Genomic DNA, 46463 nt, shown 5'->3' with positions numbered 1-46463 from the left:
GCCACCGAAGTGAGACAGGGTTCATGCTCAATGTTATTTCAGGAATAGTGGCCTATTGCTTAAAAAAGAAAAAGCCACGTATTAAGGTATCTAAAAGTGAATTAGAGATGATGGCAGTCTAATAAATGCGCTTGCTTATCCAGAATTCAGGTTACTTAAGGTTGCTCTATCTCATCAACCTCAATCTACTCGTTCAGACTAAATATTTTATGACGTTAATTGATGTCGTTAATTTATTTTAAGTTTTTTAGCTTATCCACTTAGGGGATTTATTTAATGGGATCTTTTGGCAATATCATTTAAAAATAGGAAGGTGATGACTAAGTTTTTATAAACAGGTTTGAGGTTCAGGTTGTTTGCTCACCTTTAAGAAAATGAATTGAATCTGTTTATTCAATTGCCCCCTTAAAGGTTAACTTTGTTGTGGTTTACTATTATACCAATCACAATAAATAGCTTATCTATTTTACTTGTTAAAACAGCCCACTTCCTCGTTGTAAATTTCGTAAAGGGAACAATCTTTACGTCAATTTACGCCTTGAATTGAACTGTTTTTCCAGCGCAAAATTTAGATAACATATTTAATGTAATCGGTATTACTTAGATGATTAGTTTTTCTTTTGAATAAACAATCCTGTGATAATTAAGACTAAGCCAATGACTGTTGCGGGGTAGATCGTCTCTCCAATTATCTGACTAAGTAATAATAAAGAAACAAAAGGAGAGATAAATATTAAATTACTGATCTTGCTAGTGCTTTCTGCATATTTAAGTGCGGTTAACCAAGCAACAAAGGCTAATCCCATCTCAAATAACCCGATATAAATAGCCCCTAACCAACCCTGCCAAGCGGTTATATAAATATCATCGAATATTAAGACGGTGAGTATGATCATAGGCAAACTGCATAAAAAGCATAATGATAATGCAATCATAGGATCTGCATCATTTTTACTATTAAATATCCAATAACAAGCCCAAAGAATGGTGCTTAGTAAAGCTAACGTCACCCCTAAAGTGCTGACAAAATCAAGTGCCAGTAAGTCTCCTTTGGTCGCAATGATTAATGCACCTAAATAACCTAAAGCAATAGCAATAACATCGTTACGGCGTAACTTATGTCCTAATACGGGTACGGCTAATAAAGATAACGTGATTGCCCAGGTATAATTTAGAGATTGTGCCTGTTGTGCAGGTAATAAGTCATAGGCCTGAAAAAGCAGGAGATAGTATAAAAAAGGGTTTATTGCACCCATCAATAGATAAAAGTAAGGGCGCTGTATGAAGCTCGCTTTCAGTAAACTTATTTTATGCTGACGATAGCAGATAATAAGTAATACAGCGCTGCTGACTAAACTTGCCACTAGCAACATTTGTAAGGCACTGAAATAAGTTAAGGTAATTTTAAACGCAGTGGCCACGGTGGACCACATTAATACCGCTAATAAAGCAAAGAGCGTTGCTGTTTTTTGATTTTTTATCATGATCCTAACTCTATTAACGAATGTAATTCATTTTTAAAGCATTTTGATCGTCAACGCTATATTTTTATGAGTTTAAGACTGACTATTTTATTATTTTTCCTAACTCTGTAGCAATAAATTCAGCGATCCATGGTTGTGCAATCTCTTTGGGATGTAAACCATCACTCATCATCCATTCAGGTTTGGTAATGACATACTCCAAGAAAAATGGCATGAGAGGCACACTTTTCTCTTCGCTGAGTGAAGGGTATATATTAGAGAACGCATCGCCATAACGTTTTCCATAGTTTGTTGGCACTCTAAGTTGCATTAAAATAGGTTGAGCTTTTTTTGTTTTGACTTGATCAATCATTGCACTTAGATTGTTACTGACGATATCGGGTGAAAATCCACGCAAACCATCATTTGCACCTAATTCAAGTAGCACATAGTCAGGTTGATGCTTTGCTAATAACGCTGGCAAACGAGCCAAACCATTACCGCTAGTATCGCCTGAAATACTGGCGTTGATTATTTTAATTTGTTGATTTTGTTGTTTTAATTTCTCTGGTAATAATACCGGCCAGCTATTTTCTACTGGCATTTTGTAACCTGCGCTTAAACTATCTCCAACAATCAGTAACGTGTTACTGTTGACGATAGATGAAAACAAAAGTGTACATAATAAGGAAACGAGTTTAATCATGAGCCAATCCATTATAAGTGTTGAAAACATTACTAAATCAGTTATTAGTAATGATAACGAGTTATCTATCCTAAAGGGGATCTCCTTTAACATCAATGCTGGTGAATCAGTTGCTATTATGGGGACATCGGGTGCGGGTAAATCAACATTAATGAGTTTACTTGCTGGATTAGACCAGCCAACGTCGGGAAAAATTTCAATTTTAGGAGAGACCATTTCGACAATGGACGATGAACAACGCGCTAAAATGCGCAGTGAATCTATTGGGTTTGTATTTCAGAACTTCCTGTTGATCCCTTCTTTAAATGCACTTCAAAATGTCACCTTACCCATGGTGTTACGTGGTAATGAAGATGAAAACAGTAATAACGAAAAAGCCAAAGCTTTATTAAAAGAAGTGGGTTTAGCCGGCCGTGAAACACATTTACCTACTCAACTTTCTGGCGGTGAACAGCAACGAGTTGCATTAGCAAGAGCCTTTGTAACACGACCAAAAATCTTATTTGCCGATGAACCAACAGGTAACTTAGATCAAAAAACCGCACAGCATGTGATTGAGTTGTTGTTTGCTATGAATAAAGAGCAGGGCACCACTCTTGTGCTAGTAACACATGATCCAAATCTCGCTAAGCGTTGCCAACGCACGCTGATTATTAATGATGGTCAATGTCAGGAAAGTGCATGAAAACCAATAAAATGATAGTAAGTTGGAGCTGGCGAGAGATCTGGTTCGGTCAATTATGGCCAGTCATGGTTGCGTTAACCTTAATCATCGCCTGTGTCGTGGCATTATCAACATTGGCGTTACGTGTTGAAAAAGTCATGAGTAACCAAGGCCGTGCTTTATTAGCCGCAGATCTTGTGTTTCGTTCATCCAACCCCATTCCAACGACCTTAATTGAGCAGGCTGAACAAGCGGGATTAACCGTTTCCTCTCAAAGTCGTTTTCAAACCATGGCTTTTAGTGACGCTAATATGCAATTGGTCACGGTGAAAAGTGTTGAAAGTAATTATCCATTACGTGGTGAGTTAGATTTACGCAGTACCACAGGTCAACCAATACGTGAAGTGAAGCCTGGAGAGTTATGGGTTTCAGAAAGGTTACTGTCATTATTAGATGCTAATACCGGTGATACGATTGCTATTGGTGATGCCGAATTAAAAATTAATGGCGTTATTAAGTATGAACCGGAATTGGCTTATAACCCTTTCAACAGCATACCTAACCTGTTTATTCATGGCAGTGATTTAGATAAAACAGGTGCGGTACAAGTCGGTAGCCGCGTAAGGTATCGTTTATTCATCAATGGTGATTTACAAACCTTAGCCAACTTACAAGCTAACTATGAATTACAAGCGGGTGAATCGTGGGTTGATCAGAATAAAGAAAGCCGTGCAGCTCGTCTAATGGACAAAGCAAAACAATATCTATCATTAACTATTTTGATGGTGATATTGATGGCGGCAGTGACCTTGATACTGACGTGCTTACATTACGCGCGTAATCGTAGTGAAACCGTCTCTATGCTGAAAAGCATGGGGGCAAGTAGAGCATGGTTGCGTTTATGGTTAAGCACACAAGTATTAATTATGTTTGTGGTCGCTTTTGTAGCAGGTAGTTCATTAGGTTTGTTATTAGAGTATCTATTACGAATCCCACTTGTTGATATTCTGCCAAAAGAGTTACCGAGTGTTGGTGTTCAACCTTTCTTGTTTGCGATAGGTGTGGCGCTTTGTATCGGTTTACCTGCGCTGCTGATACCGTTGACTCGTTTGCTCGATGCACCTGCCATTAATGTGATTCAAAAACGAGAAACGCAATATTCAAAAACTAGCTGGTGGTTATTACTATTGCCAATCACCGCCTTAATCACTTTTTATGGCACCAACAAATTAGTGTGGATGGTCTTAATTGGTTTATTAGTCTTATTCGTTTTACTCGCAGGTTTGAGTTACGGATTGTTAAAGCTATTAGCCAAACTGAAATGGAGTGCCGCATTTAGTTTAGCGTTAAGCCGTATTAATCGCTCACCTAGAAACAGCATGATGCAACTATCTGCTTTGGCTGGTTCATTAATGTTAGTGGCATTGATCTGGTTGATTAAGAGTGATTTATTAGGGGACTGGCAACAAACATTAGCGCCAGATGCACCTAACGTTTTTGCAATTAATATTAGCCCAGAGCAACAAGAAGGGTATTTAAAGCAAGTTGATACACTTGAACTTCCTCGTAGTGATGCATTTGCTATTATTCGTGGTCGTATTACCGCAATCAATGATCAAAATACCATTGAAAGCGAAGCGTATCAAAACGAAGAAATACGTATTCTTAAGCGTGAAATTAACTTTACTTGGGCTAAAGAGCTGCCTGTTTATAATGAAGTCGTTGCTGGTGAGTGGACAGGGGAAAAAACTGTTTCAATAGAACAAGAAGTGGCTAGTGAATTAGGCATTACTTTAGGCGACCAACTGACTTTTGAAGTAAACAGCCAAATCTTTAGTGCTACCGTAAACTCAATCCGTGCCGTTGAATGGCAAAGCTTAAAACCTAACTTTGTTTTCATCTTTAGTGAGGATGTTGTTGCAGATTTACCAGCAACTTGGATGGTGAGCTTTAGAGCTGAAACGGATCAAACACCTTTGGTGAATCAAATCGCGCGTGAATACCCGACAGTGACATTGTTAGATCTGCGAACGATGGCCAATAAAATACAAGGGCTATTAAAGCAAATCACATTTTCATTAACAGGCCTCGCTGGGTTAGGCGTATTAGCTGGAATATTATTGATATTTACATTATTACGCTTAAGTTTGAGTGAACGAAAAAGAGAAATTACGTTATACCGAACTTTAGGGGCGAGTAAAAAACGTATCAGTAATACGCTATGGGCTGAATATGGTTTATTAGCGATTAGTGCTGGGTTGGTTGCTGCGATTGCGGCTGAAATAATCCTGTTTAGTTTGATGACCTGGGGATTTGAATTACCAACACAATTACATCCTACAATGTGGTTAGTATTACCATTGTTAGCTGTGTTAGTGGTGTTTGTTAGTTTGATTTCAGTGATTAAAGAATTGCTGAAACCGTTAAGGTAATCGCTTGTTTAAGTGAGATTAGTCGTCTACTAATCGTATTATATTTTTGTGCTGTTTAATGTTTAGTTTATCTGTTCATTTATCTATTAGAGAAAGGGCAAGGCAAAAAATATCATTAATATTGACTGAAAGTAGACGACATATTATTGAAGTAAGAACGGCTTATTGATAGGTGATTTAACGCAGAAATTCTTGGGAATAGCGGCGTTAAATCGGTTTGCTTATCCAGAATTGAAGTTAAAATAAGTGAATAAAAGAACCTCTCGCAGTTTCTATCAAAATGACCGTAAATAAGCGTCTTTTATAGTTGCACAGCAATCAAAAAGTCCGTAAACTTCGGCCTTCACTTTACTGCTGAATTAGTGATCGGCAGTAATACTTAAAATAGGTTATTCACATAACCACAAAATATCGGAGTACGTTATGTCACTAAGTGCAGAACAGAAAGCTGAGATTGTAGCAAAATTTGGTCGTTCAGAAGGCGATACTGGTTCATCTGAAGTTCAAGTTGCATTGTACACAGTACAAATCAACCACCTTCAAGGCCATTTCAAAGAGCACATCCATGATCACCACAGCCGTCGTGGTCTTCTACGCATGGTTAGTCAACGTCGTAAATTACTTGACTACTTAAAGCGTAAAGATGTTGCTGCTTACACAGCATTAATCGCAGAATTAGGTCTACGTCGTTAATTCGAAGTTAAACTTAATTCCAAAAAGAGCCTAAGGGCTCTTTTTTTGTGCCTGAAATTTGTGATTCTGAAGGTTTATCTAGCTATCAACGTGAAAAATCTTATTACTAACAATCAAAAGCATAAACCTTAACACCAGAAACCCTGCAGGCTGAAGCCAGCGCCCCATAACAAATACTAGCCTCGAAGCATAAAGGAGTTATCTTTTGACCTCGCGACACATGGCGAATTAGGCGCTGCCTAGTGTTATGAGTGGAGGATCTCTGCGAGTTTTATTTGGGGCGCACGCTTTAGCTTGCAGATCTTTTTTGTGTTGATTGCTAAGAGAGATATTTCAATTAATAACAGTTAATACATAATCAAAAGCATAAACCTTAACACCAGAAACCCTGCAGGCTGAAGCCAGCGCCCCATAATAAATACTAGCCTCGAAGCATAAAGGAGTTATCTTTTGACCTCGCGACACATGGCGAATTAGGCGCTGCCTAGTGTTATGAGCGGAGGATCTCTGCGAGTTTTATTTGGGGCGCACGCTTTAGCTTGCAGATCTTTTTTGTGTTGATTGCTAAGAGAGATATTTCAATTAATAACAGTTAATACATAATCAAAAGCATAAACCTTAACACCAGAATCCCTGCAGGCTGAAGTCAGCGCCCCAAAGTCAAAGGCTGATAATAATTGCAGAAAGCGGGAAGGTTTTAGTGTGTTATTTTTGACTTAGAGGCATATATCTAATCAGACACTGCCTAGTATTATGAGCGGAGGAGCTCTGCGAGTCCTGTTTTAGCTTGCAGAATTTTGTGTAAAGCAAATAAACTAAAGGACATCTTTCCTCCGTTTATAGCGCGTATTTAGTACCGGTATCTTTAAAAGGCTCTTGTTCGTCATTAACTCAACGGTCGCTGAATCAAATCTAGATCGCCAATATGAAAATGAATGCGATTTAAACCTTGCTCCTTAATACTACTGAGGACTCTATTTAATATCTGTTGATGAGTGACTTATACTAATAAATCATTGAAAACTATATTTATAATTATTTAAAATTATATATTTATAATTAAAATTGGGTATTATGATGATATCGATTGATATTTAACAAACATCGCTTTGTCAGTTAATCAGCTGCACTTAATCTGATTCTCTTCTTGTCTAGATATATGAATTTGAAACGTATCATCAAATAACATCGACATTTATCAGCGAATAAAACCTACATTAATTTACTTCTTATTTAAAAGGATTATAGAAAATGGATTTTTCTTGGCTGCTGATTTGTGCTTTATTGGTATTTTGTATGCAGGCAGGCTTTTTATGTTTAGAAAGCGGTAAAATTCGTAGTAAAAATAGTATTAATGTTGCTGCAAAAAACCTTTCCGATTTTGTACTTGCTGCCGTTATTTTTTGGATTTTTGGTTTTTCTTTTATGTTCGGCGACTCCCTCGGCGGCTTTATTGGCAGTAGTGCTTTCTTTTTTGGTGAAATCCAGTCTGCTTATCAAATTAGTTTCTTCTTATTTCAAATGATGTTTTGTGGCACTGCTGCAACGTTAGTTTCTGGCGCGGTCGCTGAACGCATGACTTTCATTGGCTATTTATGTATTGCTTGTATTCTTTCTGCTGTTATTTATCCAGTCGTTGGACATTGGTCATGGGCATCATCCTATCAGGCGGGTAATAGTGGTTGGTTAGAATCACTTGGCTTTGTTGATTTTGCAGGGGCCACTGTTGTACATTCGGTCGGTGGTTATGTCGCTTTAGCAGCGGTTATTATTATTGGTCCAAGAATTGGTCGATTTGATGTTGGTAGTTATTTACCGAAGGGTAATAACGTCCCTATGTCGGTATTAGGTGTGTTATTACTTTGGTTTGGTTGGTTTGGCTTTAATGGAGGAAGCACCTTACAATTAACAGAACAAGTGCCGCTTATCATTCTAAATACCTGTCTAGCAGCTTCTTGGGGGGGAATTATTTCCTCTCTTTTACATTACTACTATAAACGATTTTTTGATGTTGGTTTTTTACTAAATGGGGTTATTGCAGGCCTGGTTTCAATCACCGCTAATGCTCATGTTGTCTCGCCTGCTGAAGCAATGATTATTGGTCTTGTTGGAGGCGCATTGTTATATTTTTCTACTTTTTGGATTGAAAAATTAAAAATTGATGATGCATTAGGAGTTGTTCCTTCACACCTTGTAGCGGGTATTTGGGGGACGCTTGCTGTCGCCTTATTTGCTGATTTATCTTTGCTTGGAACGGGGCTTACTCGCTGGGGACAGTTTGAAGCGCAGTTAATTGGGGTGGTCAGTATTGGTTTTTATAGTTTTACACTGAGTTACATACTGCTATCAATTCTTAATCGATTTGTACCATTACGAGTGAGTGCTGAAGACGAACTTAAAGGAACGAATGTTTCAGAACACCATGCTTCGACGGAGTTAATTGATTTGTTGAGCAGTATGCATAAACAACAAGAAGCGGGAGCTTTTAACGATCCTGTACCCGTTGAACCATTTACTGAAGTCGGACAAATTGCTAGCCAGTACAATGAAGTTATTGCGCGTGTGAAACAGGAGATGGCCAAGCGTGATGATGCCATTAGTGATTTTAGGGCCAGTGAGAAACGTAAAAGCGCTATTTTAGAATCTTCGATGGATAGTATTTTAATTATTAACTTAGCCGGTACTATTATTGAATTTAACCCATCGGCAGAGCGAAATTTTGGTTGTACTAAACAACAGGTGATAGGTAAGAACTTTATTGACCTTTTTATACAAACATCTGACCAAGACATTATAAGAAATAGTTTAGCGTGCAAGTTCTCTGGTTCAGAGGGAATATTGCGTAATATACGTAACAGCATTACTTTAATACGTCATGGTAATACATCGTTTTCAGCAGAAATAACCGTGACCAGTGCTAATTTTGGTCTTTCAAATAACAATGAATTTACATTGCATGTTCGAGATGTAACACGCCAATTAAAACTACAAAGCAATTTACGTCAGCTTGCTTATAGCGATCCCCTTACCGGATTATATAATCGTACCTACTTAATGGACTCATTAACTAAGGCGATTGACCCAAACCATTATAAAAATAGAAATGTACTTTTATTTTTCATGGATTTAGATAAATTTAAAAAAATAAACGATACATTAGGTCATCAAGCAGGAGATGACTTGCTATGTGAAGTAGCCAAACGCTTAATTGAAGTGACGGGACCGAACGATACGATCGCTCGTTGGGGCGGAGATGAGTTTGTTGTTTTATTTACAGGGGATTTTAGTATTGAAATCGCCCATTCAAAAGCGAATGAAGTACTTACCTTAATGCGCAGCCCTTTATTATTAGCGGGCAGAAAAATAACTATCCCAACTAGCTTAGGCGTCGTTATTACTGAAAAAGGGAAGGAGTACAAAGCCGAACAACTCATTCAACATGCAGATATTGCGATGTATCATGCCAAACAACGTGGGCGAGATAATTATCAATTGTTTGAAATTGATATGGCGGATAAAGTACAAAGAGACTTTAATTACGAGCAAGAAATGTTGATCGGCATTAATTCAGCGGATCAATTTAGTTTAATGTATCAGCCAAAAGTGACTCATCAAGGTGATTTATTAGGCTTTGAAGCCTTAATGCGTTGGCATCACCCTAAAGAAGGGCTTATTTCTCCCATCGAGTTTATTCCTATTGCAGAAGAATCAGACTTAATCATTAACATTGGTGAATATGCGCTTACGCAGGCAGCTAAACAATTGGTTCTGTGGCAAGAAATGGGATATAAAAATGTGCCTATTTCTGTCAATATTTCTGGCAGGCATTTAGTATCAGAGCGATTAATTCCTTATATTCGACGTTTATTGATAGACCATTCAATTGATGCCAATTTATTAGAAATTGAAATAACAGAAGGCGTGTTACTGACTGATATCGACCGTTGTATTGATGTACTGTCGCAACTAAAAGGATTGAACATCAAAATATCAATTGATGATTTTGGTACGGGTTACTCTTCTTTAAATTATTTAAAACGTTTACCAATCGACGTGTTAAAAATAGATAAATCGTTTATAGATGATTGTGCTTCACTAGTTGAAGATGGCGAAATCTGTGGAACTATTATTAACCTAGCAAATAATTTAAGGATAATAACCGTTGCTGAAGGGGTCGAAGATAAAGAACAGCTAGATTTCTTAACTGAACATGGTTGTCATGTTTTCCAAGGTTACTTTTTCTCTAAACCTTTATATCCGGGTGACATCGAGTCCAAATATTTTACAAAATAATCCTTTCATATTTTTTATAAAAAGGACTTAATATTTTCCTCGGGATTTAAATAATCAACACTACAGATAGTGTTGATTATTAGTAAACGAGTGTAGTGTTGATTTTTAGTTTATGAAGTACTGTTGATTCACTCGCTTTCTTACTATCACCTCAATAACATTAACCGCTATATAACAGTGATCAAACAATAATTTTACTCATCATTTTATCAATAGGTGCTTGGTATTATTAACGTTAACTGGTACGGTTAAGCAAAAATGAACTGACGTAAAATGTGTGGTTTTCTGTCCATTTTATGCTTGGTTTTTATACTAACTCTTCCATAAGTAAAGCTTACCTAAGGGATTAAATTATGAAGCTAAATTCAATATTAAAAAGTACTCTCCTTGCCGCTGCCGTTATCTCTACAGGTTTACAAGCTAAACCCGTTTATGTTGCAACAACTGCGATTGTTGAACATCCTGCGTTAGATGCCGTACGAGATGGTGTTAAATCAGTATTAGAAGAAAATGGTTACACGGGCGATGAATTAAAATTCACTTATGAAAGCGCACAAGGTCAACCCGCTATTGCAGCACAAATTGCCCGTAAAATGGTCGGTGATGAACCTGATGTGATCGTTGCCATTGCAACACCATCGGCACAAGCTGCAGTTAGTGTAAGCCGTAACATTCCCGTTGTATTCTCAGCTGTAACCGATCCTATTGGTGCTAAATTAGTACCTACCTTGACTCAACCAGGTGGTAACGTGACTGGGTTGTCTGACATGGTGAATGTTGAGCAACACTTAGCATTAATAAAAGAATTCGTGCCGAACGTAAAAACAGTTGGCGTTCCTTATAATCCAGGTGAAGCGAATTCTGTTTCAAGTGTTGCAGCATTAAAAGTAGCCGCTGAAAAAATGGGGATCAAAATCATTGAATCAGCAGCGCCTAAATCTTCAGATGTAATGATTGCCACTAAGCAATTAGTTGGTAAAGTCGATGCTATTTACTGTCCAATTGATAACACGATTATCAGTGCTGTTGAGTCTGTTATTAAAGTGGGTATCGATGCTCAAATTCCTGTTTTTGCTGGTGATACCGATACCGTTGCACGTGGTGCTGTAGCCGCAGTGGGTTATAACTACTTTGATTTAGGTCGTCAAACAGGTGATATCGTTGTGCGTATCCTAAAAGGTGAAAAAGCAGGTGCTATTGATGTTAAATTAGCACAAGGTACTGACCTGTTTGTTAACCCTAAAATGGCTGCACGAATGGGTGTTGAAATCCCTGCTGCAGTCCTTGCTCGTGCCACTAAAGTTATTAAATAAGAACGGAACACTATGTCACTTTTTTCATTTTTAGGTACGTTAGAAATCGGCCTCATTTATGGCTTAGTTGCCATTGGGGTCTACCTTACTTTTCGTATTTTAGATTTTCCAGATCTAACTGTTGATGGTAGCTTTACACTTGGTGCTGCTGTGACAGCAACCCTAATTGTTATGGGCGTTAATGTTTTTTTAGCAACGCTTGCAGGCACCATTGCCGCTGCTTGTGCTGGTTTAGTCACTGCTTGGCTAAACCTACGCTTTGATATATTGCATCTGTTAGCCAGTATTTTAACCATGACCGCGTTATATACCATTAACCTACGTGTGATGGGGAAACCGAATGTTGCATTAATTATGGAACCAACCATCTTAACGCCTTTTGAAGGCATGTTTGGGTTACCTGATATGTACATGCGTGTCATTTTTGTGGCTGTTTGTGCTATCGCTGGTGGCTTGTTAGTTGCTTGGTTCTTAAGAACACAATACGGTTTAGCGATGCGTGCAGTAGGCTCTAATAAACGTATGGCACAAGCCAATGGCATTGTCGTTAAGCAGAAGGTTTATGCTGGTTTAGCGCTGTCTAATGGCTTAGTTGGATTGGCTGGTGCGTTATTTGCTCAAACCAATGGTTTTGCTGATTCAACCATGGGTATCGGTACCATCGTGGTGGGGTTGGCCGCGGTTATTATTGGCCAATCATTGTTTGCTAGCCGTTCAATGTATGTGATTGTTCTAAGTTGTATTGTCGGTTCGGTATTGTATCGATTAGCTGTTTCTATGGCACTTAATGCTGATTTCTTAGGCTTTAGTGCATCAGATTTAAATTTAATTACGGCAGTACTAGTTGCCTTGGCATTGATCTTTCCTAAGTTACGTAATGAATGGAAAGCCAAACAAGCAGCGAGGAAAGAAGCATGATTAGTTGTAAAGAATTACACGTTACCTTCAACCGCGGGTTACCGACAGAAAAGCTAGCGTTACGCGGTATCGACTTAACCATACCGCAAGGTGAGTTTGTGACGGTGATTGGTTCTAACGGTGCAGGTAAATCAACGCTGTTGAACACTATTGCTGGAGATATCAACAGCACCAAAGGACAAATTCTTTTTGGTGACCGTGATGTGACTAAGTTACCCGCTACAGGACGCACGGCAGACATTGCACGTGTATTCCAAGATCCATTAGCAGGAACCTGTGGTGACTTGACCGTTGAAGAAAATATGGCATTAGCTTATGGACGTGGTCAAAGAGGGCGCTTGTCTTCAGCACTTAACAGCAAAATGCGTAAAGTATTTCGCGAGCAATTAAGTCGTTTAAATCTAGGGTTGGAGAACCGTCTCGAAAGTGAGATGGGGCTGTTATCAGGTGGGCAACGTCAATCAGTTAGCTTATTAATGTCTGCATTGCAGCCAAGCACAATTTTATTGTTGGACGAACATACCGCCGCATTGGATCCTAAAACAGCTGCATTGATCATGGATATTACCTCACAAATTATTGCTGAAAAGCAACTAACCGTAATGATGGTAACCCATTCAATGCGTCAAGCGTTGGACCATGGTTCACGAACGATCATGCTGCATGAAGGTAAAATCATCTTTGATTTAGCCGGTGAAAAACGTGCCGGTTATGAAGTAAAAGATCTGTTGAACCTCTTTGCACAAGCAAAAAGTGACGGTGAAGAGTTAGATGATGATAAGTTGCTACTAGGCGCTTAATTTAAAACTTAATTGAAGAGGTGCTGAGTACTTTATTTAGTACTTATTATTTTTAAGTGTTGTTAAGTCGTGATGGTTTAGCCTTAAATAGCAGTCATATTAAAAGAGCCCAAAAGGCTCTTTTTTATTTTCCGTTGATCACACTCATTAATCCAATTGTTAATAGAGTAACTGTAAGGTGATAAACACCATGATACTTATCACCACAATCAATAACGTGCTTTTTAATTTAAGGCTTAATATGATGCTTAATAAACCTGCTATTAAAAAAGGGCTCTCAAAGAAAGACTGTTCAATATGTTGATAACTTAAAAAAACAATTGGCACCCACATCGCTGTTAATACTGAAGGTGCGGTATAACTTAAAGCTAGTTTAGTTTTTTCACCTAATTCAAAGGGGCGTTTTTTACAAAAAAATAGAAACCGACAAGCAAATGTAATACACGACATACCAAGTAACATTAGGCCAAAATTATCCATTGCTTTTATCCTTAGAGGCAGTCAAAAAACCTGTTGCCATACCAATACAAGTTGCAATGATCAGTGCATGATCTATTCCCGTGATTGATAAAACACATACGCTAATGCCGCTTGCTAAAACAGACATTAATGTAGAAAAACGCTTAATTGAAGGGATCACAATTGCGATAAAAGTAGCTGCGATGGCAAACTCCAACCCTAAGTTTTCAATATTAGGGATAAACTGTCCCGCGACAATGCCAATAAAAGTAGCAACGTTCCATATTAAATAAAATACAACTCCCGCACTAATTGCATATAAATGGCTAAATGATTTGTTTTTCTCTAAATAAGCACAGCTAACAGCAAACATTTCATCTGTTAAAAAGAAGGCCATGCAACAGCGTGTGAGCATTGAACTTTCACGTACATGTTCTCTAAAAACAGCAGAGTAAAGTAAATGTCTTGAGCTGATAACAAACGTTGAAGAGAATATTGAAGATAGTGCACCGACTGCTCCAATTAGCGTTAAGCTAGCAAGTTGCGCTGAACCTGCAAAAACCAGTAAAGACATCAATTGAGCTTGAACCGCTGATAAACCTACTTTTATAGCGAGTGAACCGCACAGAATCCCCCACGGAATAACCGCCATTGCTAACGGTAATATATCTATAAAGGCTTGATACATAATTCGTTTATTGGCGGTGTTAGTTGTATTTTTAGAGACTGGTGTAATGTCTAACATGCTTAATGCTCCTAATTAATTTTTAAGGAGTCTAGGATGTTGTTAATTATTTATATTGTATAAAACTGCTGGTTTTTTGAAACCGACTGGGGGTTGTACCTAATGCTTTTTTAAAATGGTGAGTAAAGTGGCTTTGGTCATGGAAACCACAATCAATTGCAACTTGACTAGATTTCACACCTAGTTTCAACAATTTCTTGGCTTTTTTTAACCTGATTTGTATTTGATAAGCATGTGGAGCGAGATCAAAATACTTTTTAAATTGCCTAATAAAATGAAATTGACTTAATCCTGATATCGCTGCTAATTGTTGTAATGAGATATCTTGTTCTGAATAACTATCTAAAAACTCTTTTGCTAACAATAACTTTTGTTTACTACCTGAAACATCTTTTGGGATTGTAGCGTTGCTTGAGTGACGTAAAGTTAACCCCATAAAAGCCGCATAGAATAATGTTTCCATCAAAAGTCTAGAGCTATTTATTTCAACTTGAGAAAAAATCAATCTCAATTGTTGTGCTAGCTTTTGATCTTCTATTACTGAGGATCGAAAGTACGGAGTGACATCTTTACCGTTATATAAATCAGTACTTATTTCACGAAAATTTTCAGGGGTAGGGTACATTGCGCGATATCCCCAACCATCTTGAGCAGCTGATTGACCATTATGGACATCATCAGCATTAACTAAAATGATACTGTTTTTGCCTGCTATATGAGAGCCACCACTTCGATAAAAACGTTGTGCGCCATATTCAATCACACCAATGGTATAACCTTCATGCACATGTTTAGAGAAATTTTGTTTAGTGTAATTGGCATTAACAACTTCAATGCCATTGAAAGCATTAGCTATTTCAAAATTCGCTTGATCTGATTGCTTCATGCTTTTCATATGCCTGACAACGTTGTATAAAATTGCTCATTAAAGAAGAATTAAATGGCGTGTTTTTTACATTTATAGCATAAAAAGATAAAAAATAATGCAAAGGTAAGGTCATATCCTATTTAAAACAATGTTATGGTCAGTTTTATTTATCATCAATTAATCAGGAAAAGTAATGCGCCCAAGTGAACAATTAAAACAAACTTGTATCGATGATTGGTCTGCTGCAACAACTCATCCTTTTTGTATTGAGCTAGCTGATGGAAGTTTACCATTAGAAAAAATGCGAGTGTATTTAGCGCAAGATTATACCTTTATTGATAACTTTGTACGTCTAGCGGCTTCTGCCATTCACCATGCGCCAACATTGCCAGATCGTTTGCCATTAGCGCACTTTCTAGGGATCATAGCAGGCCCTGAAAATACTTACTTTCAACGTTCATTTGATATGTTGGAGGTGGTTCAATCAGAAAGAGTCACGCCTGAATTGTTAAAACCAACCCGTGACTTTCAAGCTTTAATGCTAAAAGCGGCTAACAGTGGTGAATACGGCAATATGGTGACTGTTTTGTGTGTTGCAGAATGGGTTTATTTGAGTTGGGCGGAGCCTGTTGTTGATGCTGTTACCTCGTTACCATTTTATTTTGGAGAATGGATAACCTTACATTCAGGTGAGTATTTTGAATCGGTGATTGCGCATTTACGTACTCAACTTGATACCGCATTTAGCCATGCTGATACAGAGCAACAACAAACGATGAAAGATTACTTTCAACAAGCCGTATTATTAGAAAAGCAGTTCTTTGATGCTTGTTATAAATAAGCAATAGCCAACAATACAGAGTTTAAATGTATTTGTTTTACCGATTAAATTAAGCTCAAGTCTGAACCTAGATCTTGAGCTTTTACTTCTTAACATCACCAAAAATAATATCACGACGGCCATCAACCCATAATTCATGTTTTGCCATTACTTTGGTAAACATTGGGCTTTGTAAATAATGGTTTAACCAAGCTCTAAGTTTAGGGTAGGGCGATTGTTGATACCATTGACGCTCGACTTTAGAAAACTGACGAACAAAAGGCATCAAGGCAATATCTAATAAACCTTCGTGCTCAGAGCTTAAAAAAGCGTGTTGAGATAAACGTGTTTCTAATTTCTTCAGATACACTTCACAGGCTAGTCGGCGCTCTACAATGTTAGTTTCTTGGTAACGTTTAGCACATTTATAGGCTTCAATCGCTACAAAAAAATGTTTTTCAAACTCATCAATAATAGCGATGATTTCTGTAAGTGACTCGTTATTTTGAGAGGATAATAAATGACTTGGGTCGTTACCTTTTAGTACCTTCAACATAATATCGAGACTTTCTTCAACGATCTCAGTCGCTATTTTATCTACTTGAGAAACCAACATCGGCACGGTGCCTTTCGTTGATAACGCGAGCATCTCTGCTGGTTTATTATTTAATTTAATCGCGCGTATCAATACTGGTTGTTGAGATTTAAAAATGGCAATACGTGCGCGCATTGCATAAGGGCAATGTTGCAGTGAATAAAGTATCGGCATGTTGGAGTATTGTGTGGTCATTAATGGGCTCAATTAAACAGACGTAAATTGGTCATATATTACCTGTACTGTACTCTCTGAGCTAGTATTGAAAAATGGAGTCGGTGTTAGATTCATTTATTCGTACACTTTTTAATACATTTAATCCGTGTCTGTTTACTTTTGATTCTATAGGCTTGTTTATCTCAAAATATTCATCTAATAAATTTTAAAAGTCGTTTGCTTGGCGTATACTGTGGGCGCGATAAAAAGCAAAATGAAAATAATACTATTAAAGGAAAAAAAATGACTCCTATTGTAAAAAGTTTCCAGTATGGCGAACATACGGTAACACTAGAAACTGGCGTAATTGCACGCCAAGCAACTGCGGCTGTAATGTGTAGCATGGACGATACGTGTGTATTCGTTTCTGTTGTTGGTAAAAATGCTGATGATCAAGAGCGTGATTTCTTCCCTCTGACTGTTAACTACCAAGAAAAAACATACGCTGCTGGTAAAATTCCAGGTGGTTTCTTCAAACGTGAAGGCCGCCCATCAGAAGAAGAAACGTTAATTTGTCGTCTTATTGACCGTCCAATTCGTCCTCTTTTCCCAGCTGGTTTCAAAAACGAAGTACAAGTGATTGCAACTGTTGTTTCAATCAACCCAGAAGTTAACCCAGATATCGTTGCTATGATTGCAACATCTGCGGCACTTTCTATCTCAGGTATGCCTTTTAACGGTCCTATCGGTTGTGCTCGTGTTGGTTACAAAGAAGGTCAATACCTACTTAACCCAACTAAAACAGAATTAGAAACAAGTGATCTTAACCTTGTAGTATCTGGTACAGACAACGCAGTATTAATGGTTGAATCTGAAGCGGCTATCCTAAGCGAAGACGTAATGTTAGGCGCGGTAGTATACGGTCACGATCAACAACAAGTTGTTATTGAAGCGATCAAAGAATTCGCAAGCGACGTTGCACGTCCTGCATGGGATTGGACTGCTCCAGCACGTAACGAAGCATTAGATGCTGCAATTGCAACTGAAGCTCAAGCACGTTTTGAACAAGCTTACCAAATCAGTGATAAAGCCGAGCGTTACGACGCAATCAAAGCTATTACAACTGAAGTTAAAGCTAAATTACTAGCTGAAGATGAAGCATTAGTGGCTAAGCAAGTAGGCGAATACCTACATGATTTAGAGAAAACTGTTGTACGTACTCGCATCATCAAAGGTGAGCCACGTATCGACGGTCGTGATCCTGAAAGTGTTCGTGCACTTGACGTTCGTACTGGTGTTCTACCACGTACTCACGGTTCTTCATTATTTACACGTGGTGAAACACAAGCATTAGTAACAGCGACGCTTGGTACACAACGTGATGCTCAAATCATCGACAGCCTAATGGGTGAGAAGAAAGATCACTTCTTATTACATTACAACTTCCCTCCATACTGTGTAGGCGAAACTGGTTTTGTTGGTTCTCCTAAACGTCGTGAAATTGGTCACGGTCGTCTAGCTAAACGTGGTGTATTAGCAGTAATGCCTACGGTTGAAGAATTCCCGTACACAGTTCGTGTAGTATCGGAAATTACTGAATCTAACGGTTCATCTTCAATGGCTTCTGTTTGTGGTGCTTCACTAGCGCTTATGGATGCAGGTGTTCCACTTAAAGCGTCTGTTGCTGGTATTGCAATGGGTCTAGTTAAAGAAGGCGAAGAGTTCGTTGTTCTTTCTGATATCTTAGGTGATGAAGATCATCTTGGCGATATGGACTTTAAAGTGGCTGGTACTACTGGTGGTATTACAGCACTTCAAATGGATATCAAAATTGAAGGTATCACACGCGAAATCATGCAAATTGCTTTAAACCAAGCAAAAGCGGCACGTTTACACATTCTTACTGTTATGGATGAAGCAATCTCTGAAGGTCGTGATGACATTTCACAGTTCGCTCCACGTATTCACACACTGAAAATCCCAACGGACAAAATCCGTGACGTTATTGGTAAAGGCGGCGCAGTTATCCGTTCTTTATGTGAAGAAACAGGTACAACTATCGAAATCGAAGATGACGGTACAGTTAAAATAGCTGCAACATCTGGTGAGCAAGCTGAAGATGCAATCAACCGCATTAAAGCGCTTACAGCTGAAGTTGAAGTAGGTACTATCTACCACGGTAAAGTAGTACGTCTAGCTGACTTTGGTGCTTTCGTTAACATTCTTCCTGGTAAAGACGGTCTTGTTCACATCTCACAAATCTGTGAAGAGCGTGTTCAAAAAGTGTCTGATTACCTGAAAGAAGGTCAAGAAGTTAAAGTTAAAGTACTAGAAGTAGACCGCCAAGGTCGCGTACGTCTTTCTATGAAAGAAGCAGCAGAGAAGAAAGAAGAAGCTCCAGCAGCTGAATAATCTTTTTTAAAGTGTCTTTTGTAATATAGAGATACTTTAGCGCTAACTTTATAAGCAAGCTTCGGCTTGCTTTTTTTATGTCTGAAGTAAAATTCTTTAATAAAGAAAAAGACGGCTTAGTTCAAATCTCACCTATGCCTCAAATAATGGTGAAGAGCGTGTACAGAAAGTTTTTGATTACCTGAAAGAAGTTAAAGTTAAAGTACTAGAAGCCATAGCCTTAAAAGTAAGTCGCCAAGGTCGCGTACGTCTTTCTATGAAAGAAGCAGCAGAGAAGAAAGAAGAAGCTCCAGCAGCTGAATAATCTTTTTTAAAGTGTCTTTTGTAATATAGAGATACTTTAGTGCTAACTGTATAGAGCAAGCTTCGGCTTGCTTTTTTGTGCCTATAAGAAAGTGGTGGTGTTTTGGGGCGCTGGCTTTAGCCTGCTTCTTTTAAATAATAATCCTTTCCTATGCTGTGCGTAAGAAAGGATATTTACTCCGGTTTTAGAGGTTCAGGAGTAAACTCGTCTGCGCTCGTCGTGGTCGTTTGAATTTGATTAACAGTGATTTCGCCCTGTCGGCGACTTTACTTTCTCTCTGCCAGTAGAGACCTATATCTGCAAAGAATTCAAAGAGACTGGCCCCGAACGTTTTTTAATCTGAATAAATGACTACCTTCTTAACGCACCGCTCATACGCCACGTCCATGTGGCGAACTGAGCTAGCAACGGCAAAGGGCACGCAGAGCTTAGCCCGCTCATAACACTATGCTGTCGCATAAATCGCTCCATGCCTAACCTTGCTAAAGGCAGTCATTAATTCATAAAAACTCAACGGGGAGAATGGACGTAGCCACATTGGATTAGATTTTATCGTAACTTATTGATATTTCTTATTTCAACAAGTGTGTGACCACACTTTTCACTTTACCAAGAACCTGTATTCTCCATACTCAACCAAGGTTCTTGAGGTGCTAATGCTTCACCTTTTTGTAGTAACTCGATTGATATATTGTCAGGCGATTTAATAAATGCCATGTTGCCACAACGAGGTGGTCTGTTAATTTCAACACCGTCATCCATTAACTTTTGACAAAAATCATAAATGTTATCAACTTCAAATGCTAAATGACCAAAATTTCTGCCTGTGTCATATTCTTCAGTTGACCCCCAGTTATGTGTTAGTTCTACCTCTGGCTCTCCAATAGCTGTAGCAAGATATATAAGCGTAAATTTACCTTCAGGTACATCGATGCGTTTAGTCTCTACTAATCCTAATTGATCATGGTAGAACTTTAGAGAAGCATCTAGATCTTTTACTCTCACCATACTGTGTAAAAATTTCATTATTTAACCCATCATTTACGTGATTACAGTTTATGTGATCAAATAATATAGCCGTTTGTTGGCTATTAATTTGTTCACTTTGAATATTGTTACATTTTACATTGCTTACACTGACTTCTGTAGCCATTGTTTAACTAAATGTGACTCCATTAGTTTAACGTTTGTGGATGAAATTATCTGTAGGTGTTTTTCATTAATTAATAAGAACTTGCACTTATTATGTAAATTTAGGAAATTAATTAGTACTAAATATCACTTATTTCAGGTGATATTTTTTCAAATATAATTCTATGTTTATTTTAAGGCTTTCACGTTATTGTTTGAGAGTGAACTCGCCTGCGCTTGTCGTAGCTTTAAGTTTATTCATCACTTGGTATTCCGCCCTAACGGCGTGTTACTTTCTTTTGCATGCCCAAAATAAACCTATACCTACAAGAGCAAAGAAAAAGGCACACCGAGTCGCTTTCTTATCCAATTAATTGAGTCATTTTAAACGTACCGTTTCGAACGTGCAAAGGACACGCAGAGCTTAGTCCGCTCATAACACTATGCTGTCGCATAAATCGCTCCATGCACTAGCCTCAACTAATCCAAACATCTTGTTTGGCTTTACTAAAATGATTCAATGAATTGGGAAAGCTCAACGGTGGGGAGGTTGTAGGCGCATTGAGTTATAGCTCATCGCTGTTCGTCGTAGCTGTAACTCGTTCCCATGCTCTGCGTGGGAATGCATATTTGCTCAGATGCTCAGATGCTCAGAAGTTAGCTCGTCTGTGCTCGTTATTATTATCAATTTTCTTGGAATTTATTATCATGCTATGTATTAATGTTTTGGGTATGCTTGTTTACGCTATACGAATATAATACGAGAAAACCGTATAAAAAATAATAACCTTTCTGCTTTACTCGTTTTGAGAAAGCACCATTAAATAAATATTGAGATTTAAACCATGGCACCAGCAACCAGCCTAAGCGTACTTGAAATAAGTGCGATATTTTTATCAATTACCGCGTTACTCACCTATGTAAACCATCGCTTTATTGGCTTACCAACAACCATTGGTGTTATGGTTATTTCAATGCTTTTATCTATCGGCGCTATATTTTTAGGATTTTTAGGGTTTGATGAACTTATAGATTATGAAGTGAGTTTGCTTGCTCAGTTAGATTTTACTGAGGTTTTGCTTGATGGCATGCTCTCTATGCTGCTTTTTGCTGGGGCGTTGCACGTAAATGTTAGCGATTTAAGGCGGTATAAATTGCCAATAGGTATTTTAGCCTGTGTTGGTACCTTGTTATCGACGGTTATTATTGCTGGCGCACTTTATTTAGTACTTCCTTTGCTTGGTTTCGAATTAGGATTCATTTGGTGTTTACTATTTGGCGCATTAATTTCGCCAACGGATCCTATTGCCGTCATGGGGATTTTACAATCTGCAGGCGCGCCCAAAAGTATTGAAACAGTGATTGCCGGTGAGTCGTTATTTAATGATGGTATTGGCGTGGTTATTTTTGTGCTTTTATTGGGTGTGTTATCCAGTGGCGATATTCCTACAACCTATGATGTAGCGCACTCCTTCGCGGTTGAAGCCGGTGGCGGTATTATTTTTGGTTTGGTAATAGGTGGTATTTTATATTATCTACTTAAAAGTATTGATAGTTACCAAGAAGAGGTACTGCTTACTTTAGCGGGCGTTGTTGGTGGTTATGCACTTGCAAGCCATTGGCATTTGTCCGGCCCACTTGCCATGGTAATGATGGGATTAATGGTGGGTAATCATGGTCGTAGTATGGCGATGAGTGACAAAACACGTCATTACGTTGATCTATTTTGGGAGCTGATTGACGAAATTTTAAATGCCATTTTATTTGTACTGATAGGGCTTGAAGTGGTCATGATTACATTTTCGAGTAACTTGTTTATGGCTGGTGGCTTAACCATTTTAATCGCATTACTCGCACGTTTAATCGTTGTAGGTATAACAACCACTACATTTCATAAGCAATTAGAGTTGCCGTCTGGAGCATGGAAAGTATTAACTTGGGGTGGTTTACGTGGTGGGATTTCCGTTGCATTGGTATTGCAATTACCTGACGGAACAGAGCGCGATATTTTATTGGCGCTAACTTATGCGGTTGTGGTGTTTTCTATTTTAATTCAAGGTTTGAGTATTGGTAAAGTGGCCAAAACTATTCGTTCAAGATAAATCGATTAAATGTAGTTTTTAAAAGCGTGTGAAATAGCTGTATTTCATGCGCTTTTTATTTTTCTCTACAAGCAAAGACCTGCAACTACAAAGAACTCAACGATAATGGTACTGAATCGCTTTCTTATCCAATAATACTGAACCTTTAGAATAAGCATTTTATGTGCTCTATGCTCAGCGTTGGAATGCATATTTGCTTAGATCCTCTGGTACTGAGAATTTAGCTCGTCTGTGCTCGTCGTGACTTTAAGTTTATTTATATTCTTGGTGTTCCGCCCTAACGGCGTGTTACTTTCTTTTGCATGCCCAAAAGAAAGTAACCAAAGAAAAAGGCACACCGAGTCGCTTTCTATTCCAACCAATAAACAACTTTCTTAACGCACCAGTTCATACGCACATCCATGTGCTAAATGAACTTACAGCAAACGTCCTGTTTGCTGTTGCTGAAAGTTATTCATTGATTGGGAAAGCTCAACGGTGATAATGGACGTAGCCGCATTGGGCAAAGTTTTATCGTAACTGATTGATATTTCTTATTTCAACAAGTGGGTGTCCACAACTTTATGATGACAGACCAAGAAAGAAATTAGATTACAATACACCAGCCAAATTAATGGCCGAACACATGGCAGCTATAGCTGCTTATCAGTTATGCGCTTCAGTCTTGAATCTGCGCAATGATTAAAACTCATTTATTCAACTTATATACCAGTATAAAACGGAGCAAGTTCATCACACCATTTTTTTAACGTAGTTCCTCTTCTTCTCGCCGTCGACTCGCTCAAAGATGATGAACATTTATCAACAAGAAAGTCTCCGCCAGAGTTTGAGTTTAAATCTCTAATATCATTTACTCCAGACCATTGAATCCAAGCCCAGCCACAGTGACTAAATTGGAAAGCTCGTGCAGTAATTTTCATTTTATCATCAATATTGGAACTCGCTAACTGTAGGCCGAGAGCAGTAATTGACCCATATGATTTAGTAAAGCCTAGCGTAGAGGACGCATGTAAATAATAACTGACTTGACGAGGCGTCAAGTTAAGATCTTCAGGTGTTAGAAATATTCCGCGAGATCTTTTTTCTACAATTTCGAAAAGCTTATTCAAATCATTTGCTTGTGGAACTTGTGAGCTGTTGATAACGGTAGAAACATAACTATGTAATTCATTAATATAATATGCTGCATCATCTGGTTCAATTCTAATGATGCTAGTACCATTAGAGTTTTGTTTTAGATCAAAATGAGTTTTATTGTCCACTATTTGTGACAGCAGATCAGAAAGCGCAGAGGCATCTATATTATTACTTTCAATATACGATTGGATGTTTTCTTTTGCTTCGATCAATGAAAATAATTGTGAAAGAGTTGAATCTATAACATCACAATGTTCTACATTAAAGGATAAAATAAATGATCCTGGTCTTGCCCCTACACCTTCGATGCTGTTATTTGAATCAAATGAATTTGAAATAGAGTTGTATAGATAACTAAAACTTTCAAATATTTTAGATATACTTTCTAACGCTAATTTCTTTGCTTTTTTTGCTTTCTTCTGAATATGTATTTCATGAGTAGCGTGAACGACAGCAGGAGACTCAAGCTGTTCCTCTTCGGGAGAGTTACTTATATATATCCCTTGTTTAGGTAATTCAATAACATCTTGAATCGTATTAGATAAAATAAATTCAACTTTAATTTCTGCATCAGGATCGAAAGGCATTTTTAGTTTAAAGAAATTCTTTTTTTCTTGGTATAAAAGCATGTCTCGAATACACACTTGCTTCATTTCAAATTGTTTTAATTTTAATTGTGAAATAGGTATTAAGAACCAAGTATCAGAGTCATCATCAGTACTTGCCCAATACACTATGAAAACACTCCCTACCTCATTAGATACAGAAAATAACCGAGGTTCATCATAAAACTCATAAACTGAATCAATTAATAATGTGCCATGCAGGGGACTTTCATAAAATACATCACTCATTATTTAACCTTGACTGAAAAAGAAGTATGTATAGATGTATTATTTCTAATCCAGACGGAATAATGGTTAGGACCACTAGTTTTTTTCATTTTCCCTATCATAGGAATAACATTGCCTTTTGCTATATATTTATTTCCTAATATACTAGGAAAAACTCTTTTCATATGTTCTGCTGCTTCATAGGTATCAAAAAAGGAAGTGGCATATACATTGGGTAATAGTTTTGGTTTTTTTAAAAATTTTTTATATCGTTCTGGTTGTTCTTCATGTGTAGATTGAAAGCACACATTTTCAGGAGGTGATGCAATGGTTAATCGAAACAAAGTACCACAGGTATCAGTTGCATCTTCTGGTGGAAGAAGAATGTTATCAGGATAAAATGAGGGCCATTCAGACTGGCTATTATTTGAACTTGTACTCATCGCCGATATAAAACCTTAAAAATAATTAGATAACTAAACTTTAACGAGAAAACAATAAAAAACAATAAAAAACAATAAAAAAACCTATTTAAATCACTAAAAAATCAAGTTAATTATTTTTTATAACTATAAATCAAGAATAACACCAATCTCCTTAAACACTTCAGCGAACTTGATTCGTTCACTTCCAAAATATAAAAATACTTGACCACGGGTATTACCCGATACATTTTTCCCATCATTATTTTCAAAAGCAATTCGACCACTAGGTAAACATATAGATGAGGACTCTTGCAATAAAGTATGAAACCACTTTGTTTCTGTAGCATTATTTACTAAAACAACGCCTTCAGTAATATAACCTTTTTTTACATTATCAACGAAAAAATCAGCAGCTTGATTTACAATCCCCCTGCCATAAGGAGGATTCATAAAAACACTTCCCTTTATGTTTTCTTCAAACCAAGGTGTTGAGAATGCATCTTGCTCTACTGTGAAATATTTTTCAGCTTCTACATAAGTGTTCCCAAATTCAGAAGAGAATGGATCTAAATCAATCCTCCCCAAAACATCCCTTACCATCTTTGTATATTTTTTTGGAGTAAACCATGAATCGGAGTCTCTACCAGGATCACCTGAACCTGGCTTTGAACCTATGTAACCCAAATTATTAACATTTGCTTTCATCTAATTAAATTCCAAATAACAAAGCACACTACTGTATGTAAAATCAGCAATTTTAGGAGAGTTTCTGATAAATAACAAGTCTACAGTATAAAATTGAAGTTAATACTAAATAACATTTTTACTTAAGGTATAAAGTGTTAGACATCCACTTGGTTAATTACATAATATCAATTAGTTGCGTTAAAGAAAGAAGTTGTGGACATCCACTCATCGAAATAAGCAATATCAATCAGTTACGTTAAGACCTTGCTCAATGTGGCTACTTCCCCCTCCCGTTGAGTTTTTCTGAATTAATTACTGCCTTTAGCAAGGTTAGGCATGGAGCGATTTATGCGACAGCATAGTTATATGAGCGGGCTAAGCTCTGCGTGCCCTTTGCCCGCTTGCTAGCTCATTTCGAGACATGGATGTCGAGTATGAGCGGTGCGTTAAGAAGGTAGTCATTACTTTTTTCAAATAAATAGATTAAAAAACTAATTGGAAAAGCATCTTTTTGCGTATTGTGGGTAAAAAGTATCTTCTGGTAAGAAAAAGTATGTCGCCGACAGGGCGAAAACACAGCTAGGGAAATTAGCTAATGAGTGCCAACTGTCTTGAAAAACACCGCTAATAAGAAAAGAAGATAAAATAGCGGACACCCAACACTTTTGTTAAGTTTCAGTGTTTATACGCTAGCCAAAAGTAATCCAATGGATTATATTTTTGTTTATGCAAACAATAGTTAAATTGCCAGAATATAAAAAAACAAGCTCAAAAGCATCTTTCTATAAGTGACTCTGAGCTTTTAAATAATTATTTGGCTGAACATCCTAAAGCGGGTGACCTCATGCAAGGTACTGGTGGAATTCGAAAACTAAGGTGGGCTAAAAGCGGTAGTGGAAAAAGTGGTGGTGTACGGGTTATTTATTATTTTCATAATGAATCAATTCCATTATTTCTTCTGTCTCTTTTTGGTAAAAATGAAAAAGCTAATTTATCTCATGCTGAGCGTAATTTATTAGCTAAATTCACTTCAACATTAGTCAAAAATTATGGAGCCTAGAATGAGTAATATGTTTGAAAGCATTAAACAGGGGTTAACTGAAGCTGTAGATTTTAGTGAAGGTAACTGTAAAGAGGCTGCTGTTCATAAATTCGATTCTATAGATGTGAAAGCAATACGCTCAAATGTAAAAATGACTCAAACTGAGTTTGCATCCAATTTCGGAATAAGTTTAGGTACACTGAGGCATTGGGAGCGTGGCGACAGAACACCTAGAGGACCCGCTTTAGTTTTATTAACCGTATTATCTAAAAATCCAAATGCTGTCATACAAGCTTTAGCATGAAAAATAACTTAAAGAGAAAAGTAGCGGACACCCAACCCTTTTGTTAAGTTTCAGCGTTTATACGCTAGCCAAAAGTAATCCATTGGATTATAGTGTTATTTATGCAAACAATAGTTGAATTGCCAGAATATAAAAAACAAGCTCAAAAGCATCTTTCTATAAGTGACTCTGAGCTTTTAATTAATTATTTGGCTGAACATCCTAAAGCGGGTGACCTCATGCAAGGTACTGGTGGAATTCGAAAACTAAGGTGGGCTAAAAGCGGTAGTGGAAAAAGTGGTGGGGTACGGGTTATTTATTATTTTCATAATGAATCAATGCCATTATTTCTTCTGTCTCTTTTTGGTAAAAATGAAAAAGCTAATTTATCTCATGCGGAGCGTAATTTATTAGCTAAATTTACTTCAACATTAGTCAAAAATTATGGAGCCTAGAATGAGTAATATGTTTGAAAGCATTAAACAGGGGTTAACTGAAGCTGTAGATTTTAGTGAAGGTAACTGTAAAGAGGCTACTGTTCATAAATTCGATTCTATAGATGTGAAAGCAATACGCTCAAATGTAAAAATGACTCAAACTGAGTTTGCATCCAATTTCGGAATAAGTTTAGGTACACTGAGGCATTGGGAACGTGGTGACAGAACACCTAGAGGACCCGCTTTAGTTTTATTAACCGTATTATCTAAAAACCCAAACGCTGTCATACAAGCTTTAGCATGAAAAATAACTTAAAGTTGTAACAAAAAGATCGTGAACAAAGATCTGGGGTCTTGCCTTTTGCCTTTTTGATAATTCAATCGCTTCGATTGTTCCTTGCTCAATATAGCTACATCAACCCATCCCGTATGGTTTTCCCTGATAATTAATTCCTTTAGCAATCAACGAGAAATAAAAAATACGGGACATCCATATTTTGATGTTACAAATATCAATTAGTTAATGGAAAGTCGAGGCTAAGTATGGCGACTTTTCTCCTCCCGTTGAGTTTTATTAATTCATGAATACCTTTAAGCATGGAGCTATTGATGCGACAGCATAGTGTTATGAGCGGACGAAGCTTTGCGTGCCCTTTGCCGTTGCTAATATATTAAAAATTCAACCAACCTTTGGACGATTGGGGTCAAAGTCAGGACTATTCTATTCCTTACGTCTCATAGAAACCTCTATATTGTCATCCAAGTAAATAATCTCATTATTTATTCACGCCTAAATCATGGCTATATACAACACACCAAGTAGAGATCATATTATGTTGAAATCATTTTTAATTATCGTAGGTATTACCTTTTTTTCATTAAATGCACAAGCTGACAAAGCGACGGATAAAGTTGCAATAGAAGCAGCCGTAAATGATTACTTCCAAGGGCAGGGCGAAGCAAGCCAAACACGTTTATTTCGTGCGTTTGCGGCAGATCACGCAACTATGGTCGGTGTAGTAAAAGATGATAATGGTAAAGAGATTATTAAGTCTTGGAAGGATATGAACAGTGTCTTAAATAAATGGGCTGCTAACGAAAACCCAGTCGGCGGAGATCGTGATGGTGAAATCTTGAGTTTGGATATTGTCGATGACCGCTTAGCAGTGGTACTTTTCCGCTCTACTAATCGTTTTTATGATGCATTAACACTGACTAAAATTAATAATGAATGGAAAATAATCGGTAAATCTTACGTACTTCAATAACGATTAATTTAACTGTTTTTTGTGAGGTTCTGATGCTAGTTACTTTCACTTAAAAAGAATATTTTGTAACACTTAATAGCAAGCTTCGGTTTGCTTTTTTTGTATCTGGAGAACGTTGATTCTTGTTGTTTTGAGGGATTTAATTAGCACTAACGTATATTGTGGATTTGAAGGCCTGATTGTGTTTTGCTTTTAAGCTAAAAAATACAAGGTGACTTAATTTGGTTATCTGCATTTGCTTCGTTGAGTTTTTACGAATTAATGAGCAAGCTAAGGAATGGAACAATTTATGCGAAGTGATTTATGTGACTGTGTTTTATGTAACAGTATAGTTAAATGAGCGGCCTAAGCTCTGCATGATTTTTGTGTGTTGTGGGCAAAAATTATCTCTTGATAAGAGAAAGGTGAGTCGCGGATAGGGTGAAATTCATGATAATAAATACCAAAATATGTTGATGATCTAAGATGAATGAATAACTAATATCGAACGGCAACACTTTCTAATAAAATCACCAATAAAACCCTTCTAATACTCTTTTTTGACCCTCGAATTTTAGCTCTATATTACCTTTAAATTATTTTCAATTTTACGCTAAATATCGCTATCTATTCTAAATACTTAGGCACATAATCTCGCTGTTACCAGAGTGCTTAATGGCATCGGGTAAGGTTTGTTATAGGGTTATTAGTTGTTTATCTTAATAAAGGAAAGCATCGTGAGTAAAGGCCAAGACAGTAAAAAAACCGGTAAGAAAAAACCGCTTTTGACAGCAAAAGAAAAAAGAACAGTCAAAATAGCAAAAAAATCAAAAGTTGGATTTTTAGCTAAATAAGTATTAAATAAAAGGTCATCAATTTCCCGATGATCTTTTAGCGTTTTTAGCATTAACCATGTTAATTAATCAACATGGTTAATAAATATGAGAGAACATGGCTCTACATAACGTTTATTGATTAATACTCTATAATCCCGCTTAAAAAAATACCTCTCCTGATAAAGGTAACCTATATTTTGGAAGCAAGGCTTCTAATAAAAAGGTTTTTTTAATATAGGTGTTTAATACCTGCTTTCTAATCATCATCTTTTAACGAGAACCTTCTAACTATCACTTTTTAACCATGATTTTCTAGCAATTACTTTCTAACCATCATTTTCTAGCAATCACTTTCTAACAATAGTTTTTAACAGTAATTTAGCCTGTCCATTAATGCTTTATTGTATTTAAGCCGGGGACTTTTTAGGTAATGATTGTGCCTTCGCATTTTGCCTTGGCGGGCATTGAAAGTTTAAGCTACTGTTTTTATGCAGATAAATTAATGAGGAGTGAGTGGTCATTAGGGAGGACTAGAAGTGATTGTATTTCCTATAAGACTGAATTTACTCAGTGCTTAACTTATTAAAAAGTGCTCAACGAATGTTGAGCACAAACTGACGATTTAGTTATTACAAATTATTAACATTTAGCGATTACTTAGTCTGAGCAACCATCACTGATTTTATATTCATGAATTCTTTTAAACCAAAACCGCCATGTTCTCGACCGTAACCACTACTTTTAACTCCCCCAAACGGTAAGTTTGGTTGAGATAAAGCAAAGCCATTAATATTGACCATCCCTGTATCAAAGTGTTTCACCGCCAGTTCTGTTGCGCTAGCTTCATCCTTAGAGAAAATACCGCCACCTAAACCATAGCGTGAATCGTTTGCAATACGCATGGCATCATCATTATCTTTTGCTTTAATAAGCGCGGCGACTGGCCCAAACAACTCGTCATCGTAAGCAGGCATGTTGGGCGTCACATTCTCTAAAATAGAGGCGGGATAAAAGAAACCTTTTCTATCAGGCATTTCACAGCCACAAACAACGGTTGCGCCTGCTGCAATGGACTCAGTGACCTGTTCGTGTAGCTTCTCTTGCAAATCTTTTCTAGCCATCGGTCCTAGGTCAGTATCTTTAGCGTTCGGATCACCCATTTTTAGCTGCATCATCGCTTTTTTGAATCCAGCCTTAAATTGATCATAATTTTTTTCGGTGATGATAAAGCGTTTTGCGGCAACACAGGTTTGACCGTTATTAACAATACGGCCAGTAACACATGTTTCAATCGCTAGTGGGATATCTGCGTCATCTAAAACAATATAAGCATCATTACTACCCAGCTCCATTACAGTTTTTTTACTGCGTTTAGCTGCATTTTCTGCTACTTGTTTTCCTATGGCGTCACTGCCTGTAAAGGTAACGCCTTTGATGCCATCATGGCTAATTAGTTTACTGGCCGTTTTGCCATCAATTAATAATGATTGGTAAGCATATTTTGGAAAGCCTGCTTGTTCGAATAATGATTGTATTTTCTTTGCCATACCAAACACATTTGAAGCGTGCTTCATTACCGTCGTATTACCTGCCACCAAATTACTGATGCTGTATCTTATTACTTGGTAGAGTGGAAAATTCCAAGGTTGAATGCCTAATATTACGCCTATTGGCTGATACGTTATTATTGCTTTACCACCGTCGTAATCGCGGTTTTCATTCGCTAATTCTTTTTCTGCAATATCTGCTGTGTATTTACAAATATTCGCGCAAAGGGCAACTTCTTGTTCGCCTTGAGATTTTACTTTGCCCATCTCTTCAACCATCAGCTCAACTAATTCATCGCTATTTTCTTCAATTACTTTTGCGAGTGCTTTGGCAAGTTTTGCTCGTTCTGAAACAGGGACAAGTTTCCATTCATCGAAACATTGGTTTGAATTGACTACTGCATCTTTAGCTTCTTTATGTGTCATCAATGTATATTCTTTTAGCTTTTTTTCAGTAAAAGGATTGATTGTTACTATTGAATTACTCATTAAACTGTTACCTCTTTATTGCATTAGTGATCTGATTGGAGCAAATATGATGCCATTTCTTGGTTTTTATTTAAGTGATTGAATTTTAGGTTTTTTTTGTTTTTTAAAAATAAAGGGAATGATATGTGGTTAGTTAATGATGAAAAATTTTCAATGTAGAATGTTAAACTTACATATTGAAAAAAAGGTGTTGAGAACCAGTGACAGTATTGTTAATAGGGGATTTGATATTTGACCGTTCATTTTTATTGAGTTATTGAATGTCCTCAAGCAAGGTTAGGTTGGGAAGCATATGGTTGTATTGTGTAGTGTTATGAGCAGGGGGCGTTTATGTGTGCTAATTTAGTATCCCGCTACTTTTTTGCTTGATATGACGCAGCCCCTCAACAAGTGTATTAATTGATGAGGGGCTTAACTTATTTTGCCTTGAATGTAGTTATGCTGACCTAGTTATGCGAACCTAGCTATGTGAATCTAGGCTCTGAGGAAAAGTATTTAATAAAAGACTCTCTAATAAAAGCGTGTCTAATATAAGCTTTCTAACAATGATTCAGCTTGTTCGGTCAATGCTTTACTCGGATTCAAACTCAATGCTTTTTCAGCGAACGATTGTGATTGCGCATTTTTACCTTCGCGGTAGCTTAACTCTGCTAGGCGTAAATAGGTTTCTGGGTTACGTGGAGAGATTCGTATCGCACGTCCTAAGGTCGCTCTTGCACCACGTAAGTTGCCATTGCTTTCTTGCTGCTCAGCAAGGTTTAATAATGAGTTTAATGCTGAGCTTCCCTTTACCGTATTATCAGGACTTTCTGTTGGAGCGCTGATTGAACTTGGTGTTGTAGGATCTGTCACTGGTGCGCTAACAGGTGTTGTAGTAGGTGAAGTACTACAGGCCCATAAAAAACTAGATAAACAAACAACAGTAACAATTTTATAATGATTCATGATAATGATCTCTTCATTTGGTTTAGTCGATTTAGTTAGTGAAGTTACGGAACCAATCCATGACTTTATCGGTTGTACTGCAACGTATTTCTTCTTCTGGCTGCGTGCCACTCACGAAAGGTAATTGTATGGCATTATCACAGCGATCTTCACTACCTACACCTGATTCACCATCCACCCAACTTAGCGTGACGTTTTTTGGTGGAACGTTTTGTAAGGGCTGATGAGCACGCGCTTTGAAAATATCAGCCCAGACACGAAGTGCACCGCTTGAACCGGTTAAGCCCATTGTTTTATTATCATCACGACCAAGCCAAACAACCGCTTGCATATCGTCGGAAAAGCCTGCAAACCAACTGTCTCGTAAATCATTGGTTGTCCCGGTTTTTCCTGCAACAGCAAAATCAGGTAATAACCATTGTAATGCTTTAGCGGATCCTTCGTGCGTCACCGCTTGTAAAGCATGGCGTAGCGTATAAATCGAACTTGAATTAAAGCGTTTTTGAATATCAATAGGGTAACTTGTTAATACTTCACCCTGTGCATCGACAACGGAGCTGATCGCCAATAATGGCGTATAAAACCCTCCAGATGAAATAGTTTGATACATTTGAGCGACCTCAAGCGGACTCAATTCAGCAGCGCCTAATGTAATTGCTGGGACCGCTGGAATATCGCTATCCACGCCAAGTCGTTTTATAGTTGATAAAATATTATCTAAGCCTAGTTCATTGCCTAAACGCGCTGTTGCCTGGTTGTATGAATGCGCTAACGCTTTATATAAAAGTACATCGCCGTGATCTTTTAAGTCGTAATTTTTAGGAGCCCAACTATCACCGTTAGCTAATTTTTGTTCGTAAGCTGCATCGCTTATTGGGGTCGCTAACGTATATTGTTCACTTTTTTCCAACGCTGTTAAATAGACAGCGGGTTTCATTAATGAGCCTATTTGTCGGCGGGCATCAATTGCGCGGTTAAATCCTGCATACTGAGTATTGCTACCACCAACAATTGCGGTTACTGCGCCTGTATTTGGTTGTGTAACGATCACTGCTCCTTGTAGGCTAGCACTATCGTCAGATTGTTTATGTTTATCAATCATTTTAACCAAGCTAGACTCAGCCGTTTCTTGAATTAAAGGGTTAAAATGAGTGAAAATAGACAAGCCATTCGAACTCAAGTCTTCCGCTTTGTAATCATCCTGTAGTTGCTTACGGACAAGATCTAAATAAGCGGGGTAACGTTTATTACTGCCAGCGTTACGATCACCAACGTCTAGCGGTTCTTGCTTAGCTAATTCAGCAAGGTCTGCCTCAAGGCGATTTTCTCTCACTGCAATATCTAGTACTAAATTACGGCGTTTTAAGGCACGTTCAGGGTTACGCCATGGGTTGTAATAACTGGCACCGCGCACCAGTGTGACTAACAGTGCTTGTTGCGAAATAGATAAATCCATCAGATTTTTTTTGAAATAATATTGACTTGCTAAGCCAAAACCATGAATGGCACGCGGCCCATCTTGACCAAGGTATATTTCATTCATATATCCTTCTAAAATGTCAGCTTTACTTGCATGTAATTCTAATAATAGTGCCATCAATGCTTCTTGCGCTTTACGAATTAACGTTCGCTCTGGCGTGAGGTAGTAATTTTTAATTAATTGTTGTGTTAGGGTTGAGGCGCCCTGTGAGAATCCACCTTTTTTAATATTGGCAACCATTGCTCGTGCGATACCACGCACTGAAATACCATAATGATCATAAAAATCTTTATCTTCCACAGCAAGCAACATTGATTGTAAAGACGCTGGGACATCGTCAAGTTGAACTAATATTCTATCTTCGTTGTGCGAAGGATAAATGCCGCCTATAACCAAAGGTTGCAATCGTACTAATGCTGTATTGTCTTTACTTTCTAAGGTTGAAACAAAGCCATTATTCAAGGTAACTCTAATTTTTTGTGCTGCCGCTAATTCGTCACTGAATTGAAACTCAGGGATGAAAATGGTTATTTTATTTCGATCGATTAATGCTTCACCGGGCTTATTAACATGGCGTACAAAATGATACCCAAGCAATGTCATTTCTTCACGTAAATCAGCCAATGTGAGCGGTGAACCTTCATATATTTCTAAAGGTCGAGCATAAACCGTGGATGCAACTGACCATTGTTTATCTTTAAAAGTCGAATTAACGATGGAATCTAAATAGAGGAGAATACCGATAGCGATTATTATTAATACCAATAATGCAGTCCATCGTTTACTTAAGTATTTATGAATAGAGGTGTATTTATGAAGCACAGCAAGGCCTTATGTGGACGAAAAATAAAAAAGGATAATAATTGGCAATCACGTTATAACAGAGTCGTTAGTTTGTGAGTTTCTTAAAAAAGGATCAGTGTTTTACGCAGAAAACTTGATTGAGCCAGTTTTGATTGTGCTCGTTATGACCACCCAGTAACATTGACTAATATTTATCATCAAAGTTCCGTTTCATCGTGTCCTTTCCTGTTCCGTGCTTAAGTAGGTACTCATCAATAAAGATTATTAATCTGTCTACCAATAGCATTGCTGCTGTCATCTTTTATTTCAATGGCTATATTTTGTGCTTTCTACACATGCGCATAAACCTTCCTCCAAAGATTTCACTTACAGGTCGGACACCCGCCTTACGCTCAGCGTATATCTCATTGGTCAGGTGATAATTGATTTATTTTGAACGTTTGTTCAAATTTACATTGAACGTTCGCTCAAATTTAAATAGTATGGCCTCAGAGTTACTTAAAACTAATTATTAATTGGAGTTAAACATGACAGAATTTACTTTATACACCGCAGAAAACGCACCTGAAGCATCAAAACCGCTAATGGCTGATTCAGTAGCCGCATTTGGTATGGTACCTAACTTACATGCAGTAATGGCAGAAGCACCAACGTTATTAAAAGGTTACCAAGTACTGCATGATCTTTTCCAAAAAACATCGTTTAACGCTGAAGAGTTAACGGTTGTGTGGCAGTCAATTAACGTTGAGCATGAATGTCATTATTGTGTACCAGCACATAGTGCGATTGCGGCTTCAATGAAAGTTGACCAAGATGTTGTTGATGCACTTGTGAATAAAACACCATTGGCTAACCCTAAGTTAGAAGTACTACGTGAAACGACGCTGTTAATGGTGCGCGAACGTGGGGTTATTAGCGATGAGCAAATTGAGACGTTTTTTACGGCAGGTTACGGCAAGCAACAATTACTTGAAATTATTGTTGGTTTATCTCAAAAAGTCATGAGTAACTACACAAACCACCTTGCAGATACGCCAGTTGATGCACCCTTTAAGAAATTCATAAAATAATTGATGATTTTTAAAGTATGATATAAAAAAGGTAGCCTCGGTTACCTTTTTTCTTTTATAAACAAACTGATAACATAAGCGAGTACAGACGGATGATAAATAGGAGGTGCCTTATTTGGCCATCCTAGTTGTGTTTGAAATAATCACTATGTGATTTTACCTAATGGAATCAAGTCCATGTTTTTATTTCAATATTTTTTACTGCATTAGTTGTACTGCAAACGCTTCACAAATGTTATTAAGATAGTGTGGCACCTTATAACGCGACTTATAACGATAATGACAAGGATTACTGATTTATGAACCAAACCATTGAGACCATGTTAAATCACCGATCGATTCGCCAATATACTGATCAACCAATAGAGAAAAGCCAACTCGATTCGATTATTCAAGCTGGATTAGCGGCTTCTTCATCGAGCATGTTACAAGTTGTTTCTATCATTCGAGTGACGGATAAAAGCAAACGTAAGTTGTTAGCTGAGTATGCGGGTAATCAACCTTATGTCGAAAATGCAACTGAGTTTTTGGTGTTTTGTATTGATTATCAACGTCATGCAGCAATTAATCCAGAGGTGCAAGCTGACTTTACTGAACTGACACTTATTGGCGCTGTTGATTGTGGCATTATGGCGCAAAATTGTTTGTTAGCAGCTGAGTCATTAGGATTAGGTGGCGTCTATATTGGTGGATTGCGTAACAAGATACAGTTGGTTGATGAGCTGCTTGAGTTACCACAAAATACATCGGTATTATTTGGTATGTGTTTAGGTTATCCAGCGCAAGATCCTGAAGTTAAACCGCGTTTACCAGCTCATGTGATTATGCATGAAAACCAATATCAACCACTGAATATGGATGATATTAAAGAGTACGATGAAGTCATACATAACTATTATGAACACCGCTCGAGTAATCAAAAACAAAGTACGTGGTCAGAACAAGTGACAGGGCAATTATCAAAAGAGTCTCGTCCGCACATTCTGCCGTATTTGAATAAAAAGGGCTTAACAAAGCGTTAGATTATAGGATCTCTGTTACGTATTTGTTACCTGTAGACTCTCTGAAGTGAAGCTAGCCTGTTTTTTATAAGTCATTGTTTAATAAGTCGCTATTTAATAAGTGACTATTTAATAGACTAGCTTCATATTGTTATCTGATAACAGGCCATTAAATTCATTAGGAACAATGTATTGAATACAAGCTTGAGCACAAAACCATGCCTACATTAACGCTTACCTTAATACGTGGTTTACCCGGTAGTGGCAAAAGTACATTGGCTAAAAAGCGGGTGGAAGAGTCTGCTAACACGACTCGTCAAACAACAGTGCATTTAGAAGCTGACATGTACTTTATTGATGAGGCTGGTGTGTATTTTTTCCAGCCTGAACTTATCAAGAAAGCACATGCTTGGTGTGAACAAGCCTGTGAAACTCACTTGCAGCAACAACAAAATGTCATTGTATCGAATACGTTTATTAAGCATTGGGAAATGAAGGCTTATCAGCAGTTAGCTAAACAATATAACGCCAAGCTTGAAGTGATTGTGTGTAAGGGGAAATACGCGAATATTCACGAGGTGCCTGCTGAAACAGTGAAAAGAATGAAACAACAGTGGCAAGGTTAACTTTATGGCGGTGTAATGAATCGAGTATTGTTGATATTAATACGTAAGATGACAGTAAGCGCACGGTGATTACTTACTGCCAACGTACGCTTTTTTATTGATTATTTTCGAATAGTTAATACCTTCACTTATTTTAAGGTAAGCCAAAATACGAGATTAATATTCAGACACTCTTAACGTATATTCTCCTGCTTCATTTTCATCTGCGTAGGCATTATCTTCATATTTAAAAGTCGATGGGTCTGCATCGATCACTTTGTATTCATTCCAATAAACATGATTAGCATCTTTTGAAAAATGATCTGAGATGATGGTGAAGGTCTCTGGATCTGCATCAATAATAACGGTGCCATAGTAAAAGACGTGATGACCTATTTGAACAAAGCTTTTGTCTTCTGGGTCTAAAACGGTAACATCCTGAGGCTTAATGTCTGTGAGCTTTTTAGTTTTTCCATAAACTTCATTGTTATAGGCGTAGAAGTCGTTGGTAATATTTTCAATATCATCGCGAGGAACGACTATGACGTTGGTTGCCTCTAGATGAAGTGATTTCCATTGTCCTATATTCTTCAGTTCATTAGCTTCTGAGCGGTTTATTTCTGATGCCTTTCTATTTTTAATGATGTTACCTTTGTAGTAGAGGTTTTTCTTATCTTTTGAAATAGCATCATTTAATACTTTAAAGGTCTCTGGGTTACTCTCCGGAATAGCCGTGTTGAAGAAATAAGCTTGGTTTTTATCTTTTCTGTAATAAGGAGAGATAACAGTAAAACCATTAGGCACCATACCTTCAATAATCTTCCCATGAGAATAAACATGAAGTGCATCTTTTGCGTATTCATCACTGATAATTTCAAAACTGTCAGCTTGGTTGCTAATTGCTTCCCCTTGATAAAGGATTTGTTCAGCATGTCTGATGTATTGTTGATTACCATTAGGCACAGCGGTAGGCGTTGCTTTACGTGGGATTTTGATATCAATGTAATAATAAAGATAATCTTTATCCATGGCATATGAACCAAACAGATAGGAGAAAGAATCTGGGTCGGCACCTTCAATGATGTCTCCATAACAGAATACTTTACCGTTACTAATAAGGTAACCAGAGTTAGCACTATTGACGTTAAGTTTTGAGGTCACTTGTGTGATTGAGTTTGAGTTTCCCTCTGTCATTAGTTTACCGTTGTAATAAATATTATTGGCATCTTTTGCGTAGTACTGATCGATTACTTTAAAGCTGCCTAGGTCTGCATCTTCTACGTCTGTTCCTCCAATTTGGAAGAAATTTCCATCCATAACATAAATGACTTTATCGTCTTGCATGTAATATTGGTTACTGATTTTACTATCAAAAGCGGTTGCATTATGTGTACTAGGACTGCTGACATAAAAGGAAAATACAGTCACTATTAATGCATAAATAGCCATTATCACTAACAAGATAATGCCAACCCACATAAGTACCTTCATTCATCTCTCCCACTCGTTATCAGTTTTATTGGCGTGTAAAATAACATATTTATAAAACGTTGATATCGTCTATTTAAAGGGCATTCAAATAAAAGCGACAAAGACTAAAATGTTTAACCCTTTTTATTTCATAATTTTATTTCATAATTTTATTTCAGAATGTTATCTCAATGTGTTAGCTCAAAACATACGCTAATAATGTTTTGAGCTGGTGGTTTTCATTCATTATTGGCATTTATCTTTTGTCATTCATGGTTGCTATTTAAGTTAATGAACCGGACTAAAAATAAAATCGGATGCTTAGAAGTGCCATGTAAAAGTAATTAGAAGAATTAGACAGCTTTACTATTAATAGTGAACTGCCGCGAACAGTTTTTATCCGATTGATATAATGGTATGTTTAGTCTTATTTACTTGAGCAATTTACTTAATAATTTGCAGGATATAGGTGGGATTATGGTTAAGATTATTACAGGAGGTTGCTGCTGTGGCGACGTTACTTTTACCGTTGAAGATAACTTTAGTGACTTTTTCTTTTGTCATTGCGAACAATGCAGAAAATTAACGGGTAGTGCGCATGCCGCTAATTTATTCACGTCACCAGATAATATTAATTGGGTCAGTGGAGTAGATAAAATAAAACGTTACGACCACCCTGAACGTACTTTTACTCAAGCTTTCTGTGAAAATTGTGGCTCTGGATTACCTTTTGTAACGCAAGGTGAGACGTCTTTAATCGTCCCTGCAGGTAGTTTAAATGAAGAATCGGTTAAAACATTAGATGCTCAAATATTCTGTGCCGAACAAACTGAATGGCATAAAGCGGGATTAAGCACTACTAATAAAGTACCTGGTTTTCCTGAGTAAAATAGACGGAACATTATTGATAAACTTTATCTCTTGGCGTTAATATCAGAGCCTTCGTTATTAAACTGAGTTGTATTGTTTAATATAAAAGAATTAGGTTCTGTTTCTTTGAACGTTGGCATTTTATTAGATTTCACACTGTCAGTACCGTCTCGTAGTCATTTCTATAAAGTTATTTTTTACTAGACTATCTTTTAGTAGATAGCTAAAGTGAATGAACCATTACTCACCTATAAGGCTTTATATGACTCAATCTCTTCCATTGGCAATAATTGCTGGCGCAGGCTCTGGTTTAGGGCACACATTGTTAAGCCGCTTCGAAAAAAATGGCTATAAGGTTGTTGGTTTAAATCGTTCGCTCCCCTTAAAAACGGATTTTGATATTCGTGTTGTTGATTTAACTGATGAGCAAGCAACGAAGGGGGTAATAGAAGCCTTAATAAAAGAACATGGTGTGCCTAAAGTCGTTATTCATAATACGGCGCAGCTAGTTATTAAACCTTTAGCTGAAACAACGAGTGGTGATTTTGAAGCTTGCTGGCGTAGTATGGCGTTATCTGCTTTTGTATTAGCTAAATCATTGATGCAACCAATGGTTGATAATGGTGGTGGTACGTTTATTGTTTCGGGAGCAACGGCTAGTTTACGTGGTAGTGCTAAATTTTCCGCTTTCTCATCGGCTAAGTTTGCGTTGAGAGGCTTAACACAGTCACTTGCGCGTGAGTTTCAACCTCAAGGTATGCATGTTGTTCATAGTATATTGGATGGCATCATTGATACTGATAATAGCCGTTCATTACATAGTCTAGATCCTAACAAAATGATGAAACCAGAAGATATTGCAGATGTGTATATAGGGCTTTGCCAACAGCCTAAATCAACATGGACGCATGAATGTGATTTACGTCCATTCGATGGGAGCTTTTAACAGGAAGCATAGTAGCTGCTTAGAATTAAAAACAGTTAACTCATTCTATAAAGCAAACTTCGGTTTGCTTTTTTGTGCCTGAAGCAAGGCCTAATGAGATGAAGGTATAGAGACAATTGGCTACAGTTCGATGCACTTGAATGTACTTCACCTCAATTCTGGATAAGCAAAGCGATACAACACCGCTATTTCCGTGGATTTCTGCGTTAAATTATCTCTCAATAACCCGTTATTGCTTCAATAATTCGCCTTGAGCTAGGCAAAGCTAACGGCACTGACTAGTCAAAAATATAACCCTATGATGTTAAATATAATGCCGCTTTCATTAAGCAGAATTGAATTCACTTAAATACAGTTGATTACAGTGAGGTTGAAATTTTTATCAAAAATAGACGGTCTTCTTAGCGGATAATTATCGGTATATTTCAAACGCTTTTACATGCACGTCATATGCTTTTTTATATTCATATATACGATTAAAGGATATTGATGGATTCAGTTAGTCAAATTGTATTAGGTAGTAGTCTCGCAGCGGTTATTGCGCATAAACAGTTGGGGCGTAGTACACTTGTTATTGGTGCTGTGCTTGCGACATTGCCTGATTTAGATGTGTTATTACCTGCAAGTGATGCTGTAACTCGTTTTATCGAACATCGTAGTTTTTCACATTCATTGTTTGTTTTGTTCCCTTTTGCTTTTCTCTGTTTTGGTTTCTTAAAAATCTGCTTGAAAAGAAAATTTACAAAAAGGGTTATTTCTAATCAACGTTTATTTTGGTTGTGCTGTTTACCTTTAGTGACTCACCCGATGCTTGATGCCTTCACCAGTTATGGTACGCAGTTATTTTGGCCGCTAACGGTTCACCCTCTCTCTATTGCTTCTATTTTTGCGGTTGACCCTTTGTATACACTGCCTTTATTAGTTGGCTGCGTTTATCTCTGGCGAAATGGCGATAATGAAAAGAAAGCTAAAGCGAGAGGTATTAATCAAATTGGTTTAATACTAAGCAGTGGTTATTTGCTGTTAGGTTTATTCCTACAAACTCAGGTTCAAAAAAGAGTAGAGGCTGTCCTACAGGTTAATAATATAGTGCACGATAAAATATTTATTTCACCATTATATCCAAATCTTAATTGGTGGGGCGCTATCGTGGTTGATAATGGCGTTTATTACAATGTGGAGGTGAATGTACTGGCAAGCACTGCTACGATATCGGTAAAACAAGATTTAGGTTATGGCCAACTCGATGTTTACCCACCTGCATTAACTTCTTTGGATTGGTTTACTAATGGCTTTATTCGTTTAGAAAATATTGAAGGGCAATTAGTGGCAACTGATTTGAGGATGAAGACAGGGCAGTTAGACTATGCTTTTAAATTTGCATTAGCAGAAATGAGCAATGATGGCTGGAAAACCATATCACCACTCAGATTGTAAAATAAGGTGATAACGGTTTATTATTGGTAGTGAGTATCAGAATAAAGTATTGAATTTAAATACTTTAAACGATGTTCAATACGGCTATCATTTTCTACTTTTCTGATCGGGTTATGACGGCCGTGATTAATGTTATACCATTTTGTTAGTGATAACCGTGTTTCATTTAGGCTTTTTAAGCAGCTTAAAAATAACGATTTTCTAATTCATTGACTGAAAGCGGCTTATCAAAGTAATAACCTTGCATTTTATTTACACCTAGCTTTAAGCAGAGGTTGAGATCGATTTCTGTCTCAATACCCTCAGCAATAACATCTAGTTCTAAGGATTGAATCATAACCACTAAGCCGGTTAAAAAAGGTTTAGTATTATCCTTAGGTAAGGCGCTTGGCATTAGGCTTTTATCGACTTTAACCGTATTAATTGGAAAACGGTGTAGATGTGAAATAGAAGAGAAGCCCGTCCCAAAATCATCTAATGAAATTTTACATCCTAAATGACTAATGTTGTGAATCATTTTAGTGCTGTTTTCTTGTTCAACTAATAAAGCGGTTTCAGTTAATTCAAACTCAATTTGTGAGGCATCTATATGGTGCGCTATTAAGGTCGATTTTATATGCTCAATTAATCCTTCATCGGTTAATTGGATTGAGGATAAGTTGATCGACATCGTCAATGTTGAGCCTTGTTTTCCCTGCCAAGCACTCAGCTGTTTAACTGCTTCAGTTATAACCCAACGTCCGATGTCTATAATTAGTCTCGATTTTTCCGCCACGGGAATGAATATATCAGGTCGCTGGCTCAAGCCTTCGATATCAAAGCGTATCAATGCTTCAACACCGATTATTTTACCGCTTTTTGAGCTAATTACAGGTTGATAGAGTAAGTAAAAGTCATTGTTTGTTAGCGCATGTCGTAATTGATTTTCAATTAAGAAATTTTCTAAAAATATTTCTTGCATTTTAGCTTCGAAAAAACAAAATTGATTACGACCATCACTTTTAGAACGATACATCGCAATATCTGCATATTTAAAGAGTTCTTTAACGTTGGTGCTGTCGCTTGGGCATAATGCGATACCAATACTCGCTCCTGAAGAGATTATATGAGAGCCTATTTCAAAAGGTTTTTGTAGTGATTCTATTATTCTTTTAGCCACGTTGCTGGCGCTGAAAGCAGACTCTAAATTCGTGAGTGTGATGGCAAATTCATCTCCGCCTAAACGAGCAAATAGTTCACTGCCACGTAAACAACTGGTGATACGTTTTGTCACTGCAATGAGTAATTGATCGCCTATATCATGTCCGTAGTTATCATTAACAAACTTAAAGTAATCTAAATCTATTAGTAGAAGGGCGAGGTTACTCTGCTCTCTTTGTTGTTTTTTTATTTCGTGACATAAGGACTCGTCAAAGTAATAGCGGTTAGCTAAACCAGTTAGATTATCTCGTTCTGCTAGTTCTTTAGTACGTTGATGGCTGCGAAGTAGTTCTTTTTCTAAGGATGCGCGCACTTGGGCGTTAGCGATTGCTCTTTGTAATCTAAAAGCATTGATCTCCGTCTTCACTAAGAAGTCTTGCGCACCCGCATTAATGCTGCTGATTGCTAATTTATCTTCTTTTGAGGTGCTCATCATGATGACAACGGTATTTTCTTTCGCTGGCATGCTTTTTAATTCAATTAATAGCTCAATACCGTTACGTTGTGGCAAGTTATAATCGAGTAACACAACATCAAATGCGGTATGTGCTAATACTTCAAGTGCCCGATCAACCATATCAACTTGTGTAATATTACATAAAATATCGCTTCGGCTTAATGCTCTGACGATCGTTTCTCTATCGATTCTATCGTCATCAACAATGAGTATGTTCATATCACTACCATATCCTTAAATCCTAACATTGATCTATGATCATTATTATTTTAGTTTTTATTCTTCGTTTAAATGCACGATTTCAAAATAGTTTTTTAACATATTAACCAGCCCTGAAAATCTCTCTCCGGTTTCTCCTTTGACAAAGTAACCTGCGATATGTTCACCATAACTAGATGCGATATCTGATTTAGCTTTGGACGTCGTCAATACAAAAACAACTAAGTCTGATAGCAAAGGGTCTGCTCGTAATGTTTGTAAAAATTCTATTCCTCCCATTCTTGGCATTTGTAAATCAAGAATAATTACCAATGGTTGAGATACTTTTTTGTCTTTTAACAATGCTAACGCTTCGATACCGTCGTATACCCTCGTTACAGGGTTAGTAATATTTTGTTTCTTGAAGCTACGCTTAATTGTCATTGCGTCAATATCGTCATCTTCTACAAGTAACAAAGTAATTTCATTTGCATTTTTCACATTCATTAGCCTTCATTAATTACGACTTTTAATCTGGTTTTTTATCTTTGATAAGATGATTGTTTTTATCGCTAATTTTGCTGGTTATTCGTTTCATGGTGACATCGTGAAATACAATCATTCATGTTCTGGGTTGAGTGGCCATAAAATATTTATTTTAGTGCCGCGTTTCCCATCTGATATAATATTGACACTTCCATGATAATGATCAACTATTCGTTTAATCATAGCAAGACCCATGCCACTTCCTTCAACTTTGTCTCGTGACTGTAATGTTTGAAACATTTCCATTGCTTTATCATGGAATGCTTCAGGGATCCCTGGGCCATCATCTTCTAGCGATATTTGATGAAACTTATCTTTGACTGCATAGTGGATAGTGATTTGGCCTGTTTTTTTATCGTGATGTTTTATTGAGTTAGAAATTAAATTTCTTAATACGATTTCAAATGGCAGTTGTGGAATGTTTATCTCAATATTTGGGGCGATACAGTTAAAGTTATCGTTGCTCTCCAATAATGAAAGAATGTCTTCAGCTTTCTCTGCTAAATTCACTTTATCATTGGCAACGGTAGCCAAATTTAAGCGAGAATAATCTAATAGGTCATCTAGTAGTTTTAACATGCGTTTGCTTCGCTGGCGTAATAGCACTAAATGCTCTTTAGATTCATCAGGCAATATATCTTCGCAGTCTTCTTCTATCCAACTCGCTAATTGTTCGATTGCATTGAGCGGTGACTTCAGATCGTGTGATGCAACATAGGAGAACTGCTCTAAATCACTATTAGACTTTTCTAAATTAATATTAGATTTCTCTAGTTTTTTGGTTTTTTCTTTTAATTCAGTCGTCATTTTGTCGGCATATTTTAATGCTTGTCTATTGGCTTTTGATAAATATAAAAACAATACCAATAGTAGGAAGTCAATAATTAAACCGCCGATAAGAATGATTGAAGATTGGTTTAAAGTGGTATTTTGTCTAAAGCTGATGTTTGATTGAATTGAAAATATCCAAGTGCGTCCGTACATCGATACGTCAATATCTTCAGAAAAAAGTGGAGATGGATCTACCATTAAATTGTCATCACTTGCGCTGTCATCAAATAGTAAATCTGCACCATCTGATATCTGAATACTGACATATCTGTTTTCTTTCGCTAATGCTCCTTTCATTAATTTTTCCATAATAAAAGGGGCATAAGTAACACCTTCAATTAATTTTCGGCGTTGTTTTATGTTCTCGGGTTTAAGGCCATTTTTATAAAATGGCGTGTAAAATAGAAAGCCCGGCGTTTGTTTATCATCTTGTACTAAGATAATGGGAGCCGTTAATAATGCTTTACCTGAGTCTCTTGCTTTTTTGATTGATGAATAACGATTACTTTCAAAAGCGATATCTAAACCAATCGCTTGTTTGTTTGACACTAGCGGTTCAACCAATGTGATCGGCCAATATTCTGGATTGCCATGAGTTGGGTGTACTTTATAATCAGGTCTTTCTTGATGCTGTTTTTGTAAGTAGTTATCTAATTCTTCAGGTTGTACATTATGAATAATGCCAAAACCGTTTATACCTGGATAATTGATATCTATCTGCAAGCTCTTTGAGTAAGTCGCCCATTGCTGAGAAGTGATATCTGAA

38 protein-coding genes and 1 pseudogene (1 of these 39 cut by a window edge) are annotated in these 46463 nt (G+C 37.2%); 22 read left to right on the top strand and 17 right to left on the bottom strand.

Going from position 1 to position 46463, the window contains the following annotated elements; all coding sequences use genetic code 11:
• Positions 1-122 (top strand): annotated as a pseudogene (locus Q0794_RS05395) (IS982 family transposase); the annotation flags it as partial.
• 486 nt (positions 123-608) lie between these two features.
• Here Q0794_RS05395 and Q0794_RS05390 read toward each other — a convergent pair.
• Positions 609-1484 (bottom strand): DMT family transporter, encoded by an 876-nt coding sequence (locus Q0794_RS05390; RefSeq protein ID WP_298940707.1) that lies wholly within the window; start codon positions 1482-1484, stop codon positions 609-611.
• 82 nt (positions 1485-1566) lie between these two features.
• Complete coding sequence (gene tesA / locus Q0794_RS05385) at positions 1567-2169, bottom strand: multifunctional acyl-CoA thioesterase I/protease I/lysophospholipase L1 (RefSeq protein ID WP_298940706.1); 603 nt, start codon at positions 2167-2169, stop codon at positions 1567-1569.
• On the opposite strand from tesA, the gene Q0794_RS05380 reads away from it, so the two are divergent.
• The 7 genes from Q0794_RS05380 to Q0794_RS05350 all read left to right on the top strand — a co-directional run bounded on the left by Q0794_RS05380 (position 2168) and on the right by Q0794_RS05350 (position 13282).
• Complete coding sequence (locus tag Q0794_RS05380; RefSeq protein ID WP_298940705.1) at positions 2168-2854, top strand: ABC transporter ATP-binding protein; 687 nt, start codon at positions 2168-2170, stop codon at positions 2852-2854. The genes tesA and Q0794_RS05380 overlap by 2 nt on opposite strands.
• Positions 2851-5265, top strand: a complete 2415-nt coding sequence (locus Q0794_RS05375; RefSeq protein WP_298940704.1) for an FtsX-like permease family protein — start codon at positions 2851-2853, stop codon at positions 5263-5265. Before Q0794_RS05380 ends, Q0794_RS05375 begins: the two co-directional genes overlap by 4 nt.
• Before the next feature lie 423 nt (positions 5266-5688).
• Positions 5689-5958: a 30S ribosomal protein S15 gene (gene rpsO, locus Q0794_RS05370; RefSeq protein ID WP_025563525.1), complete on the top strand. Its 270-nt coding sequence runs from the start codon at positions 5689-5691 to the stop codon at positions 5956-5958.
• A 1251-nt stretch (positions 5959-7209) separates the two neighbouring features.
• A complete protein-coding gene (gene amt / locus Q0794_RS05365) occupies positions 7210-10251 on the top strand; it encodes an ammonium transporter (protein ID WP_298940703.1) in 3042 nt (1013 codons plus the stop codon).
• A gap of 353 nt (positions 10252-10604) precedes the next feature.
• Positions 10605-11564, top strand: coding sequence for an ABC transporter substrate-binding protein (locus tag Q0794_RS05360; protein WP_298940702.1), 960 nt, complete (start codon positions 10605-10607; stop codon positions 11562-11564).
• A 12-nt stretch (positions 11565-11576) separates the two neighbouring features.
• Positions 11577-12482: an ABC transporter permease gene (locus tag Q0794_RS05355; RefSeq protein ID WP_298940701.1), complete on the top strand. Its 906-nt coding sequence runs from the start codon at positions 11577-11579 to the stop codon at positions 12480-12482.
• Positions 12479-13282, top strand: a complete 804-nt coding sequence (locus tag Q0794_RS05350) for an ABC transporter ATP-binding protein (RefSeq protein WP_298940700.1) — start codon at positions 12479-12481, stop codon at positions 13280-13282. The genes Q0794_RS05355 and Q0794_RS05350 overlap by 4 nt, the downstream gene beginning before the upstream one ends.
• Before the next feature lie 159 nt (positions 13283-13441).
• On the opposite strand, the gene Q0794_RS05345 is transcribed toward Q0794_RS05350, so the two are convergent.
• From Q0794_RS05345 to Q0794_RS05335, 3 genes are read right to left on the bottom strand one after another with little or no spacing between them, the layout of a single operon-like run.
• A complete protein-coding gene (locus Q0794_RS05345) occupies positions 13442-13762 on the bottom strand; it encodes an AzlD domain-containing protein (RefSeq protein WP_298940699.1) in 321 nt (106 codons plus the stop codon).
• On the bottom strand, positions 13755-14486 hold the full coding sequence (locus Q0794_RS05340) for an AzlC family ABC transporter permease (RefSeq protein ID WP_298940697.1): 732 nt from the start codon (positions 14484-14486) through the stop codon (positions 13755-13757). The genes Q0794_RS05345 and Q0794_RS05340 overlap by 8 nt, the downstream gene beginning before the upstream one ends.
• A 46-nt stretch (positions 14487-14532) precedes the next feature.
• On the bottom strand, positions 14533-15372 hold the full coding sequence (locus tag Q0794_RS05335) for an AraC family transcriptional regulator (RefSeq protein WP_298940695.1): 840 nt from the start codon (positions 15370-15372) through the stop codon (positions 14533-14535).
• Positions 15373-15547: 175 nt separating this feature from the next.
• On the opposite strand from Q0794_RS05335, the gene Q0794_RS05330 reads away from it, so the two are divergent.
• The gene (locus Q0794_RS05330) at positions 15548-16195 is read left to right on the top strand and encodes a TenA family protein (protein WP_298940694.1); all 648 of its coding nucleotides are present in this window, start codon (positions 15548-15550) and stop codon (positions 16193-16195) included.
• Positions 16196-16277: 82 nt separating this feature from the next.
• Here the strand turns inward: Q0794_RS05330 and Q0794_RS05325 are convergent, their stop codons facing one another.
• Positions 16278-16964 (bottom strand): glutathione S-transferase, encoded by a 687-nt coding sequence (locus tag Q0794_RS05325; RefSeq protein ID WP_298940693.1) that lies wholly within the window; start codon positions 16962-16964, stop codon positions 16278-16280.
• 264 nt (positions 16965-17228) lie between these two features.
• On the opposite strand from Q0794_RS05325, the gene pnp reads away from it, so the two are divergent.
• Positions 17229-19337, top strand: a complete 2109-nt coding sequence (gene pnp, locus Q0794_RS05320; RefSeq protein ID WP_298940692.1) for a polyribonucleotide nucleotidyltransferase — start codon at positions 17229-17231, stop codon at positions 19335-19337.
• A 910-nt stretch (positions 19338-20247) separates the two neighbouring features.
• Here the strand turns inward: pnp and Q0794_RS05315 are convergent.
• On the bottom strand, positions 20248-20667 hold the full coding sequence (locus tag Q0794_RS05315) for a VOC family protein (protein ID WP_298940691.1): 420 nt from the start codon (positions 20665-20667) through the stop codon (positions 20248-20250).
• A 950-nt stretch (positions 20668-21617) separates the two neighbouring features.
• On the opposite strand from Q0794_RS05315, the gene Q0794_RS05310 reads away from it, so the two are divergent.
• Entirely contained in the window at positions 21618-22874 is a 1257-nt protein-coding gene (locus tag Q0794_RS05310) for a sodium:proton antiporter (protein WP_298940690.1), read from the top strand.
• A gap of 701 nt (positions 22875-23575) precedes the next feature.
• On the opposite strand, the gene Q0794_RS05305 is transcribed toward Q0794_RS05310, so the two are convergent.
• The 3 genes from Q0794_RS05305 to Q0794_RS05295 form a co-directional block, all read right to left on the bottom strand.
• Complete coding sequence (locus Q0794_RS05305) at positions 23576-24865, bottom strand: DUF6575 domain-containing protein (protein ID WP_298940689.1); 1290 nt, start codon at positions 24863-24865, stop codon at positions 23576-23578.
• Positions 24865-25287, bottom strand: a complete 423-nt coding sequence (locus Q0794_RS05300) for a hypothetical protein (protein WP_298940688.1) — start codon at positions 25285-25287, stop codon at positions 24865-24867. The genes Q0794_RS05305 and Q0794_RS05300 overlap by 1 nt, the downstream gene beginning before the upstream one ends.
• Positions 25288-25413: 126 nt before the next feature.
• The gene (locus Q0794_RS05295) at positions 25414-25974 is read right to left on the bottom strand and encodes a DNA N-6-adenine-methyltransferase (protein WP_298940687.1); all 561 of its coding nucleotides are present in this window, start codon (positions 25972-25974) and stop codon (positions 25414-25416) included.
• A gap of 796 nt (positions 25975-26770) precedes the next feature.
• Between Q0794_RS05295 and Q0794_RS05290 the strand changes: the two genes are divergently transcribed.
• The 5 genes from Q0794_RS05290 (at position 26771) to Q0794_RS05270 (ending at position 28986) form a co-directional block, all read left to right on the top strand.
• Entirely contained in the window at positions 26771-27016 is a 246-nt protein-coding gene (locus Q0794_RS05290) for a type II toxin-antitoxin system RelE/ParE family toxin (protein ID WP_298940686.1), read from the top strand.
• 1 nt (position 27017) lies between these two features.
• Positions 27018-27302 (top strand): NadS family protein, encoded by a 285-nt coding sequence (gene nadS, locus Q0794_RS05285; protein ID WP_298940685.1) that lies wholly within the window; start codon positions 27018-27020, stop codon positions 27300-27302.
• 101 nt (positions 27303-27403) lie between these two features.
• Entirely contained in the window at positions 27404-27736 is a 333-nt protein-coding gene (locus tag Q0794_RS05280; protein ID WP_298940684.1) for a type II toxin-antitoxin system RelE/ParE family toxin, read from the top strand.
• Position 27737: 1 nt separating this feature from the next.
• Positions 27738-28022: a NadS family protein gene (gene nadS / locus Q0794_RS05275; RefSeq protein WP_298940683.1), complete on the top strand. Its 285-nt coding sequence runs from the start codon at positions 27738-27740 to the stop codon at positions 28020-28022.
• 529 nt (positions 28023-28551) lie between these two features.
• Complete coding sequence (locus Q0794_RS05270; RefSeq protein ID WP_298940682.1) at positions 28552-28986, top strand: nuclear transport factor 2 family protein; 435 nt, start codon at positions 28552-28554, stop codon at positions 28984-28986.
• Between the two features lie 1468 nt (positions 28987-30454).
• On the opposite strand, the gene Q0794_RS05265 is transcribed toward Q0794_RS05270, so the two are convergent.
• From Q0794_RS05265 to mrcB, 3 genes are all read right to left on the bottom strand, one after another.
• Positions 30455-31837 (bottom strand): NAD-dependent succinate-semialdehyde dehydrogenase, encoded by a 1383-nt coding sequence (locus Q0794_RS05265; RefSeq protein WP_298940681.1) that lies wholly within the window; start codon positions 31835-31837, stop codon positions 30455-30457.
• Between the two features lie 525 nt (positions 31838-32362).
• Positions 32363-32782 (bottom strand): tetratricopeptide repeat protein, encoded by a 420-nt coding sequence (locus tag Q0794_RS05260; RefSeq protein ID WP_298940680.1) that lies wholly within the window; start codon positions 32780-32782, stop codon positions 32363-32365.
• 31 nt (positions 32783-32813) lie between these two features.
• Positions 32814-35084, bottom strand: a complete 2271-nt coding sequence (mrcB, locus tag Q0794_RS05255) for a penicillin-binding protein 1B (protein ID WP_298940679.1) — start codon at positions 35082-35084, stop codon at positions 32814-32816.
• A gap of 509 nt (positions 35085-35593) precedes the next feature.
• On the opposite strand from mrcB, the gene Q0794_RS05250 reads away from it, so the two are divergent.
• The 3 genes from Q0794_RS05250 (at position 35594) to Q0794_RS05240 (ending at position 37763) form a co-directional block, all read left to right on the top strand.
• Positions 35594-36136, top strand: coding sequence for a carboxymuconolactone decarboxylase family protein (locus tag Q0794_RS05250; protein WP_298940678.1), 543 nt, complete (start codon positions 35594-35596; stop codon positions 36134-36136).
• Positions 36137-36435: 299 nt separating this feature from the next.
• Complete coding sequence (gene nfsA, locus Q0794_RS05245; RefSeq protein ID WP_298940677.1) at positions 36436-37158, top strand: oxygen-insensitive NADPH nitroreductase; 723 nt, start codon at positions 36436-36438, stop codon at positions 37156-37158.
• Positions 37159-37355: 197 nt separating this feature from the next.
• Complete coding sequence (locus tag Q0794_RS05240; RefSeq protein WP_298940676.1) at positions 37356-37763, top strand: ATP-binding protein; 408 nt, start codon at positions 37356-37358, stop codon at positions 37761-37763.
• 156 nt (positions 37764-37919) lie between these two features.
• Here Q0794_RS05240 and Q0794_RS05235 read toward each other — a convergent pair whose 3' ends face one another.
• Positions 37920-39233: a DKNYY domain-containing protein gene (locus Q0794_RS05235; protein WP_298940675.1), complete on the bottom strand. Its 1314-nt coding sequence runs from the start codon at positions 39231-39233 to the stop codon at positions 37920-37922.
• Between the two features lie 456 nt (positions 39234-39689).
• Here Q0794_RS05235 and Q0794_RS05230 point away from each other — a divergent pair, with 456 nt between their 5' ends.
• The 3 genes from Q0794_RS05230 (at position 39690) to Q0794_RS05220 (ending at position 42465) form a co-directional block, all read left to right on the top strand.
• Entirely contained in the window at positions 39690-40100 is a 411-nt protein-coding gene (locus Q0794_RS05230) for a GFA family protein (protein WP_298940674.1), read from the top strand.
• Positions 40101-40344: 244 nt separating this feature from the next.
• Complete coding sequence (locus Q0794_RS05225; protein ID WP_298940672.1) at positions 40345-41028, top strand: SDR family NAD(P)-dependent oxidoreductase; 684 nt, start codon at positions 40345-40347, stop codon at positions 41026-41028.
• 489 nt (positions 41029-41517) lie between these two features.
• Positions 41518-42465, top strand: a complete 948-nt coding sequence (locus Q0794_RS05220; protein ID WP_298940670.1) for a metal-dependent hydrolase — start codon at positions 41518-41520, stop codon at positions 42463-42465.
• Positions 42466-42649: 184 nt separating this feature from the next.
• Here Q0794_RS05220 and Q0794_RS05215 read toward each other — a convergent pair whose 3' ends face one another.
• The 3 genes from Q0794_RS05215 to Q0794_RS05205 all read right to left on the bottom strand — a co-directional run.
• The gene (locus tag Q0794_RS05215; RefSeq protein ID WP_298940669.1) at positions 42650-44341 is read right to left on the bottom strand and encodes a GGDEF domain-containing response regulator; all 1692 of its coding nucleotides are present in this window, start codon (positions 44339-44341) and stop codon (positions 42650-42652) included.
• A 57-nt stretch (positions 44342-44398) separates the two neighbouring features.
• Positions 44399-44827 carry a response regulator gene (locus tag Q0794_RS05210; RefSeq protein ID WP_298940668.1) on the bottom strand — a complete coding sequence of 143 codons (429 nt, stop codon included), beginning with the start codon at positions 44825-44827 and terminating at the stop codon, positions 44399-44401.
• 111 nt (positions 44828-44938) lie between these two features.
• Positions 44939-46463, bottom strand: partial view of a CHASE domain-containing protein gene (locus Q0794_RS05205; protein ID WP_298940666.1) — the 3' portion only. It continues 260 nt past the right edge of the window; only the last 1525 of its 1785 coding nucleotides appear in the window; its start codon lies beyond the right edge, outside the window — the gene reads right to left on this strand; it ends in the stop codon at positions 44939-44941.

The organism is uncultured Psychromonas sp., assembly GCF_947489755.1.
In the GTDB taxonomy this organism is placed as follows: Bacteria; Pseudomonadota; Gammaproteobacteria; order Enterobacterales; family Psychromonadaceae; genus Psychromonas.
The sequence above is the reverse complement of the archived record's forward strand: the minus strand, read 5'-3'. Positions and strand labels throughout refer to the sequence as shown.

Coding starts and splice junctions, on each gene's coding strand:
- Q0794_RS05390 (WP_298940707.1), bottom strand. CDS start 1,484: ATGATAAAAAATCAAAAAACAGCAACGCTCTTTGCTTTATTAGCGGTA.
- Q0794_RS05380 (WP_298940705.1), top strand. CDS start 2,168: ATGAGCCAATCCATTATAAGTGTTGAAAACATTACTAAATCAGTTATT.
- tesA (WP_298940706.1), bottom strand. CDS start 2,169: ATGATTAAACTCGTTTCCTTATTATGTACACTTTTGTTTTCATCTATC.
- Q0794_RS05375 (WP_298940704.1), top strand. CDS start 2,851: ATGAAAACCAATAAAATGATAGTAAGTTGGAGCTGGCGAGAGATCTGG.
- rpsO (WP_025563525.1), top strand. CDS start 5,689: ATGTCACTAAGTGCAGAACAGAAAGCTGAGATTGTAGCAAAATTTGGT.
- amt (WP_298940703.1), top strand. CDS start 7,210: ATGGATTTTTCTTGGCTGCTGATTTGTGCTTTATTGGTATTTTGTATG.
- Q0794_RS05360 (WP_298940702.1), top strand. CDS start 10,605: ATGAAGCTAAATTCAATATTAAAAAGTACTCTCCTTGCCGCTGCCGTT.
- Q0794_RS05355 (WP_298940701.1), top strand. CDS start 11,577: ATGTCACTTTTTTCATTTTTAGGTACGTTAGAAATCGGCCTCATTTAT.
- Q0794_RS05350 (WP_298940700.1), top strand. CDS start 12,479: ATGATTAGTTGTAAAGAATTACACGTTACCTTCAACCGCGGGTTACCG.
- Q0794_RS05345 (WP_298940699.1), bottom strand. CDS start 13,762: ATGGATAATTTTGGCCTAATGTTACTTGGTATGTCGTGTATTACATTT.
- Q0794_RS05340 (WP_298940697.1), bottom strand. CDS start 14,486: ATGTTAGACATTACACCAGTCTCTAAAAATACAACTAACACCGCCAAT.
- Q0794_RS05335 (WP_298940695.1), bottom strand. CDS start 15,372: ATGAAGCAATCAGATCAAGCGAATTTTGAAATAGCTAATGCTTTCAAT.
- Q0794_RS05330 (WP_298940694.1), top strand. CDS start 15,548: ATGCGCCCAAGTGAACAATTAAAACAAACTTGTATCGATGATTGGTCT.
- Q0794_RS05325 (WP_298940693.1), bottom strand. CDS start 16,964: ATGACCACACAATACTCCAACATGCCGATACTTTATTCACTGCAACAT.
- pnp (WP_298940692.1), top strand. CDS start 17,229: ATGACTCCTATTGTAAAAAGTTTCCAGTATGGCGAACATACGGTAACA.
- Q0794_RS05315 (WP_298940691.1), bottom strand. CDS start 20,667: ATGAAATTTTTACACAGTATGGTGAGAGTAAAAGATCTAGATGCTTCT.
- Q0794_RS05310 (WP_298940690.1), top strand. CDS start 21,618: ATGGCACCAGCAACCAGCCTAAGCGTACTTGAAATAAGTGCGATATTT.
- Q0794_RS05305 (WP_298940689.1), bottom strand. CDS start 24,865: ATGAGTGATGTATTTTATGAAAGTCCCCTGCATGGCACATTATTAATT.
- Q0794_RS05300 (WP_298940688.1), bottom strand. CDS start 25,287: ATGAGTACAAGTTCAAATAATAGCCAGTCTGAATGGCCCTCATTTTAT.
- Q0794_RS05295 (WP_298940687.1), bottom strand. CDS start 25,974: ATGAAAGCAAATGTTAATAATTTGGGTTACATAGGTTCAAAGCCAGGT.
- nadS (WP_298940685.1), top strand. CDS start 27,018: ATGAGTAATATGTTTGAAAGCATTAAACAGGGGTTAACTGAAGCTGTA.
- Q0794_RS05280 (WP_298940684.1), top strand. CDS start 27,404: ATGCAAACAATAGTTGAATTGCCAGAATATAAAAAACAAGCTCAAAAG.
- nadS (WP_298940683.1), top strand. CDS start 27,738: ATGAGTAATATGTTTGAAAGCATTAAACAGGGGTTAACTGAAGCTGTA.
- Q0794_RS05270 (WP_298940682.1), top strand. CDS start 28,552: ATGTTGAAATCATTTTTAATTATCGTAGGTATTACCTTTTTTTCATTA.
- Q0794_RS05265 (WP_298940681.1), bottom strand. CDS start 31,837: ATGAGTAATTCAATAGTAACAATCAATCCTTTTACTGAAAAAAAGCTA.
- Q0794_RS05260 (WP_298940680.1), bottom strand. CDS start 32,782: ATGAATCATTATAAAATTGTTACTGTTGTTTGTTTATCTAGTTTTTTA.
- Q0794_RS05250 (WP_298940678.1), top strand. CDS start 35,594: ATGACAGAATTTACTTTATACACCGCAGAAAACGCACCTGAAGCATCA.
- nfsA (WP_298940677.1), top strand. CDS start 36,436: ATGAACCAAACCATTGAGACCATGTTAAATCACCGATCGATTCGCCAA.
- Q0794_RS05240 (WP_298940676.1), top strand. CDS start 37,356: ATGCCTACATTAACGCTTACCTTAATACGTGGTTTACCCGGTAGTGGC.
- Q0794_RS05235 (WP_298940675.1), bottom strand. CDS start 39,233: ATGAAGGTACTTATGTGGGTTGGCATTATCTTGTTAGTGATAATGGCT.
- Q0794_RS05230 (WP_298940674.1), top strand. CDS start 39,690: ATGGTTAAGATTATTACAGGAGGTTGCTGCTGTGGCGACGTTACTTTT.
- Q0794_RS05225 (WP_298940672.1), top strand. CDS start 40,345: ATGACTCAATCTCTTCCATTGGCAATAATTGCTGGCGCAGGCTCTGGT.
- Q0794_RS05220 (WP_298940670.1), top strand. CDS start 41,518: ATGGATTCAGTTAGTCAAATTGTATTAGGTAGTAGTCTCGCAGCGGTT.
- Q0794_RS05215 (WP_298940669.1), bottom strand. CDS start 44,341: ATGAACATACTCATTGTTGATGACGATAGAATCGATAGAGAAACGATC.
- Q0794_RS05210 (WP_298940668.1), bottom strand. CDS start 44,827: ATGAATGTGAAAAATGCAAATGAAATTACTTTGTTACTTGTAGAAGAT.